Here is a 57,671-nt window from a genome sequence, read left to right on the forward strand (position 1 = left end):
ATTTGAACCTAACCAAACAGTACGGCATTCTGCCGTCCATGTCAAGAGCGGCTACACCTCTGGATAATGCCCCTGCCGAAAACTTCTTCGGCATTCTAAAAACCGAGTGTATCTACCGCCAAAAAATTCAGACCATTCACCAAGCACGTCATCTTATTGACCAATACATCCACTTCTACAACTTCGAACGCATCAAGACAAAAAATGGCCATACTCCCTTTCAAATCAGGAGCATGGCCGTGTAATTCTAAGCTATCCTACGACAGGGCGTTTCCTGCCTGTCTATTTCCACGGGAGCGGTCTAAACCAAGCAGGGGCTCTTCAACTATATGATTCTACTGTATCCATACATTAGCGATAGCAGCAAATTCTTCTAAAGATAAGGTTTCTCCACGACGACCACCATCAATACCAGCTTTCTCCAATATTATTTTTAAGGTTTCAGCAGGCACACCTGTTGTCTTTAGGGTATTCGACAATGTTTTGCGCCGCTGAGCAAAAGCTGCTTTTACCACACGGAAAAAAATTCTTTCATCTACCTCTACAGGCGGTTTTTCCCTCACAGTGCAGCGAATCACAGCTGAATCAACAGCAGGAGGAGGAATAAAGGCTGCGGGCGGGACAACAAACATGATCTCTGGCTGAGTGTAGTATTGAACCGCCACCGATAAAGATCCATAATCTTTCGTACCAGGTACAGCAACCATACGCTGAGCGACTTCTTTCTGCACCATAGTCACTAGAGTATCTACAGGCATATGCGCTTCCAGCAGCCCCATAATAATAGGTGTCGTAATGTAATAAGGTAAGTTTGCGACCACCTTATACCTAGGCGCTGCTACTTCTTTTTCAATATTAATACGCAAAATATCTCCATGAACAACTCGGATATTTTCATAACCTTCCAGTGTCTTTGCCAATACCTCAATTAATCTTCGATCGATTTCCACAGCCGTAACAGCCGCACCAGCTTCTGCCAATCCTTGGGTTAAGGTCCCGATTCCCGGACCGATCTCCAGCACGGCATCACCCTGGGTAATATCGGCGGCCTTTACGATGTTTTGGACCACACGTTCATCAATTAAAAAATTCTGCCCGAGCTTTTTACTCATTCGGATTCCAAATCGCTTTAAAATATGTAAAGTTACATCTTTGTTTGCTATAGTCGGCTGTTTCATACTACTGCCTCCAATGTTATTGTACCGCCTGTTCAAATTCAGCGCGAGTTACTCCATAATGATTAAGACGCTGCAAAAAGGTTTTAGCATTTGCATAGCCTATGCCAAGTTTCGCACCCACAATTGCCCGTTTAGCTGAGGCATCCTGAGTACCAGTAAGTCCATAGTGCATAATATCAGACCAGACAAATTCCCCGCTTGGCTGCCACTCTAAATAGCGCACTTTAACAAGAGCATTGCGTATTGCTTCACTGGATGCCTGTTCAATTCCAATATCATTTTTGGCAATAGCATCTTCTTTGGGAACAAAAGCATGTTTTGCCTCAGGGAAACGCTGGCTTAAAAAATTGCGTATTCGTTCACCTGCACTATCTGGATCTGTCAAAATAATAATGCCTCGTTTTATATAAGCTTGGGCTATCTTCTCCAAACTATGAGACGCTAATGCAAAACCACCTGTTGCAATACAATCAGCATCTACTGCTCGCTTGACCGCGTGTATGTCATTTTTACCTTCAACAATAATTACCTCTTTAATCATCTTTTCTACCACTTTCTCTCATTCTACTAGTACCTTGTCAGCTTTAAAACGGCAAGATAATAGCGAGGCTATTTTTCGCAGCACAAGGCGGAGGACGGAAGCATACCGGGAGTATGCCGACCGACGACAACGAAGGGGTGCGGAAAATAGACCGTCAGTATTCACTGATTTAGGGCTGATAAGGTACTGATACTCAAAAGTATCCATATTATAGTATCAAAAAAAGAACAGGGAGTATACCCCCTGTTAGTCAAGAATATAAACTTTTACTGATCTTCTACCAAATCTCCAGGCTTCACTGTCATTTTCCATACACAAATCAATACGATTACCAACAATTGCACCACCAACATCAGCAGCCGTAGCTAAACCATATCCTTGCACATACATTCTGGTTCCCAGAGGTATAACATCGGGATCCACGGCTACAATACCACGACGAGCGGGTACACCAGTAGCGGTTATACCTTCCGCAGAACCATCTGTTGGCAGATACGCACTGGCTTCCATTGCCATTACTCGATTAAAACGCATTGATCCACGTGATGTATCAACCACATCACGAGTACCTACATGAACCACCTGTGGTTTTGGCGGCTCTTTTATTTTTTCACTCAGTTGCTCTGCGCTAACTTCCACACCATCAGCATAATGAATACGAGCAAAAATCGTTTTTGTACCATCTTGCCCTTCTTCAATTACCTTTTCAACCCCTTTTTCCAAGGTTGAATCCGGCTGTCTCATGACAGTAAATCTCTCTACTACATCACGCTCGACCTCTTTTTGGGTCAATGTAATCGCTTGAATAAACATATTGGCTTCTATTTTATTTTGCCCATCTGGCACCAGCTTAGTATTTTCTATGTTCATTCCTAAGCTCTCCGCCAATTCTCCCACTGTAGGTTTCCCCGTTACGATTACTTCAGTCTTTCCCTGATAGGTTACCGTAACAGGAACAGCACGATATACCCAAATCGTGCTGCCATCCGTTAAGTTTTTGGTCGACAGACGATATTCATCTTTTGGATCTAAATGAACTCCAGCCTGTACTAAAACATCTTGAGGTTTGCTATGTAGTGTGCTAATCATTATGGTAGTGCCGTCAACGGCAATGTGTACTTTTTTGTTGGCAAACATGAACCCTGTCGCCACCAATAAAACAGTGAATAGCGCGAGAAATAGGGGTAGCATTTTTTGTCGAAAAAACACTTTTTTCAACTCAACATAAGTCATAAAATACCTCCTTTTCAAACGTTTGAGTATTATACCATGACTTACTTTGATTGTCTAGTTTTTTTCTTACATTCTTTAAATTATTTACCAAAATCTCCTTCTTTATACCTCCTATATACTATACTTGTCAATATTTTGAACCTAACGTATTTCCTGATGTCAGCCCCCATGAAGGGAGAAATAAACCACGTTGTCCTTTCCTTAAATTTTACAAAAAAAATAAAGAGAATATCTTTTATTAAAAATACTCTCACATAAGTTAATATATTCTGTTATTCTTATGATATTCCAAATAATTTTTTTGCATTTTCACTGGTAGCCTTTGCCAGAATCTCTATCTCAATACCACGCAAATTAGCAACCTGTTCAGCCACCAATTTTACATAAGCTGGTTCGTTACGTTTGCCTCGAAATGGCTGGGGTGTTAAATACGGCGAATCGGTTTCTACCAGTAAATATTCCAAAGGTACTTTAGTCACAATTTCGGGAAGCTTAGCGGCATTTTTAAAGGTAACAGGCCCCGCAATGGAAACATACAGCCCCATCTTTATGACTTCATTTGCCATCTCCAAACTACCTGAAAAGCAGTGCAATACACCTTTTAAACCTTTTGCTTCTTTTTTTAAAATCTCCAATACATCTCCATGGGCATCCCGATCATGAATAATAAAAGGCAGTTTTGTTTGACGAGCTATATCAAGCTGGCGAATAAATACGGAACGCTGCACTTCTCTCGGTGAATAATCGTAATAATAATCTAGGCCAATTTCTCCAATGGCCACCACTTTCTCAAGAGAGGTCCAGCGGGCTAATTGTTCATAATCTGTATCTAAAGCATCTTTGGCATCATGAGGATGAATACCAACAGTAGCATAGATACTTTCATATTTTTCTGCCAGGGCAATGGAACGAGCAGAAGATGACATAGAGGCCCCAACATTAATCATTCTCGTTACACCATTATCGATCGCTCTTTGGATTACTTCCTCTCGATCGAGATCAAACTTTTCATCATCAATATGTGCATGAGAATCAAATAACATGATTAACACTCCTTTACTTTTTATGTCAATATGATAACAATACAGAATTCATTCACAACAATCGGGAATACCAGAACGTTACAAAAACAAAAAGATTAAACCGCGAAGATGCAAAGCCGCTAACGCGGACACGAAAAACACAAAGAGTTATATATAAACAATGAAACAAAAGCGCCTATAGTAGGCGCTTTTTTTACTATACTAGAATTTATAAGCTACAAACTGCGAAGATTACGAAAAAATGCAAAGGAACGTCTTGGAGTATTATGAATGTTTTAATCTTCACAGTTCTTCGCGTCTTCGCGGTTCAAAATGTTTTATTTTTTAAGAACCCGTCAGGTTTTCTTATGTAATCTATTTCACCTTACTGCCGGCAGGCATTCCGGGAACAGTGACTACTTTTAATTGCTCATCACAAGAAGCTGCTAAAACCATGCCGCGAGATTCGATACCGCGAATCTTTGCTGGCTTTAAGTTGATAATCATGACGACATTCTGACCTACTAATTCTTCAGGTGTGTAATGCTTAGCAATACCAGAAACGATAGTGCGCTGTTCTGTGCCCAAATCCACCGTCAATTTTAAAAGCTTATCAGCCTTCTCCACTTTTTCAGCGGCAAGTACAGTGACAACTCTAAGATCCATTTTTGCAAAATCATCAATGCTAACCTCAGGAGTACTCTCAACAGCTATTGCTGTAGGCGATTGTTTACCTTTGTCAGCAGTCTTTACCTCTGCAGCAGCTTCAACAACCTTATCTTCAATCCGTGGAAAGATAGGTTCAGGTTTCGAAACAACTATACCGGCCGATAGTTTTCCCCAGCCCTTAATATCTTCTAAAGTGACGGCTTTAAAATCAGTGTTTAACCCTAACTGCCTCCAGATTTTAGGCCCTGTAACTGGCATAAACGGAGTAATCAAAACTGCTATAATTCGCAGTGTCTCCGCCAGATTGTACAGCACGGTATTAAGGCGGGAATGCTTCGCCTCATCCTTAGCCAGTGCCCAAGGAGCCGTTTCATCAATATATTTATTGGTACGGCTGATCAAAGCCCAAACGACTTTGATTGCTGCATTAATATCCATAACGTCCATAAATTTTTCATATTGGATAACGGTATTTTGTACTAATTGTGCCAATTGATGATCTACTTCTTCCACATCACCGGCTGCTTTAATTACACCACCATTAAAACGGCCAATCATGTTTAACGTTCTATGTAATAAATTTCCTAAGTCATTTGCCAAATCAGCATTAATCCGATTAATCAGAGCTTCTCTGGAGAAATTCCCATCCATTCCTAAATTAATCTCTCTCAATAGAAAATAACGAATCGCATCGGGACCAAACTCTTCAATTAAAGCGACCGGATCAATCACATTGCCTTTGGATTTAGACATCTTGTCACCTTCCATAATCAACCATCCGTGCCCATATACCTTAGACGGTATTTCAAGATCTAAAGCCATTAAAATAATCGGCCATATAATACTATGGAAACGTACAATTTCTTTTCCGACTAAATGAATGTCAGCCGGCCAGAATTTAGCAAATTTCTCCCGATCATCTAGATAGCCTGCAGCAGTGATATAATTGGTTAAGGCATCAAACCATACATAAACTACATGCTTTGTATCAAAAGGCACTGGAATCCCCCAGTCAAAGGTTGTGCGTGAAACACAAAGATCCTCTAGCCCCCCCTTAATAAAATTCAGCATCTCATTACGGCGAGATACAGGCTGAATGAAATCAGGATTACTTTCAATATGGGCAAGCAATCGGTCCTGATATTTGGACATGCGAAAGAAATAGCTTTCCTCCTGCACGATTTCTACTGGCCGTCCGCAGTCGGGGCACTTACCTTCTACAACCTGCCGCTCCATCCAGAACGTTTCGCAAGGCGTGCAATACCAGCCTTCATAGGCAGCTTTGTAAATATCACCTTTATCATAAATTTTCTGAAAAATAGCTTGCACAACGTCATGATGACGCTGCTGCGTCGTACGAATAAAATCATCATGAGAAATATTCAACTTTTCCCATAATTGTTGAAAAGAATCAACTATTTTGTCAACATAAGCAATCGGCGCTACATTTTGCTCTGCCGCTTTACGCTGGATTTTTTGTCCATGTTCGTCTGATCCTGTAAGGAAGAGTACTTCTGATCCCGCTAATCTTTTGTAACGGGCAGCCGCATCCGCAATGGTCGTTGTATAAGCATGACCAATATGTAAGCGATCACTCGGATAATAAATAGGCGTTGTAATATAAAATGGTTTCTTTTCCACGGTTGTAATAAACCTCCCCATAATGTTGAATTAGTAACAAAAGATGTTCTTTTTATAGTTGTGTTTTCCATAATGAATATGACAAAATTTCCTGTCATAATTCGACAATAATAAAAATATCATACTTTTTTATTGTTGTCCCTATTTTACCAAGAATATACACTTATGTCGAACTATTCTAGAGACTTTGCGCTATTCGTCTTTTTTTGACAAAATAATTTGCAATACCGTACAACATATTTACTGATATGGTAAAAATAGGTTGACAACTTTGCGAGAATTTGGTATTATTTAGTTGGACATATTTTGTCGAATGTTGTTGAAATGAGAGGAGATTAATTATAATGAAATCAACTGGTATTGTAAGAAAAGTGGACGAGCTTGGCAGGGTTGTTATTCCAATCGAATTGCGCCGCACACTCTCCATTGAAGAAAAAGACGCTCTAGAAATTTATGTAGACAGCGACCGTATTATCTTACGCAAATATGAACCAGCTTGTTCATGTGTTTTTTGTGGCAATGCGGATGAAGTAACTGTCTTTAAAAATAAAAATATCTGCAAAGAATGTCTGGATGCAATGGCAACAAAAGCTGTTTAAGAGTTAAGAGGTTATTATAACCTCTTCTTTTTTTGCCTAAAATTTAGAACAAGGCAACATTGCCCTTATGGCTTGTATTTTTTTAATACTTTTACTCGATTCCCAATGTTGCCTGATAAACGTTTCGCTTGGGCAGACCTCTTTGCTGAGCAATGGTCTTAATAGCTTCTTTTTTAGCTACACCATTTTTTATCAATGCGATAACAGCATCTTCAATAGAAAGCTGTTTCTCTTCATCCTCACCTGTTTCGTGGCTTTGGTTAATCGTATCCCCCCCCACAATAAGAGTAAACTCCCCTCTTGGCTCTTTCTCAGCAAAGTGAGTGATTAAACTTTCAATCGTACCACGAATAAACTCTTCGAATTTTTTCGTCAACTCTCGTGCCGCCACCGCCGACCGATCTCCAAAAGCACTTTTTAACTCAGTCAAGGTCTGTTTTATTCGATGCGGCGACTCGTAAAAAACCATAGTGTAAGGAGAATTTACAAAACTATACAATAATTCGCGCCGTTTTTTTTTATTTTTTGGCAAAAAACCAATAAAAGAAAATAAAGCCGTATCTAGGCCAGAAGATACAAGTGCAGATAACGCTGCATTTGCACCAGGAAGAGGAACTACCCGAATACCTGCTTGCACTGCTAATACCACTAAGTCAGATCCTGGGTCAGAAATTCCCGGCAGACCGGCATCACTCACTATCGCTACATTCTCCCCTGCAACTAACCGCTCAATGAGTTCTGGTCCTCTCGTTATTTTATTATGTTCATGATAGCTGATCAGCCGAGTATGAATGTCGAAATGACTGAGCAGCTTCCTTGTATGACGAGTATCTTCTGCAGCAATTACTTCTACTTCGCCTAATACGCGCACCGCCCGATACGTCATATCTTCCAGATTTCCAATGGGAGTTGCACATAAATATAAAACACCGGAATTCTCCAGCAATATACTCACTTCCTTTTCATCGGGCATTTATTTAAAAGTAAAACACAAAGGCACAAAACCGCTAGTGCGTAATACAACGGACACAAAGAAGGATGATCGTAACAAATTCTTTGTGTTCTTTGTACATCTTTGTGACCTTTGTGCTTCATTGTATAATTCTTAAAACCAATAATGACATTATCGATATTCTTTGTAATATTTTGCAATTTCATCACTATAACTGCCATCAGGTTTGTAAACTACAAGAGGCGGCAGGATTGTAAGCCCCGGATTTGCCCCTTTAACGCCTTCAACTAACAGCATGACAGGCTTTTTATCTATACTGCTGTACACTAACTGTAATATCTTTGGTTCAATGCCCGCTTGACTCATGGCAGTTAAAATCTCGGACATACGTTCCGGCAAGTGAACCATTGCAAAGCGCCCTCGACGATATTTTAGCAAATGACGCGCAGCGTTGATTACGTCTTTCAGAGTCGCTGTAACTTCATGCTTTGCTCTTGCCACATTGTTATTCGGACTTATGTAACCACCACCCACTGGACGATAGGGCGGATTGGATACTACCAAATCATATCCTTCAGAGGGTAATATATCTTTTATCTTACACAAGTCTCCTTGTATAATCTTAACTTTCTCATCCAACTGGTTCAAAAGAACACTGCGCGCAGCCATATCCGCCATAGCCCGGCTTATTTCTAAACCTGTTACGTGATCCGCGCCTCTTGTCGTTAACAGAAGGGCAATCACACCTGTTCCGGTTCCTAAATCTACTACTTTGGCTCCTGATCTGACAGTAGCGAAACGCGATAACAATATTGCGTCTAAGGAAAAGCAAAATTCGTTTTCATGCTGAATTACTTTTAACTGACCAATTAGTAAATCATCTATACGTTCTTCCAAACCGATTATAACCGAATTATCCATTTAGGTCCTTCTCGACTACCTCTTCCCATGGAATAACAATAGTATTGCCATTTGTCAGCAGAACCGTTGCATTCTTCTTCCCCTGATTTACAAATGTAACCTTTCCTTCTCCATCTACGGTTATAACATCTCGCCCTACTACTGGTGCAGGAATCTTCTTGCAGCAAGGTGCATAGGAATCATTCTCATATTTCAAGCAACACATTAATCGGCCGCATATGCCCGAAATTTTGGTAGGATTTAAAGAAAGTTTCTGATCTTTAGCCATTCGAATTGATACTGGTTCAAAATCTCCGAGAAAAGTCGAGCAGCATAAAGGTCTGCCGCAGCAGCCAATTCCTCCCATCATTTTCGCCTCATCTCGAACCCCAATTTGCCTAAGTTCTATGCGAGTACGAAATACAGCTGCCAAATCTTTTACTAGATCCCTAAAATCAATACGACCTTCTGCTGTAAAATAAAAAATAATTTTATTTACATCAAAAGTATACTCCACATCCACTAACTTCATATTTAAGTTATGAGCTTTGATCTTCTGCTCACAAGTAAAGAAGGCTTCTTTTTGCTTTTCTCTATTTTCTTCTACTTTTGCACCATCTTCAGCAGTAGCTTTACGCTGTACAGTTTTCAAAGGTGCTACAATAGCATCCTCTCCTACCTGACGCGGGCCAATAACAACTTCTCCATATTCTAATCCTCTGGCAGTTTCAACAATTACAAAATCACCTGCCACCAGAACAATTTCACCCGGTGCAAAATAATATACCTTGCCAGCCTTCTTAAAACGTACTCCGACTACTGTCTCCACCTTCAAACCTCCCTTGCCAAATCATATATTTTTATTAATAACGCTTCACTTGTGAGCCTTGTATTTGCATTGGCCAGCAGAGCCCGTCTAGCTGACTCCACTGCCCCAATGGCTGTTACTAGCCGACTTTCACTCCACCTATCCGCTACTTCACACAAGTCTTCTGCAATGTCTATATTAAACAACAATTGCTTGCCCTGTCCAGCAACAAGCAATAGTATATCACGCAAGATATAAGTTATATACTTTATAAATGCCAAAATTTCACTACGCTCCATTTTTTCCAATATCCCAGCGGATTGCCAGACCACTTCCAACTTAGAATCCATTAGATTTTGGATTATCTCTAAGGCCTGATTACGCAGAGAAAGACCTTCAGGTTCCAACAGAGCAAGGGCAATTCCTATTCGTCCGCCGCTTAAACGAGCGGCAACTTGCGATGCTTCTGGAAAATACCCTTTTGTCATTAAAGCCTGAGCTAATAGATCGTCTGGTAAAGGTTGAAAAGCAATTACCATACATCGAGATAAAATTGTAGTCAGCAGCATTTGTTTATTGGCTGCTAACAATAGAAATACAATTTCCCCCGGAGGATCTTCTAGTACTTTTAGCAAACTATTGGCAGCTTGAGTCGTCATAAGCTCAGCACCATCAATGATGCATACACGACGCTCTCCATTAAAAGATGCCATTGACAATTCCTGCTGCAGCGTTCGAATTTGTTCAATTTTAATATTGGTTCCATCAGGAGCAATGAGAAGAAGATCTGGGTGACTGCCATAGGATATTTGCTGACAAGAACGGCAGAGACCGCAAGGGCGCTCTTCTTGGTCACTACATAATAACGTTGCTGCCACAACATTCGCCACCAGGCTTTTGCCAATGCCTCTAGGCCCTGCAAATAAAAGAGCATGAGGCATGCGTCTGCTGATCTCCATATGACGCAGCATGGCTACCTGCTCTTTATGCCCAATGATATCGTTCCATTTCATCATTGCACCTCTATGTATACAGGTCGACTAGCATGCCACGAATCGCATCTTGTTTTGCCAGAATATCCAATTGACGTTCTTCTCCCAAACGTACATCTTCTGTTAAACTATCTAAGGTAGCATCTACCTTTTTGATGATTGTATACACCTTCTGTCTACCGTGACGATCCCAGCCTTGCTGCGATTGCAAAGTATACATCCGTCCTACAGCTTCACCAACAAACTGCCTGATCACTTCCCGATATTTTTTGAGTTCAGCATAGGTTGGCACTTCACCTAAGCGCTTGCCACGTTTATCTATTTCCGCTAATAATTGATTTAACCTCTCGCGAGATTGTCCATCTTGGCTTTTAAGTAAATCAGAGGAAAAATGACTTAAAGATTTTTCCGCCTTGCCCCCCCCATCCCGCTCCACTAGTGAAGGTATTTGGGTAGCTCCTAAATTATTTATTTTCATGTAGGTCACTGCCTTTCAAGCTATAATACACTAGCTTTACTATAATACTTTCATAAAAGAAATGATCTGCTCTTTGCCAGAGTGCTAACTCTTTGAGCAATATCACCCAAGCTTACATAGGATTGCATCTAAATTATAATTGTTTTCCAGCAAATAATCAATTTATGCTTTTAACTTGAGAAATTATCTTTACCATATTTACACGACTCTCTTACTTCGGTGCCGACTATCTATCTCTTTTGACTCAACTTACGAAGCTCGCGGAATAAGAATATGCCAGTTAACAAAGCAGCGGAAAAATCTGCTATCGGACTTGCCAGCCAAACCCCCTGTAAGCCCAGCAGCCTTGGTAAAAGCAACACTAAGGGAATTAATATAAGCAATTGCCGCGACATACTAAGTACAATGGCATAACCAGCTTTGCCCACTGCCTGAAAATAATTAGCACCAATAATTTGAAAGCCAATAACCGGAAGCATACACAAATTAATCCGCATTGCCTCAGACCCCAATAAAATCAGCTCAGGATTATCATTAAACAGCATAATAATCTGCTTATCAAAAATCTGAATGAGTAAGAAACCAATTGTCGAAAATAAAGTTGCAGCACCAATTGCTATTTTCAATGCCTTTGTAACCCGATCATAATTTCCTGCTCCATAATTATAACCAATGATTGGCTGAAGCCCTTGGCTAATCCCAAAAATGGGCATTAACATGAGCATACCCATTCGATTGATAATTCCAATAGCAGCGACTGCCAACTCTCCGCTATACCTCAATAATGTATAATTAAATAAAACAGTAGTCAGACTGGAAGCAATCTGCATTAAAAATGGTGACATTCCAATTTCAAAAATATTGCGAACAATCCTTGTATCTAGCGCGAAATTCTTCTTCCGCAGCTTTAATACACTCTTCCCTTGCAAGAAATAAACGAGCACCCATAAAGCGGATACCCCTTGGGATACCACTGTGGCTAAGGCCGATCCACCAATTCCTAAGTGAAAAGTAAATATGAACAAAGGATTTAACACGATATTTAATCCGGCAGATATGAGTGTAGTGGACATGGCCATTTGAGGATTCCCTTCAGCACGTACTATATTGTTCAAACCAAAACCAATATACATGAACGGACTGCCAAGAACAATAATTTTTGTAAACTCTCTTGCATAGGGCAGCACATCGGTCTCTGCACCTAACAGAATTAAGATGGGATCTAGAAATAACAAAACCACCCCTGTAAAAACTATCGATAATATCATGGAAAGAGTGAAGGCATTACCTAATATTTTTTCCGCTTGCTGCTGCTGCTTCTCTCCCATTCTTATAGAAACAACTGCTGCAGCCCCAACTCCTACCAACATCCCAAAACCCATTAATACAATCATAATGGGAAAGGCTATCGTCACTGCCGTAAGACCAATTTCACCTACGCCACGCCCTACAAATATACTATCGATAACATTATAAAAAGCATTAACTACCATTCCGGTAATTGCCGGCAGGGAAAATCTCCATAATAACGTTGATATCTTTTCTTCTCCTAGAGAATGTGAACGATCCATGGTACCTCCAAATTCTGTCATTCGTCTTGTCTATTATAACACTAGCTTTCCCATTGAAAAAATAGAATCCCCATAAAAAAGGTAGAAACTATATAATTTTATAGTTTCTACCTTTTATAGTAACCATCCATTACTTTAATTAGTCACATTTTTTACCTTGGCGGCAAATTTCTAATATTTGAGCACAAGCTTCATCTAACTGCCCATCATAATTTCTCACAATATAATCACAGTTAGCAGCACACCTCGAATCTAATACCACCTGCTCCATAATTTTTTTGCGTTTTTCACTATCGATCTCAGTTGGCAATCGCTTATCCAGCTGGTACATAGGACAATCAATAAATACAGTAACTGCAAATGGGATGCGATGTTTAATCTGCTGTGCCCCATTCCAATCTAACGTAACCACACAATCCTTGGTTTCCGCAATTTTTACTTCTTCCCTGCTAAGTCCAAAAAAGCTATTTTTATAAAGTACACTTTCTACTAAATCCACTTTTTTGAACTCTTCTTTTTTTACGAAATAATAGGCATCTTCAGACTCTCCTGGTTTTCTCAGTCGAGTAGTGTAAGATCTCAGCCTATGTATTCCACTCTGCCCTATCTTCTTTTCTATTGTGCTTTTTCCTGACCCAGTCGGACCAAGCAGAACAATCAGCATACTCATTCCCTCCATACAAATCCAATATAATCTACAATGTATGATATAGTATTACATTGTACATATAGTATCGATAATCCTGCATATTTTCTTTAATATACGCAATCTTTAGAAAATTAAATTATAGTTTAAAAATGTTTTGTAAAAGTTTTTGAACGACGACAGCACTAAGGAAGATGATTTTATTTTTTATAATAAAAAACAGCCTTATTTTTCAATAAAGCTGGAACTTCATTTGTTATTAACCAGAATTTTTTGTACCGATTGATAAACGTCTTCGTGAATTTCATCCACTGTTTTTAACTTTGTTTGATGAATGCAGGGAATTTTGCACCAATGATATTTATCAGCAATCAGACAATAGTTACTATAGCATTTCTCTAAATACTGTTCATCTCGTTCATGGATATCAGGAATTTGCTCCCCATTATTTTTAGCACGCTCTTCCCTAAGAACCTTACTATACACTGGCGGCATGTCGAGAAAAATCACACCATCCGGTATCGGTAAACCGAATTTCACAAATTCTAAGTCCCAAAGCCAATCCAGAAAAGCATCCTTTTCTTCCTGTCTTTGGATTTTTACAGCTTGATGCACCATATTAGAAGTCGTATAACGATCGGCAATGATAATTCCACCCTGTTTATAAAACTCACCCCAATCCTGCTTGTAGGATGCATACCGGTCTACTGCATAGAAACTAGAAGCAGCATAAGGATTTACCGCATCAGGACTATTGCCAAAATCACCATTAAGATACATTTTAATTAGTGCTGACGAACTACTCTTATAGTCAGGAAAGCTTACTTTGCGTACGGTTCTTTTCTCGTCTTTCAAACGATGGTATAGTTTTTCGGTTTGCGTTGCTTTGCCACTGCCATCTCCGGCTTCAATAATTATTAATTTACCATTCATTTTAATCCACCACTTTAATTGTTTTTAATGTACAGTCTTCTGGTCCAGACACATGCATGCCACTTTGCTGGAGCAGTTGACAATAATCGATAATTTCCTGGGTTATCCGTTCTCCCGGGCATACTACAGGGATACCAGGAGGATAAAAGGTGACAATTTCAGCACAAATCATTCCTGCAGAATGAGCGAAAGGTACCATGCAGGTGTTACCGAATAAAGCCTCCCGAGGAGATAAAATACCTTGAGGCGCTACTGGATAGGGTGCGTTAATGCAGCTTTCCAGTAAAGAAAAATCATAAGCTTTTGCATATTTTTCTGCCATATCCCGAAGAGCTGCCACCAACAGATGTACTTCTGGCTCTCGGTCCCCTAAAGTAATCAAAAAAAGAATATTATATAAATCAGAGAGCTCAACTTGTATTTTATACTGATGGCGCAAAATCCGTTCTGCTTCAGGACCTGTTAACCCCAGACCTTTGACTGTAACAGTAACCTTCGTTGGATCTAAATCATATATTCCTGGATTCCCCTTTTTCTCCGAACCAAAACAGTATAAACCAGATATTTTATTAATTTCCTGCCTTGTCCAATTTGCTAAGGCAATGGATCGCTCAATGAGTCTCGGCCCCTCTAAAGCCATTTGCATACGAGCTACATCCAAGGATACCAACATGATATAGTTAGGGCTGGTAGACTGAGTCAACTGGAGCATTGCTTTCAGATGAGGTACGCGAATACGTCCCTCTCGGCAATGAACTAAAGAGCATTGAGTTAATGCACCAATAATCTTATGTGTACTCTGTGCACAAATATCAGCCCCAGCGTCCAAAGCTTGTATTGGCAGACGATTGCTAAAACGCAGGTGAGGACCATGAGCTTCATCTACCAGTACCACCATGTTATGTTGATGAACAATACTCACAATTTTTTTTAAGTCTACAGCAACACCATAGTAATTCGGATTAATAATGAGAACGCCTTTAGCATCCGGATGCTGGAGCACTGTACTCTCTACCGTTTCTGGCGTAACTCCCATTGCCAGCCCTAAATCATTATCAACTTCTGGCTGCATGAAGATTGGAATTGCTCCACTTAAAATAATTCCACCAATGATAGAACGATGAGCATTACGCGGCACAATAATTTTTTCTCCTGGACCCGCAACAGCTAATATCATTGCATAAATACCGCCTGTTGTACCATTGATAACAAAAAAACTATGATCTGCGCCGTAAAGCTGTGCCGCCAGAATCTGAGCATCCTTTATACAGCCATAGGGTTCATGAAAATCATCTAATTCTTCCATCAAAGCTAAATCCAAGGCGAGGGTACCTTTGCCTATTATTTTTTCCAGTGTACGATGCATGCCTTTACCTTGCTTATGGCCTGGAGTATGAAAAGGAACCACTTCCTCTTGAACATAATGCTGCATTGCAGCCAGCAAAGGTGTATCTGTTTGTTTTAATCGCAACCCTATCGCCTCCTTTTATAATAGGTAATAGATGACACGAATCATTACCTATTATGCCCCATTTATAGAGAATGATAAATAAATACTACCACATAATTTAACGAATCCTATGCAGCATTTTATCTTGATACATATTTTTATCTGCCTCTTTAAATAACTCTTTATGATCTATATCTGATCCAATATGCAGAGCCCAACCTATAGATAAGCGTACAATAGTGCCATTTAAGTTCTTGCGGCAACGTTGTACTTTTTCGTTAATTCGCTGGCATACCTCTTGCATTATTTCTTGGTCTGCACTGGGAAGAAGCACTACAAATTCATCACCGCCAATCCGAGCAACAGTGTCTCCAGGACGACAAGCCTGTTTTAACGCCGTCGCCGCTGCAACAATTAATGCATCTCCAAAAGCATGTCCAAGTGTGTCATTCACAACTTTTAATTCATCAACATCACAAACAATGATTCCGACAGATGGGTATACTCCGCTTGAAATTCGTTGAAATTCTTCTTCAAAATAAGTACGATTATAAAGACCAGTAAGGGAATCATGCATACTTACATATCTGAGTTTTTCCTCTACTAACTTACGTTCACCAATTTCTTCCTGCGCTAATTTATATAAAATCGCATTATCATAAGCAATAGAAGCTAGACCAATAAAACGTTCTAATAGGAACTTTTGCTCCTGAGTACATCCCCAGGCCGAATCATCAAAATAAATATAAACAACACCAACTACTTTTTTATCAGAGAACAAAGGCATGCCAACAAATACGCCATAGTGTATCACACCATGACCATTTATGCGCTTTGTCCAGTTTTTATAGTCATTCACAATCACAGTTTCACCTGTGCGAAACACTTCTCCAATAATTCCTTCGTCTTTGTGCTGAACCGCTCCGATATTATTTTCTTCAAGTCCAATAGCAAACTTAAGTTCTACTTCGCTATTATTCTCCTTTAAAAGAAACAAACTGCCACTTGCATTAGGAAATAAACTTACCGCATGAGTAACAATCATGGCTAATACATCATCTAAATCTAAACGATTCAGCAACTGCAATGATACTTCATTCAAAGCCAATAAGTATTGGTTTTGCAAACTAATTTGCACATCCATTGCCTTGCGATCGGTAATATCAATCACGATGCCAAGAATCGAGTTGACCTCATGATCTTCATCATAGACAATTGCCGCAGATAATCTCGCCCAAAAGACAGTCTGATCTTTACGGATACAGCGCCTTTCCACATGATATTCCAGTTTTTCTTTATTGACCATCTTTCGCAGGCCTTCTGCGCTTCTTGGCCAATCTTCAGGATGCGTCACCTGTTTCAAACCAATTGTATGCAATTCTTCCAGAGAGTAACCGAGCATATCTACTAACCTTTGATTCCCGTAAATACAATTACCGTGTTCATCAAGCATCCCAATACCGACTACCGCATTATTTAAAATCCCCTGCAATTTTTCTTCACTTTTTCCCAAAGCAATTTCCGCTTGCCTTGCTTGCAGAATTCTTTTTATACGATATTTTAATACATTCCAATACACAGGTTTAGTCAAATATTCACCAGCACCTGCTGCAAATGCTCGTTCCACTGCCTCTTCATTGTCGTAGGCAGTTATGAGGATAATCGGAGTCTTACTTCTTCTTTTCTGCTCTTGCAAGTATTCACACACAGCATAGCCATCCATTTCCGGCATGATGCCATCCAAAATGACTAAATCAGGATTCACCTCATCAAACATCGCAATTGCCTCTTTACCATTCACGGCTTCATATACCTGATAACCCCAAGACACAAGGTTATTGCGTAACATCCGACGTTCTAAATTGCTATCCTCGGCAATAAGAATTTTAAATTGTTGATTCATTGCATCCATCCCTTGTGATAAAATACTCCTCTACAGATACCTTCATTGATTCCCCGCTCATATTATGCAACAACTCATATACAGCTTTTAATTGCTATAATATAACAAATCTCTATATAAATCCACTATAATCCTACAATAATGCGCATAAATTGATTGCTTTAAAACTTCTTTACAAATAAGATTGAAATTTACTTTTTACTCAGCTTTCAATCTACAGTATTGAGAAAATAATAGAGATATACCCAAGAAAATTCCATTCCTTTCTTTGGGGAAAATTCAGGTATATCCTCTATTATTTAAATTCTACTTTTATGATGACTTTTGTGCCTGTTCCAATTTCCGATTTTATTGTTAGCTCACCATTTAGCAGATGAATTCGCTCTCGCATCCCAAGCAAACCAAAACTTTCGTTTCCAAAATTATCTGCTGTGTTAAACCCTTTGCCATCATCAGTAATGGTAGCTAAGAAGGTATCTCGGCGAAACTCCATGGCAATGGATATGGTCTGGGCCTGGGCATGCTTCTCAATATTGGTAATTGCTTCTTGAAAAATTCTAAAAACACCAATTTCCACATACGAATCTAAACGCCGTTCTTCACCTATGATCCTAACATCGTAAATCATACCGCTGCGCTCTTTTACCGTATCTAAAAACCGTTTCACTGTAGGTACCAATCCTAAATCATCTAATGTCATCGGCCGCAAATCAAAAATAATTTTTCTCGTTTCTTTTAAGCAAAGACGTACTTGTGCACGAAGATCTGCCAACTCTTTTTTGGCACGCACCACATCAATATCAATTAATCGCTCACAAACCTCCGCCCGAAACACAATATTTGCCATGGATTGGGCTGGCCCATCATGAATTTCCCGCGATACTCTGCGGCGCTCTTCTTCCTGGGCTTTGATTATTTTAGCACCAAACACTTGGCTCTGCTGCAAGGATTCAATTTTTACAACGACACTGCCCATTTCTTCGCCTAAATACCCTAAAACGGCTCCTACTTGCGTAGTTAATCCCTCTGCTTTAGACACTGTGTTTTTTAAAGAACGTAAACGAAGTTCTAACTCATCACGCTGTTGACGCAGACTTTGCTCTTGAGCGCGAGCCACCGCTAATTCAACTTGTAAATTTCTGGCATCCTCATACACTGCTTTAATATCATCTTCTGAATATACGCTAAAATTACGGCTAACTTCCATTAATTTGATCCTAGACCGCCGTTCTTTCTTTTCTAAATCATCCACTGTAAAAATGATAGCAACAGTCTCCTGCTTTGTTCGTTCTACATCCTTTTTTATATTTTCAACTTCATTACGAGCCGCCTCATAAATATCAAAAATTTGTGTCTTTCCTTGCTCTACTGCATTAATTGTAGATTTGACAATTTTATCAAGATCACTAATATCAATATTTTTCATACAACCACCTTAACAATTGCTAAATAGTATGGATTAATTTACTTCGCCAATATAGCATTTTTTACCTGCAAAAGTATTGTCTAATATCAAATTGATTCTTTAAGGCAACAAACTGCAAATACGCAAAACAGACTAAAAAAATAATAAAGCTGAACTTTCCTCTGGAGCTACTTTTGACATGAAAAAACTTGGCCTTCGCCAAGTTTTTCATAAAAGCAGCTCTAATGTATTGCGCGTTTTTTTACTTTTCCACCCATAACATCATGAACTTCATTAATCGTTACAAAAGCGTTTTCATCAATTTCTTGAATAATGGTTTTTAACTTGGCAATCTCCAGACGAGTAATAACAGAGTAAAGAACTTGTTTTGACTCACCCGTATAGGCACCCTGACCGTGTAAAATAGTGACTCCACGTCCCAGCCGCGCCATCAGAACTTCAGCTATTTCATGGGGATGATCACTAACGATCATGACACCCTTTGACTCATCCAAGCCCTCAATCGTAATATCTATTAATTTATAAGCAACAAAATAGGCAATTAAAGAATACATGGCTTTATCCCAGCTAAATACTAGCCCCGCACTTCCAATAATGAATATATTAAAAAACATAACAATTTCTCCTACGGAGAAACCTGTACGTTTATCTAATATGATAGCAACAATTTCAGTGCCGTCTAAAGAACCGCCATAGCGAATAATGAGTCCTACACCAATACCAAGGATAATTCCACCAAAGATGGCTGCTAAAAACACATCATTTGTAAATCCAGGAATAGGTAACAGAACACTTACCCAGATAGACAGGGATGTCAAGGCGAACAAGGTTGATATCGCAAAGTTTTTTCCAATTTGCATATATCCTAAATAGATAAATGGAAAATTCAATAGGAAGATAAATAACCCTAACGGCCATGAAGTTAAATGGCTTGCCATGATGGAAATACCAATTACTCCACCATCAATAATCTGATTGGGGACCAAAAAAACCTCTAATCCTACCGCTGCTAAAATGGAACCAATAAACATGAACACATACCTGCGAATATACTCTTTCGTCGAAATTTTCTTTCCCGGCATATAATTCCTCCCTTTTTTGTATAGATTTATATCATTTTACTAAGAATAAAATACTTTGTCAAATTTGAGAAAAAATGGATTAATTACAATACGCATCCTTTAAAATCTATAATATGAGGGTCTCAAACTAAGAATGTGTACTTTTTATCTCGGATGCCAAAAAAGCAGGAAACCTAAGGTTTCCTGCTTTTTTGGCATCAAGTATTTAAGTTTAGCCTATCCTTTACTTCTTCCCATACTAGGATTCGAGTTTTAGAAAAACCATTAAACTCTGTGGCTGATGCTGACGTATAAGCCCCACAAGTTGGCACTAATATCAGATCATCCATCTCTAAGTTAGGAACCCATTTATCCTGAAATAAAATATCTAAAGAATCACAGCTCGGCCCTGCAAATGTAGCAGGTACTTTTTCACTACTCTTAAAGGTTTCTAACTCAAAATCCCAATGATCAAAAATAACTCCTGAAAAAGTACCATATAATCCATCATCTAAGAAATACCATTGCCTCCCATTGCGTTTTTGGGTACCAATCACACGTGTAATCAGATTGGCTACAGTTCCACAGATAAAACGCCCAGGTTCAGCCCAAATTTCCGTATCAGGGAAATAATCAGCAATGGCTTTATTGATTGTTTGCAGCATAGTAACAACATCAATTGTATTATTATCAATTACCGGGATAGGGAATCCGCCTCCAATGTCTAGGATGCGCAAATCAAAACCTGCTTCTTTTGCCTGATCATACAAGCGACGGAATATCTCCAATGATTCTACATAGGCATCCGCACTAGAAGATTGACTGCCCACATGAAAACACAAACCAGCCACATCAAGACCTTGCTGACGAGCCAAGGTAAGAAGAGGCATTACTTCGTCAGGATGAGCACCAAATTTCTTATTTAAATCGACCAAGGCATTAGGATTGTCCACCCTAACCCGAAGAAGCACAGTTCCGCCCGGTATTGCCTTGGCCATTTTACTTATTTCACTTTCACTATCAAAGGTAAATTTATATACACCGACTTGTTTAGCTACCTTAAGTCCGCTTGCCGTCTTCACTGGATTGGCATACACCATACGCTCTGCTGGAATACCCATATCCGTTAAATATTGCATTTCTCCATCTGATGCTACATCAAAATACGAACCCAGTTCAGCTAACTTCCGGATAATTGCTTCATGAGGATTGGCCTTTACCGCGTAATGCATTTTTACTCCCGGTAAATAACTCGCCAAAAAAGAATAATTACGTTCTACTTGTTCTGTCGACACCAATAATAATGGGGTATCATATTCTTGTGCCAAACTTTCAACAGCTGCTTGTGATAATTTAAAATAACTATTCATATCCCTCTCCCATCCTATTTGTTATTTCTTTGGAACCTGTCTTCGCTGGTTGCAGCAAGAAAAGTAACTATATGATTGTACCATACAGTAGCAAAAGTGCAATAAAAAAATATATAAATTTACAAAATACTTACCTATCGCTTCAAAGAATAGGTAAAGCCCTGATGCGCCCTTTAAAAAAGGTAGTATAGACATGTCTTTATATACCTTGTCATCTTAGTATCCTTTACGTTTTAACGTTGTCTTAAACAACATATACTTTTTACTCTAATAAAAAACTTCCACATTTTTTTTGCGGAAGTCTACTTATCAGATATCAAACGATAGCCAACACCTGATTCTGTAACAATATATTTAGGTTGGGAAGGATTTGGCTCTACCTTGCGTCTAAGTTGTCCAATATATACTCTAATATAATGAGTATCCTCATGATATGCCGTACCCCATACGGCTTTTAATAATTGCTTATGTGTCAGCACCCTGCCAATATTTTGAGCCAAGACTTTTAATATTTCATACTCTGTAGGCGTCAATTTTATTTCTTTGTCACTGCGTGTTACCTGACGTGCAACTAAATCAATCTTTAAGTCACCGCAAAAAATTACGGTAGAACCTTCAGTACTCACTCCATGACGGAGGGCGACGCGTAAACGGGCAAGTAACTCTCCCATGCCGAAAGGTTTAGTAACATAATCATCTGCCCCTGCATCTAGAGTGGCGATTTTCTCATTTTCTTGATCCCGAGCACTTAGAATAATAATAGGTACTCTTGACCATTCACGAATGATCTCAACTACGGCTTTTCCATCCATATCTGGCAATCCTAAATCCAAAAGAATCAAATCAGGTTTAAATACAGCCGTTCGGTTGATCCCATCTTTTCCATTATGACATTCATCAATCTCATAGCCATAAGCAGATAGGGATACTTTTAGCAGTCTCCTAATCTGAGGCTCGTCATCAATCACTAAAACTCGTGCCCCTTTTTCCATCCTTCCATCACCTACCTTATGCAAACTAAAAAACTACTGACGCATTCTAAAAAAATAAGACTTTTTGAACCGCGAAGAAACGAAGACATGAAGACTAGATCGAATATGGAATATGTATAATAGCCCTTCGCGTTCTTTGCATTTCTTCGCGACCTTCGCGGTTTTCATAACGCTATACACTTTATTAATCAATAAAACTTATACTTGCTAGTCTCGTAAGAAAAATGTTTATATTTTTAAAAAACTATGCCATATACATTGGAGGCTGCTCTTCCCATGGAAGGGTGAAGGTCATGACTGCACCGCCTCTTGGTCGATTCTCAGCTTGTATGGTTCCGCCATGAGCCTCAATAATTCCCTTACATATTGATAAGCCTAATCCTGTACCATTGACCTTCTTAGGCTGCTCAACTCGATAAAATTTATCAAAAACTCGCATTACATTTTCCGCTGGAATACCCGTTCCCCGATCAGCTATTGATACTTGTATGGCTGCTTTGTCCTGGCTGGCAGTAATAACAATCTCACTGCCTTGCGGGGAATACTTACAGGCATTATCCAGCAGATTCACCATGACTTGTTCAAGAAGCACACAGTCAGCCTTTATCATTGGTAAAGCTGGTGCTATATTCACAAGTAACTCTCTTCCTTTAATACACTCTCCAACTCGCCTAAGAGCTGTTCCCGTAATATCCTCGATATCACACCAATCTTTTTTAAGCTGCATCATCCCGCTTTCTAATCTGGCAGTATCCAAAAGATTGGAAACCAGACGGTCCATGCGATCGGCTCCTTCTTTCACCGTTTCCAACAACTCTTTTTTATCATTCTCCGAATAGACACCGTCAGTATCCATTAAACCAGATATCGCACCAGTAATAGAAGACAAGGGCGTCCGCAGCTCATGAGAGATAGAATTAAACAACGCGGTGCGCAGCTGATCTGATTCAGCCAGCAATGCTGCCTGCCTGGCTTGTTCTGCTAATTTCACTCTTTCAACAGCAATCGCTGCTAATCCTGCCCAAGCTTCCATTAATCGTTTTTGGGGGGAAGTGAGTATTTCCTCATGAATTTCAATGCCTAACACACCGACCGTATTCTGACTTGTCGTTAAAGGCAAATACATATATCTCGCCCCTGGCAATGTATCTGTACAATGTCCGGCAATTTCACCATGTTCAAATGTCCAAACCGCTACTGCTCTTTCACCAGCATCCTCATCGATTTTTACTGGTCCAGCCTCAGCAGCCAACACTAATTTCTCATTTTCTTGAGGTAAAAATACGGCTACCGATTTATCTAACGTTTGCCACACCTGTTCTGCCAAAATACCAACGATTACACCAATATCTACCACTGCTGCAATTTCACGGCTAAAGGAGTACAATGCTCCAGTTGTTTTTTCTCGCTGCCTAGCTAACGTTGCTTCTACACGCAATTTTTCAGTTTGTCCGCCAATAATAAAGGAAACGAAGAGAAAAAGAGGCAAACTCCACATATAAGGAAGATCCGATATACTAAAAGTAAAGATCGGCGCGATAAAGAAAAAATCGAAGAAAATAGCACTGCATAATGCTGTCATATAGGCTGGACCTTTCCCCCACCACACCGCAGACAAGAGTACTGGTAAGAAATACAGCAACATAAAATGTACTGGCTCAAGGTAATGACGCCACCACCAGTTCCCTGCTGTCATTACGATAATCATTAATAATCCCGCTATATAATGCCACCAATGAATTACTTTTTTAGGAGCTATAGTTTTAACCTTAGGCTCATCCTTTACCTCCGTATTCCCCTGGATGACATGAATATTGATGCCCCCGCTGTAGCGAATGAGTTTATCAACCACTGCACCGCCGTTCAACCACTCCCAAAGACGTCCTCGCAACGGCTTGCCAACCACCAAATGGGTAACATTATGTTCCCTTGTCATTCTTAGAATTTCCTCTGTCAAATCTTTACCCACGATGCTGATGGTCTTTGCTCCTAATTCGTCAGCTAAACGCATATTGCGAAAAATGCGATCCCGCTCTCTTTCACTAGAGCCCGACCGTCTCGGTGTATCAACATGCACAGCCAATAGTTCTGCCTGCAAACCGCGAGCTAATCGCCGAGCCGCCCGAATCAGTTGAGCAGAAAAGGGGCTAGCGCTCACGCAAACCATTACCCGTTCACCCGCTGGCCAAGGCCCAGGAATATCATGTTCCTGCATATATTCATTTAATTCTTTATCCACCCGATAGGCTGTAAATCGCAGAGACAGTTCCCGCAGGGCATTAATATTTCCTGGGCGGAAAAATTTGTTCAACGCTAATTCTGCCTGATGAGGCATATATATTTTGCCTTCCTTCAAGCGCTTAATGAGTTCATTGGGAGGAATATCAATTAATTGCACTTGATCAGCCTGCTCCACAATACTATCAGGCACGGTTTCCCGCACTGTTACACCAGTAATTTGAGCCACAATATCATTCAAACTTTCGATATGTTGAATATTGATTGTCGTAGATACATCAATACCAGCGTTTAATATTTCTTCTACATCCTGAAATCTACGGACATGGCGAGAACCAGCCGCATTGGTATGGGCCAGCTCGTCAACTAACACGATTTGAGGTCTGCGTGCCAAAATAGCATCAATATCCATCTCATGCAAAATCTTGCCTCTGTACTCAATTTCCTTTGCTGGCAAACGAGGCAAACCCTCCACCATTTTTTCCGTTTCTTGGCGTTTATGGGTCTCAACCCAGCCAATTACAACATCCGCACCAGAATCCAGCATCTCATGAGCAGTTTTGAGCATGGTGTAGGTTTTACCAACACCGGCAGCTGCACCTAAAAATACTGTAAGTTTACCTCTGGTCTCTTTATTTAACTTTGCCAGCAATACATCAGGGTCTGGGCGCTTTTTTTCTTTACTTGCCTCAGGCATATCATTGCCTCCATTATGTTAATCATCGTACCTATTTTATTCACTTTAACCTGTCGAGTGCCATATTAAGAGCTAACACATTCACCCGTTCTGCACCTAAAAAACCGAATTGTCTTACCTGAACATGACTGGTCACAAGCCCTCTTATCTCATTTTCCGATATACCCCGCTCAGCAGCAATACGATTCACCTGCAAATAGGCTGCTTCAGGGGATGTGTCAGGATCAAGACCACTAGCGGATGCCATAACCAAATCAGAGGGTATTGAAACACTTTCAGCAATCTGATTTTCACTGCGTATCTTCTCAATATTACCGTTTACTGTATCCACTAACTTTTTACTTGTTGGTCCCAAGTTTGATCCTGATGATCCAGCAGCATCATATCCATCTGTACCAGCTGAGGATGGACGACCATGAAAATATTTTGCTGCTGTAAAATTCTGCCCCAACAAAATCGAACCAACTGCTTTGTCATTTACATAAACCAGTGAACCATTGGCTTGCTTAGGAAAAACAGCCTGTGCTACCCCAGTCATAGCCAAAGGATACGCAATACCAGTAACAACCGTCAATAGGAGTAGTAAGCGTAAAGCACTTATTGTTTGTTTCCACATGATACTTCAACTTCCTTTTACTGTATTTGATTCGATCATTGTTATACTAAATGAAAAATAACTAGCAATACATCAATCAACTTGATACCAAGGAAAGGTGCTGCTAAACCACCAAGACCGTAAATAATCAAGTTTCGACGTAAGATTATATCTGCACCTAAGGGTTGATACATTACACCATGCAGCGCTAAAGGTACCAGACCAATAATAATCAGAGCGTTAAAGATTACAGCGCTTAAAATAGCACTCTCAGGCGTAGATAATCTCATAATATTAAATACACCGAATGCTGGATAGGCAACGGAAAACAGTGCTGGAATGATGGCAAAATACTTGGCAACATCATTCGCAATACTAAACGTCGTCAAGGATCCCCTAGTCATCAATAGCTGTTTACCAATTTCTACGATTTCAATCAACTTCGTAGGATTGCTGTCAAGATCCACCATGTTGCCAGCTTCCTTCGCTGCCTGCGTGCCGCTATTCATAGCCACTCCCACATCTGCTTGGGCCAAAGCCGGAGCATCATTGGTGCCATCGCCAGTCATGGCTACCAGCATCCCTTTGTCCTGATACTCTCGAATCAAAGCCAACTTCCCTTCCGGAGTAGCTTCAGCCATAAAATCATCCACCCCAGCTTCCGCAGCAATAGCAGCAGCCGTTAATGGATTATCCCCTGTAATCATGACGGTTTTAATACCCATTTGCCTAAGCTCTTTAAATCGTTCTTTAATGCCGCCTTTAATGACGTCTTTTAAGTGAATGGCCCCAAGCACCCTAGAACCTTCAGCTACTACTAAAGGCGTACCACCACTTTTAGCAATACCCTCGCAGGCAAACTTAACATTCTCAGGCAATTCGCTCCCTTTTTCTCGTACATATTTTTGAATCGCATCCACAGAACCTTTGCGTATTACCTTATCTTTTAGATTTACCCCACTCATACGCGTATGAGCACTAAAAGGAATAAACTCAGCTTCTAAATTCGTTAAATCCCGTTCTCGTAAATTGTATTTCTGCTTGGCTAATACCACAATGCTGCGCCCTTCCGGTGTTTCATCCGCTAAAGAAGCCATCTGTGCTGCATCTGCCAGCGCCTCCATAGAAACGCCTGCAGCGGGAATAAATTCAGTTGCCATACGGTTCCCCAAGGTAATTGTACCTGTTTTATCCAGCAATAGCACATCTACGTCTCCGGCCGCTTCTACCGCTCTTCCAGACATAGCCAGCACATTACGCTTCAATAGCCGATCCATACCCGCGATACCAATGGCACTTAATAAACCGCCGATTGTCGTCGGGATCAAGCATACAAGTAAAGCAATCAGGACCGTAATGGAAAGATTGATTCCTGAGTAGCTGGCATAGGGGTATAGTGTCGCTACTGCTGCTAAGAACACAATGGTTAAGCCAACCAACAAAATCGTTAAAGCAATTTCATTGGGAGTTTTCTGGCGTTTGGCTCCTTCAACCAGAGAAATCATACGATCTAGAAAAGTCTCACCTGGATTAGCAGTTACTGCAACCTTAATCCAGTCCGATAATACCCGAGTACCACCAGTAACGGAAGATTTATCTCCTCCTGACTCACGAATCACGGGAGCCGACTCACCCGTTACCGCGCTTTCATCCACCGTCGCCATGCCTTCAATAACCTCTCCGTCACTGGGAATGATATCACCAGGCTCCACCAATACGATATCGCCTTTTCTTAGGCTAGCAGCCTCAACCACCTGTGGTTTGTCATGGATTATTTTTTTTGCCTGTGTTTGCGTACGAGTCTGTCTTAATGCCTGAGCCTGGGCTTTACCCCGGCCCTCAGCTATCGCTTCGGCAAAATTGGCAAACAATACAGTAAACCAAAGCCATACTGTGATTTGTAAAGTAAAAGATGTATTTCCCGCACTTCCCTGAAATAAATCACGAAAAACAAATCCAGTTGTTAACCAAGAGCCAATCAATACAATAAACATGACTGGATTTCGCACCTGCACCTTAGGATTCAATTTAAATAAAGCTTCACGGCAGGCTTGCATCAGAATTTTTTTATTAAAACCGTTTGCGTTTGCACTCATAGCCTTTTCCTCCTTGTTAAAAAGTCACACCTTGCAGCATTAGTAAATGTTCAATAATAGGTCCTAACGATAATGCTGGCAAAAAGGTCAATGCTCCTACCATGATGACAATTCCAGCTAACAATAGAACAAACAAGGATCCTGCTGTTGGAAAGGTTCCAGGTCCAGGAGGTGATACTCTTTTTTCTGCCAGACTTCCAGCGATAGCCAAAACAGGTATAATTACACCAAAACGTCCTATTAGCATAGCCGCTGCTATCATCAAATTGTAATATACGGTATTGGCACTTAAACCGGCAAAGGCACTGCCATTATTACCTGCAGCAGAAGTAAAGGCATATAATATCTCACTGAAACCATGCGGTCCAGCATTGTTAAGACCAGCAAGGCCTGCATCAGCCATCACAGAAATAGCACTGCCAAATAGTATCGTTACCGCAGGAATCAAAATAGCAATAATCGCCATCTTCATTTCATTCGCTTCAATTTTTTTACCTAAATACTCAGGTGTGCGGCCAACCATCAATCCTACGATAAAGACGGTCAGCATAACAAACATCATCATGCCATAAAGGCCTGCACCAACACCACCGATTACGACTTCCCCTAACATGATCTGCAGCATCGTTACCATACCGCCTAGTGGTGTAAGGCTATCATGCATGGTATTAACTGCCCCACAAGAGGCTGCTGTTGTCACGGCAGCAAATAAGGCGGAACCGTTTATACCAAAACGCATATCTTTGCCTTCCATATTTGTGGGTTCACTCACTCCGCTATGGCCTGCTATTGGACTGCCATAGATTTCACTGGCATAGAGTCCGCCAAGGCTTACAGAAAATAATAAGAGCATCGCTGCCAGTATTGCATATCCCTGACGCCGATCCTTGATCATATTCCCAAACATAAATACCATTCCCGTAGGAATAAGAAAAATGCTCAATACCTGAACTAGATTCGTGAAGGGAGTCGGATTTTCAAAAGGATGAGCCGAATTGGCATTGAAAAATCCACCGCCATTAGTACCTAATAATTTAATCGCCTCCTGTGAGGCTACAGGTCCCATAGCAATTGTCTGCTGCCCCCCTTCCAGGGTATCTACTGCCACATAAGCAGAAAGATTTTGAATCATGCCCTGCTGCATAAATATAATGCTCACTACAATGGACAAGGGCAGCAAGATCCATATCACACTCCGCACCATGTCAGACCAAAAATTCCCGATTGTTTTAGTTGTCTTGCGAGCCAGCCCTCGAATCAGCGCTACTGCAACTGCCATACCTGTTGCTGCAGAAAGAAAATTTTGTACTGTCAGCGCTGCCATCTGTGTAAAATAACTCATCGTAGTTTCGCCGCTATAAGCCTGCCAGTTCGTATTTGTCATAAAACTAGCTGCTGTATTAAAAGCCAAGTCAAAAGGCACTGCAGCCAAGCCTTCAGGATTCCATGGCAGTATAGTCTGCAATTCCTGTATAGCTACTACAGCAGCCAACCCTAATAGGTTGAAGATAAAGAGTCCGCTGGCATACTGCCTCCAATTCATCTCTCGGACGGCATCGATTCCCGCTAAACGATATAAAGTCTTTTCTAATGACAAAAAGATAGTATCAAACATCGTTCTTTCACCACTATAGACTTTTGCCATATACTTTCCCAAGGGCCAAGCCATGAGAAGCAACAATACAAAAAATACAATAAATAATAATACATCTGTAATCATATCTAAAACTCCTCCGGTTTTAATAATGCATATATTAGATACACAAATAGACCTAATGACACTAAACCTGCTATCCATAAATCAATCATAACGACCATCCTCCCATTGAAGTCCCCTACAAGATTATTGTAACCCCATCCCCCATAAAGAAGGCGTCAAGAAAAACTCCATGGATGTAAAGAAAATGTAAAAATATCAAACCTATTTATCAAAGCCTAACGATCTAATATTGCAAAATACCAAACTAAACTAATTTTAGTAAGTTACTTATATAGAAAAAACCGCCCTTACAGGCGGTAAAACAGCATATTAATGATTGATTTCATTAACAGAAGGGATATTATAACCTATTTATTTACGCCATAAAACTTCAGGAGGAATTTCCTTAACACTCTTACAGCCTGTTAAAATCATAGCAGCCTTTAACTCACTTGTGTACTTATCAATTATCATTTTTACACCTTCTGTATTTCCACCATAAGCACCCATGATCAGCGGCCGGCCAACTAGAACTCCATCTGCCCCTAATGCCAACAATTTCAATACATCAGCTCCAGAACGTACCCCGCCATCAGCTAATATGGTAATTTTCCCCTTCACTGCCCTGGAAATTTCCGTCAATACATCTGCCACACCAGGAGTATGATCCAGCACCCTGCCTCCATGATTCGAGATGACAATCGCATTTGCTCCTACTTCTACACATTTGACAGCCTCATCCACCGTCATAATTCCTTTGATAATAAAGGGCAGAGCGGTAGATTGTATCAGCTCTATAAGCTGTTCCGTAGTTTTCGGACCAACAGGCTGCCCTTTTAAGGCCATAGTAATTAGCCCTGCTCCATCAAGGTCTGTTCCTACTGCTATGGCGCCAGCTTTTTCAGCTAATTTAAAAAGCTCAATGATTTCTTTATTACTCACACGAGGTTTTATGATGGCAATTCCCTGCCCAGCTTTGCGGATAGATGCTAAACCATCCTCATACATACTAGGATTAGCCGGATCACCAATCCATCCGATACTTCCCGCCAAATGACTACCTTCTACAAGAGCTGAAACCATGTTGAATTCTGTCAAAGCCTCTCCTGCATTAATCACCGCGCCAGTAATTGGCGCTCCCATAATTGGAGTTTTGAGCTGCTGACCAAACATCTCGATTGTCGTGTCAGGCTGTAAGGAATCATGTATGACTCGCAAGTTCAATTTCAAGCTGGCAAGAGCCCTGACATTTTCAGTGAAGGCCTCGCCTGTTCCTGTCCCCCCCATGCCGGGAACTTCTCCTGCACAGGCCCGTCCATTACAAACCGGACACACTCGGCATTTGCCGACCATCTGTTTTCTTGCATTTTCTCTTAGTTCTCTCATATCCACAACGATTCCCCCTACTTATAAATTATCTTACTTTTGTCCTCTAGAAACTATACTACATCAATTTTTTGGAAGAAACAAACATAAAAATTAAACGATAAACCACAAAGATGCAGAAATGTCCATTTATAAACCCTTATAATCGAAAAAAGAACTCACCTGCCTCAAGAGGCTAGTGTGTTCTTATCGAACCTTAAGATATTCACTAACTTTTAAAGTGAGAAATAGAACGTTGCAGTTCTTCTGCTAACTTTGCCAATACCTGGCTGGAAGAAGCAATCTCTTCAATTGACGCGGATTGCTCTTCTGTTGCTGCTGATGCTGTTTGGGTCCGACTAGCATTGTCCTTGCTAATGGCAGCGATATTACCGATTGAGACAACAATTTGCTGACTTTTGTCAACAATGCTATGGGTGAACTCTGAAATATCCTGCATTTGAGAAGATACTTGATCTACGGAACCAGCAATTTCGTTAAAAGACTGTCCGGCCAAATTGACTGCTGTATTGCCTTTTTGCACTTCTTGCGATCCAATCCTCATAGCCTGCACTGCTTTATCGGTATCTCCCTGAATTTCATGAATGAGGTTTCCGATCTCTTTGGTAGCATGCTGGGACTGTTCAGCCAGTTTTCGTACTTCTTCAGCAACAACAGCAAAACCTCTGCCATGTTCTCCTGCCCTTGCGGCTTCAATCGCAGCATTAAGAGCAAGAAGATTTGTTTGCCCAGCAATATTGGCAATGGTATCGACAATCTGCCCAATTTCCTGAGAATGTCCTCCTAATTTAGCAATCACTTCCGCCGATTTGACTGTAGACTGTTCCACTTGCAGCATTTGAGTAATAGCAGCCTCAATAGCTTCTCCTCCTGCCTTTGCACAATTAGCAGCCTGCTGGGCATTTAATGATACCTGATTCGTTTGAACAGCAACCTGCCCAATGCTGACAGCTAGCTGTCCAATGCCCGCTATATTTTCATTCACAATCATGACCTGCTCATCCGATCCCTGAGCTACTTCCATAATAGAGGTAGCAACTTGATTGACAGCATGAGCAGATTCTTCGGCACTAGCTGTCAATTCTTCTGCAGAAGCAGCAACTTGTTCTGCATTCGATTGTACATCGGTAACCATAGAACGCAAAGTTGTTATCATCTTGCTAAAGGCCCGAATTAAATGACCAACTTCATCTTCAGACGTAACATTCGCAGCAAAATTCAAATCACCGCTTACCATATGCCCCGTCATTTGTATGATCGGTTTTGTTATGATACGCGCCATATAAAGACCTAATAGAATACCGATACTAATTGCAATAGCTGAAGCAGTGAGTATACCAATCATAATGTTCTTCGCCAGCTCTTGAGCCTGCTGTTTTTGATCAGCCGCCTTATCCAACGTAAATGTTACCAACTGGTTAAAATCAGTTTCCAATTCTTTACGAGTTTTTCGACCATCTCCAAATGATACCTGCTTTGCTTCTTCTACACGTCCAGCTGAATAAAGGTCAATAACAGCGTAATTGCTTTGGGTAAAACGAGTGTGGGCGGCATCGATTTTACTTAATAGCTCTTGTTGCTCCTTAGTCATGGTCAGTCCTTTAAGCAATACAATACGTTTTTTTATATTATCCGATTTTTCGCCAATTTCCTTACGAAATTCCTGACTTCCAGTTAACAAGAATCCGCGTTCGTCATTGGCTTGTCCAGTAAAATAATATTGTATCTCTCGTAAATGAATCACCGTAATGTCTGATTGGTTTGTAATTGCCTCATAGGCTGATTGTAAATTTTTAAATCCGTAAATGGAAGATATGGTTACTACAATGACTAAAAACGATAAGACCGTGTAGCCTATAATTAGTTTTGTTTTGATCTTCACAGAGTTCTCCTTCTATTAAAATTCTTACTTACATGCCTGAAGTAATGTTCTTATATTAACTCATTCATTTTTAAGATTCAATCACAATTACACTTTTTTCATTCGATTTTGTAAAACAGCATATGAAACAGTTCTCTACACCTGAAATTTAATTAGAAGATAATCATCAAAGTACGAAAACCCTAAAGAAGTATAAGCTCGTACTGCGGAAAAATTATTTTTACGTACAATCAACGTAGGAGTCTTTCCACGCTTGATAATATTATGACACAATTTAGATACAAGTGCCTTACAATATCCTTTCCCCCGCTCTTCCTCTACGGTATAAACACCGCCAATCTGATTAATTTTATCCGTACATGCTTGGATATATGCCTGGGCAACCATTTTATCTTTTGCCATAAAAAATAATAGTTCTTCCTCAATCCCACGCTGCTCTACAAATGCTTCGACTTCTTCTAGGCTGTATTGTTGGTGAAAGCCATGCCAATAGGCATCTTTTACAAAAGTTACTACACGATGATGTTCAAGCTCATTTGCTTCCGCAACACTGCTGCCTTCTAACTGAAAAGGCTTTAAACTCTCATTTACAAAATAACTGCTATCCTGATATGCTAACGTGTTTTTCTCTCCGGAAATGATCTCGTACAAAGGCTGGACAAACCTCTTCATACCGATTAAAGCCTCGAGGGAACGCTGTGTCATAATCTGGGCAAATGGCTCAATGGCTTCCTCTTCATGAAATAAAGGGATACAGCTTCCCATATTATAAAAAGGCAATATGCCTACTAAGCGGCCCTTTAAAAAATAACCGTAGTAATCGCCGCATCTTCTTTGGTCTTTACAATTGTCTAAACCAAATTCTAGTACATTCCCTAAGATAAAAGCACTGGCAAAACGCTCTTGCCTTAAATATTGAATTACCTCATCCCTATTCTTTTCACTAAGCAATAAGATCATTCTACTCCCCCCTTACTAGGCTATTCTTTTAGAAAAGGTTCTGTAATGAGGGTTATATTCCTGCCAAAAATATATGGTCCGTCAATAAAATAAGAGACTTTACTGATTTCTTTATTTTCGAAAGAAAAATACTGCCACCTTATGGTGGCAGTATCATATCCAGAATTATAAATGATTCGTTATTTTACAATACCGATTTCTTCATCCGTCAAATAACAGGCAGGATCCGACTCCCAAAAATCACCTGTAGCAGCTTCCGCACGAGCACGGAAATTGCCATTACAGACATTTAGCCATTTACAGATACCGCAGCGGCCTTTTAATAGTGCTTTGCGATCCTTTAACCCTGCAAGAATAGGATTGGACTCATCTGTCCAGATATCGCCAATTGCCCGATCACGAACATTTCCAAAAGTATAATTTTGGGTAAACTGATCCGAATGAACATTGCCTAAAGGATCAACATTGCCAAAGGCTATACCTGATCGGTTGCCGCCATTGCGCATCATCAAATTCCATACCTTCTCGGCACGGACAGGATCCTTCTTTAGAGACTGCAAATACAAATATACAATATCCGCATGGTTATCAACAGTAAGTATTTCACAGGTTTTATCTAATTCTTGAGCCTTAGCCATAATAAGATCCATAGCTTGACGAGACTCCTCATGAGTGACATCATGCTCCATCATCTGAGAAGCTCTGCCGGAATACACCAAATGATAAAAGCAGACTCGAGGAATTCTTTCTTCCTTTATTAAGCGAAAAATATTTTCTAAGTCATGAAAATTATATCGGTTAATGGTAAAACGCAAACCAACACGCTGTCCTACATCCAGACAATTGCGAATACCTTCCAGAGCTTTCTCAAAAGCTCCTTGCTTACCACGGAATTTATCATTAGCCTCACCTAAACCATCGAGGCTAATACCCACATAACCTACATTTAGTGTTTTAATATCTTTTGCTAATTGCTTGTCAATTAATGTCCCATTAGTAGAAAAAGTAGAACGTATGCCATATTTATTCGCATGTTCCACCAATTCAAAAACATCAGGACGAATAAGTGGCTCTCCTCCTGATAACAGCAAAACAGGGACCTTAAAGGCGGCACAGTCATCAATAAATTTTTTAGCCTCTTTCGTTGTTAGCTCACCATCATATTTTTTCCCATCGGAATCAGAGTAGCAATGTACACATTTCAAATTACAGGTTCGTGTAATATTCCAAGAAAGTACTGGTCCCATACCTTGCGCAGCACCATGACGTTGTCCATGAACACCAGGAGCATAACGCAATGAATCCCCAAAATTTTCTGTATCGCAAAGCAATTTGCTTACACCAATCATATTTTTCACTCTTTTCTCAATATTTTTCATTAGTAGAATCGCAAAAAGTGACCTACTACTTATACATTCTTAGCATATTGTAACAGTCTTATATAGGAAATGTCTATACTTAGTCCTTTTAAAATTACATCCTTTTTTTGTACTAGTACCTTGTCAGCTTTAAAACAGTAGGATAATGGCAAGGCTATTTTTCGCAGCACAAGGCGAAGGAGGGAAACATACCGGGAGTATGCCGACCGACGACAACGAAGGGGTGCGGAGAATAGACTGTCAGTATCCACTGATTTAGGGCTGATAAGGTACTAATACCACCGGACTGCTAAAATGCCAACGTATTCTTTCAATGCCAAACTTATATTTTGCAACGCTCCTGCAGAAGGCCACAATTGATGAAGTTCAAATTGATTTTTTATGTTGCTTTGATAATCGGTTGGATACGGCAGAACAGTTACCTCTGCTTTTTCAAATTGCAATACAGACCGTTTCATATGAAAAGCCGAGGTCACTAAAATAGGCTGTTTAAATTCATACTTCTCTAGAAGAACTTTCGTATACATCGCATTTTCTGTGGTATTTAGACTTTTATCTTCAATAATAATTTTCTCTTCTGGAACCCCTAACCCAAGCAAAATAATTTTACTGATTTCCGCTTCACACCCTGTAGTCTCTAAAACTTTCCCCCCTGATAAGATTATCGGAATATGCAGCTTTTGATACAGTTGAGCCGAAGTTAAAAGACGATTAGCAGCAAAACCTGACAAATGACCTATTCCATTGACATTTGGTGTATCAAGGGTCGCTCCGCCTCCCAGCATAACAATAACATCTCCGTCTACTATACTTGGAACCTGATACTCTTTTTCTAAAGCTCCTATTAACCGGTCACTTAGCAATGAAATGGTGCATAAATAAAACACCACTGTAAATAACCCTATTATATTTGCTAATTTCCGATGCTTCTGGAAGGCGTACAAACATAAAAAAAATAAACCCACTATAATAATCCCTGGGGGGAATAAGAAGGTACTATATAGAAACTTAATAAAATATACCATATTTTCGCCTCCATACTTGACAATTGACATCCTAACTCTTTAGCCTCATTATAACTCGTCCTATTGCAAGATGCAAAAAAGCAAGAAAATCTTTCGCTCTCTTAAAAGTATAGCCGTTTTTTAAACACAACGTCACAAAGCTGCTTATGCGAACATGAGAACATAATAGGTACTAAAATAAATAGGTCTAATGTGTCCTCCGCCTCTAATATCCTCTTAAACTTATCTATTCTATATCATAGGACAAACATCTTATTATTCAGTACTTCTTCGAAAATATTTTGAGATATCGAGTCATACATTGTATAATCTTACTATTAGCACTTATTTTTTGTCTATGATTCGAGTTTAATACTATAGAAATTAAAGGAGTTGGTTCTTATCGCTACTAAAATGGTCGCCGTTAAAAATCTGAGTCCAGGTTTGATACTCAGTGATGCTGTCATCACTCCCGCTGGAAAAACACTGCTAAATGCAGGGGGCGTTTTAAGTCAGAGGGCCATCTCGCTTCTTAGTATGTGGGATGTCAATTATGTCTACATAAATTCGGAGGATGACCACGAGCCATCTGAAAGCCAAGCTATACTGCCGCCTCCATCCTCCTCTTTTGATATATCTGCGGAATGCATGCAGTTTTTTCAAGAATATGATTCAATTCTAACCTCTACTGACAACTCCTTCGAATTTGTGCGCAACCAAAATAAGGTTCCTGTTCTGGCTCTGAAAAGCACTTCTTTTGCAATCTATTCTTCAATACTGACAACAGGTCCTGCCCTTATGGACTACCTGTTGATTAGCGATTACCAACTAGCCAGCAATATTGCACGGCACACTGCTATGGTAGCTTATATCTGCGGATTAATCGGCAGACAGCTGCATTATAATGAAACGGAACTTAAAGCACTCACCTTAGCGGGACTGCTTCATGATATAGGAAAAATGGTTATTAGTCAGGAAAACAGCTCCACTTCCGAAAAGGATCATGTTATCAATGGAGCCCGGCTGATCAAGAATGTTAAAGGTATTTCCGACGAAGTAACCTTAAGCGTTTTACAACATCATGAGTATTTGGATGGTACTGGTTTTCCCATGGGTATCACTGGTTCAAAAATTCACCCCTATGCTAAGATTATTGCCATTGCTGATATATTTCAATACCATTCCTATATAGGAGACTACTGCAATCCTTTCAATGCACTGAATGTAATAACAAAAGATATGTTTGGCAAACTTGACCCTACTATCTGTCAAATGTTTACGAAACAGGTTCGTGATTCTTTACTAAATAGTAATGTCATATTAAGTGATGGACAAGAAGCAACGATTATTTTCTTTTCCCCAAACTCCAATGATCCGATTGTTAAAACTCTCGATCAAAAGTTGATTGATTTGTCTACCGATAAAACACGAACCATTAGTCGAATGTGTACTCCTGATTATCCCTTGTCCTAATAAAAACAGGCTTTGTTTCTACAAAGCCTGTTTTTATTAGGACATTTTTGATTTTTACTTTTATGTACCCCTCTATTAGGGCAGCACATTCTTAATCCTGTCTTTAATTTCATCTGGTAAATCCACAGCCGTTGTAAAGTTGACAAATCCCTTTTCTGGTACAGCCTCTTTAATGATCATTGCATCCAAAGGTTTATAACCAAATACATCAAGCGTTCCTATGTTAGAGTTATATAATGCCTGATGGAAATCAATAGTTACCTCATTCCCCACAACTTTAACCCCCAAACCATAACCAGGATTAACATGACCTACGAATTTTGTAACCATAGCTAAACTGACTTTAGAAAAAATCCAAGAAACAATTGGCTTATCGGGTAATTTCTTATCTACAATTTTTAATTTCATAAACGAGCTCTCTCTATTATGTTCAAACTGCTTGATATCGCATATAAAAACCATACGCCCAGCCTTTTTCGTTAAGGCACTAATTTTTAGCTTATGACCCTCTAAAGATGTGATGGACAATTCTTTTATTTCTTCACTATCTTCTATTGTTGAAGCTAAATACTCATTCATCACATCATCAGGAACGGCTACTTTCCCTTGTTCTAAATTCCGGAACGTCTGTAAATCCCAAGTTTCTTTCAACACCGCAATAACATGAGATACATTCGGTATCGTCTCTTCAATACTCCATCCCTTAGCAGCATCCATTACGTGATCTGAAATAATAGCTGGCATATCAATCATTTTATCGATTCCCCCTTAGACCTACCATCCTTTGCCCAACTTATTATATATAAATCACATCGGCTATGCAATATGCGAAAACCAAATCAAATTGAACCGCAGAGATGCAGTGAGCATATAGAAAAGATGAAAAGGATAAAAAAATAAGCTCCGAACCTGAAGTGCACCCCCAAAGTTAATTCAGTATATCATACTGTCTAACTTTGGGGGTGCACTTCAACCAGCGGAGCCTATTTTTTTATCTCTAATGAATTATGGATTTAGGTGCAGGTGCTTCACTATAATCAGGTGGAACCGTTCGTGATAGATGCACCCAACGAATAATAGAATCAACAAGAACAACGATTACCAGTACAAACATCACACCACTCACACCAGCTAGCAGATAATTTTTGGCTGGTAAATAGGTATTGAAAATATTCATATAATCTGCGGTGAATGTCACGGTTGCTAAAAACATCATAGGCATAATAGTGATCCAGGCATAACGCCCCCGCCCCATACGAAAGAGCATGGTAGTACCGATTGCTAACGTCAAGGTGCCTAATAGCTGATTGGAAACACCAAATAAAGGCCAAATCGTAGAAATATTCCCCTGGAGTACCAGGTAACCCCAAGCAAAGCAAATTAAAGCACTTGTAAAGATGATTCCAGGCCACCAGTGTGTATCTTTAAGTGGTTTATAGATTACACCACCCATTTCTTGCAATAGATAACGGCCAACACGAGTACCAGCATCAATTAACGTTAAAATGAACAGAGCCTCAAACATGATACAAAAATGATACCAAAAGGACATAAGGGATTCCATTCCTGGTATTTTCGAAAATATATGAGCCATACCAACCGCCAAAGAAACGGCACCACCTGGACGGCCTGTTATATTCTCACCAACCATTTCTGACAAATGGGGCAATTGGTCTACAACTAATCCTAACTTTGCAAATGCTGCTGGAGTAGAATTGATAGCGAAATAATCAGCGGGATTCAAGCTAGTAGCAGCAATCAATGCCATTAAAGCAACAAAACTTTCAACTAACATAGCACCGTAGCCGATAGGAAGAATCTCTCTTTCATTCATGATCATTTTGGGCGTCGTACCTGTACTAATTAAAGAATGAAAACCAGATAACGCACCACAGGCTATCGTAATAAAGACAAAAGGCCACGCCGGACCGCCGATAACAGGTCCACCGCCACTAACAAATTGACTGAATGCAGGCATTTGAATTTCAGGTCTAACTACAATAATGCCAATTGTCAAAGCGGCAATCGTACCAATTTTCATATAAGTACTTAAGTAATCTCGTGGTGCCAGCAGCAGCCACACTGGCAGGGCCGCAGCAAAAAAGCCGTAAAAGGCTAGCATAATTGATAATTGTCTCACATCAAATGTAAAGTATGGCGCCAATGAAGAATGTTGAATCCATGGGCCAACAAATACAGCAGCTAAAACCAATAGCACACCTATAATAGAAGCCTCCTGGATCTTCCCAGGGCGCAGCCAGCGCAGATAAATACCAATAAAAATAGCAATAGGAATGGTCGCAGCAACCGTGAATGTACCCCAAGGACTATTGTATAAAGCATTTGCTACTACTACAGCCATACCAGCCAGAGTAATCACCAGCAAAAATAAAACCGCAATCGAAGTACAAAAACCAGATATATTACTAACTTCTTTTTTCGCTATTTGTGCCACTGATAAGCCATTGTGACGAACGGATGCGAACAAGATAACCATATCATGGACAGCACCAGCAAAGACAGCACCAATTAATAACCATAGCGTTCCTGGGAGATAACCAAACTGGGCAGCAATAACCGGACCTACCAGCGGACCTGCACCAGCTATCGCTGCAAAATGATGGCCAAAGGTGACCCATTTGTTTGTAGGAACATAATCCCTGCCATCGTCCATACTCACTGCAGGTGTCACCCTCTCTTCATTCAGCGTAAGTACTTTGGCGGCAATAAAGGAGCCATAAATACGATACGCAAGAGTTAACCAAAGCGCGGCAATAATAACAAGATAAATACCGTTCACAATAAACCTCCTCCTATTTTTTTGAATACTCTTTAAGATTTCACTTATACCATACCCCAAGTACAACTATTGGGAAACCAAAAATGGCTCAATGGAATAAATTAGTCGATAATCAGAAGGGAACTAGGGTTCATTGGAAATAAAAAAACTAGCAGCAAACAGTTGCCCTGCTTGCTGCTAGTTTTCTATTGACGTTGCCTTGTAATGATACGTACGACTCTTTCATATACAAGATAATCCCACATCCATTTTACAAATACAACAGCCCGATTACGGAAATCAATCAACCGCAAAATATGCACGAAAGACCAGATCGCCCAAGCGATAAATCCATGAGTTTTAAAGCTTCCCATGTGCACAACCGCCGCATTTCGTCCAATAGTTGCCATATTTCCTACATCTTTGTATGTGAATTTTTTAAGTTCCTTGCCCCGTATTAAGCTGCGTATATTCTTTGCAGCAACTTCAGCCTGTTGTATCGCTACAGGCGCGACCATAGGCAAAGGTCTTTCTCCTTGCATAAATTGAGCGGAATCACCAATCACAAAGACTTCAGGGCGGGTAGGCAACTGCAAAAATTCATTTACAACCGCCCGTCGCATACTGGCTTGTTCAACCTTTAGTGTATCGATCAACGTATTGGCTTTTACCCCTGCTGCCCAAACTACAGTATAGGTAGGAATAACTTCCCCGCCTTTCAGGCTCATTTTTTCCCCATTATAGTCTGTAACCTGCACACACAAACGTACCTCTACATGTTTGCGGATTAGAGTTTCTACAGTAGCATCACGCAGTTCTTTTGGCATAGCTGCGAATAATTTGTCTGAAGCCTCGACTAACATGATACGTACTTCTTTAAAATTCAGGGTATGGTATTCTTTTACCATGACATGATAAATTAATTCTGATAAAGCACCTGCGGATTCCACCCCTGTAGGGCCACCACCTACAATTACAAAGGTTAACAAAGCACGACGCTTATCAGCATCTTTCTCATGAGCCGCCAACTCAAACATGCGAAGTACATGATTACGAATCATAACGGATTCATCCAAGGTTTTCATGCCAAAGCCATTTTTCTCCATGGACTCCATACCAAAATAATTTGTTGAGCCGCCTGCCGCGACCACCAAATAATCATAACCAATTTCACCTGTATTCATGGTAACTACTTTATTATCAAAATCCACATCTGATACTTCTGCTAAACGAAAATCTACATTTTTTTGATCTCTAAATATAGCGCGAACAGGATACGCGATATCATCTACCGACAATCCAGCTGTTGCTACTTGATATAGCAACGGTTGAAATAAATGATAATTATACTTATCAATAAGGGTAATCTTCACTTCATGCTTTGCTAATGCACGAGCTGTACGAATTCCGCCAAAACCAGCTCCGATGATTACAATATGAGGTGGTTTTACCGCTGTTTCATTTTGCATTTTTAATGTCCTCCGTCTCTTCCTTCTCTTCTCTATAACAATAACATATTCATAAATAAGATTCACTCTCACTGACAGGCTGTCTAATCTATTTTTTATCCTTAAATCTCGATTTTTCGCTCTTTTTCTCTCTTTTTCTCCATAACAAAAGGCTATCTATCTTATAGCTTTTTTCAATGAATTCTGTCTATTTTTTCACGTAACATTCCAGGCCATAGATCTCGATTGTGAATATAATCAACAACATAGCATTCTTCTTCGTAAGATAAAGGTATTAAACAGTAAAACAGCAATGAAAGCGAAGCCGATAATGACTTCTTCGCGTTCATTGCTGATTGCAAACGATCTATTTATTTTGCATTCTCTGGTGAATTACTCTAGCAACATGTATTCCGCTAGCACTAGCTTGAGACAAACCACGTGTGATGCCAGCTCCATCTCCAATACCAAACATATTCGGAATTTCAGTCTCTAACAGCTCTGTCAGCTTTAAGCGAGAGCTATAAAACTTTACTTCTACACCATATAACAAGGTATCATCATTGGCCATCCCAGGCGCAATCTTATCTAAAGCATAAATCATCTCAATCAAATTATCTAAATGACGCTTTGGCAAAACCAAACTCAAATCTCCTGGAGTCGCAGCAAGGGTTGGTTTAGTAAAGCTTTGATTTAATCGATGATCATTGGTTCTACGTCCTTTTATCAAATCACCAAACCGCTGTACCAGAACTCCGCCACCTAACATATTGGAAAAAGAAGCAATTCGCTTGCCATATTGCTGGGGTTCATTGAAAGGCTCTGTGAAACGATTACTGACTAATAAGGCAAAGTTCGTATTTTTACTATGAAGTTTTTCATCACGATAACTATGACCATTCACCGTAATAATACCATCTGTATTTTCTGCTACCACATATCCTTTGGGATTCATACAAAAAGTACGAACCAAATCACCATATTGCTTCGTGCGATACACCAATTTAGCTTCATATACTTCATCTGTAATATGTTGAAACACCTCTGCTGGAATTTCAACTCGCACACCAACATCCACTTGATTACTAGAAATCGTCAGTCCCATCTTTAGGCACTTTTCCGAAAACCATTCTGAGCCAGCACGGCCAGGAGCTGCAATTAAATAGTCGCAGTAAATCTCCTCCAAGCTATTTTTCAGCTTTACACTAAAGCCAGTTTCTTGCTTCTGAAAGTCTTCTACGTGTTTATTAAACATGATGGTCATTTTATCTTTTAAGAATTCATAAATGCATTTTAAAATATGCAAATTATTTTCCGTACCCAAATGACGAACCTTTGCCTGCAGCAGGTGTAAATCATGAGCAATTGCACTTTTACGAATACTACTGTTCTTGGTTGTGAAAAATTCCTTAGGTGCTCCATATTTTATATTAATCGAATCTACATAATCAATTAACTCTTCTACTTGTGCATCTGTAAGATACTCATTTAACCAGCCACCAAACTCACTGGTAAAATTATACTTACCATCTGAGAAGGCTCCTGCCCCACCAAAGCCACGCATAATGCTACATGGTTTACAGTTTATACAATGCTTTACTTTCTTTTCTGCTATAGGACATGTCCTATGATATATATCATGACCTTCTTCAATCATCGCTAAGGAAATAGCCGGATTGTTGGACACTAGTTCATAGGCGGCAAAAATCGCCGAAGGGCCTCCACCAATAATCACTACATCATATTTGCTTTGCATTATCTTGCTCCTTCTCATCCATAATTTACGTTAGAAAAAATGTTCGCATCCTTTAAATAACATTAAAAATAGACTTGTATTTTACTCTTACAAATCCAGAAATCATTATATCCTATTTTTATCGAATTTTATATAGAAAAATCTGATTTTTGTTCGGATTTTTATTTTTACCTTTCTTTATTGACATGGCTATGAAACACTGATATAATTCATTTATAAATTTTATACGAAATAGGCAATGATGCCTTCGCAATGTACTTGCGGAGGTTTTTTCTGTCTATTAGGGACAATGGCGTCCTGAAGGTCTCACTACCTTTAGGCGCTTTTTTAATTCCCTGAAAAGTATAAAATACTTATTTTACGATCTAAAACATGGGGGGTTTTAAAATGAAAAAGCTTTTGACTATTATGAGCACTTCTGTCCTTATGATGCTGCTTAGTCTCGGAACAGCTTTCGCCGAAGGCGCAGAAGCCGCCGCCGAAGTTGCTGCCATCGACACAGGTGATACCACTTTTATTTTATTAAGCGCTGCACTGGTAATGCTTATGACACCTGGCTTAGCCTTATTCTATGGAGGTATGGTAAGAACTAAAAATGTATTGAGCACTCTTATGCAAAGTTTTTTTATCATCGGACTTATTACTGTACAATGGGTACTCTGGGGCTATTCCCTTTCCTTCGGACCTGATATCAATCATTTTATCGGCAGCTTGGCATGGTTCGGTTTAAATGATGTAGGCCAATTGCCAAACCCAGATTATGCTGCAACAATACCACATCTACTTTTTATGGTATTTCAATGTATGTTTGCCATTATCACAGCAGCACTGATCACTGGTTCTTTTGCTGAACGTATGAGATTCTCTGCTTTTGCTGTATTTATTGTAATTTGGGCAACCGTTGTATATGATCCTCTTGCACACTGGGTATGGGGTGTAGGCGGCTGGATGCGAGAAATGGGTATTTTAGATTTCGCCGGTGGAACAGTTGTTCATATCTCCTCAGGTATTTCTGGCTTAATTGTCGCTTTATTTATAGGAAAACGTAAAGGATACGGCACAGAAATTATGCTGCCTCATCATTTGCCTATGACTCTTATTGGTGCCTCACTTCTTTGGTTCGGCTGGTTTGGCTTCAATGCCGGAAGTGCATTGTCAGCTAGTGGCTTGGCCGTCAGTGCTTTTGTAGTTACTCATGTAGCAGCTGCCGCAGCTACACTTGCTTGGGTTCTAACAGAATGGCTCTACCATGGCAAACCCACTATACTAGGTGCAGCAAGTGGCTGTGTAGCTGGTCTTGTAGCAATCACACCTGCTGCAGGTTTTGTCAGTGTAATTCCTGCTATTATAATCGGTTTAGCCGGTGGTGCAATTTGTTTCTTTGCTGTTAGTATTTTAAAAACAAAACTTGGTTATGATGATGCTCTTGATGCTTTTGGCGTTCATGGAATCGGTGGTACTTGGGGTGCAATCGCTACAGGTTTATTCGCTTCTACAGCTGTAAATCCCGCTGGTGCCGATGGATTATTCTTCGGTAATCCTGATCTTGTCTTAACGCAATTGTTTGGAGTTGCAGTAACCTGGGTTTTTGCAGCTGTTATGACCTTTATAATATTAAAAGTAATTAGTGTATTCATGCAGGTACGTTCTGACGAAAGCCATGAAGATATTGGTCTAGACATTGCAGAACATGGCGAACGGGGATATACGTACCAAGATATAACTGCTGGTTCTCCTTTAGCCTTTTCTCATATTGCTAGCCAATCAGAACCAATCAATAGCTCAGTCTTACAACCTTCACATTCTAAATCTCACTAAATCAGAAAGGTGGTAATCCTTCATGAGAAAAATAACCAAAATTGATGTAGTGACTCGCCCAGGTAAATTAGAAGAGTTAAAAGAAGCTTTAGCTGCCATTGGTGTAATGGGTATGACAGTAAGTCAAGTCTTTGGATGCGGCTTACAGAAAGGTCACACTGAAGTATACCGAGGTAAAGAATATAATATTAACCTCCTAGCTGGCATAAAAGTGGAAATCGTAGTATGCGAAGTTCCAGTAGAAACCGTAATCGAAACCATCAAGAAAGTATGTCGCACTGGTAAAATCGGAGATGGCAAAATATTTGTTTATCCCATAGAAAATGCCGTTAGAATCCGTACTGGTGAGGAAGGCGATATCGCTATTATGGATCGCCAAGAAGATAATACCTAATACTATAGCATAACATTCCCTCCTTTTCGATAATCCTCCTTTTGAACCTGACAGTTCTTCTGTCAGGTTCTTTCTTGTATTGCTGCCCCTTGTTTAACGATTTGCATTATTTTCATCTTTATGTAAACAATAGAATATGTTATTTATATAGAGTCTTACCTAACTGTCCCTTTCTTTATGCATTTACATCAAATCTATCTAAAAATATAATGCTTTTGCTCCTCGCACATTATTACAATGCTCAGAAGGAATAAGCTAATAAATAGCTAATTATCAATATAAGCAGCATCTGCACTTCGTTGCTTCTTACATTATGATGAAAGGCGGTAGTACACCATGTCGATCATGACTAAAATCGATATCATCACCCGTCCTGGCAAGCTAGAAGAACTAAAAGAAGCTTTAAATGCAATCGGGGTTACCGGTATGACCGTAAGTCAAGTCTTTGGCTGCGGGCTACAAAAAGGTCATACGGAAATATACCGCGGTAAAGAATATAACATTAATCTTTTAGCAGGGATCAAGATAGAAATTGTTGTATGTGAGGTCCCCGTAGATAAAGTAGTTGCAACCGCAAGGACAATCTGCTCTACGGGAAAAATCGGCGATGGTAAGATTTTTATTTATCCTATCGAAAATGCAGTGCGAATTCGGACGGGAGAAGAAGGCCCTGCCGCTATACTTGATCCAAAAGATATTCTGAAATAAAATCCCACGCCTTGACGCAACAGCAACGGAAAATGTATAATAAATCAACCAAAAATTACATATATTTATATCAATTGATAAAGACAGGGGAATTATATGAATGAAGAAATACTGAACAAAATATTAGTTTCTATGGAGAATATTAATAAGCGCCTTGACAGTTTAGAGGAATTAACTTCAGGAGAATTACAAAAATTACACGCAAACATTGATTTATTATCAGAAGACCAACAAGATGACATTGTCGCCACCTTATATCGGATGGATGCCAAAATTACTGCAATCTTAGAAACCCAGAGGCTTAACTTCGAAATTCTTAAAGTTTTTTCAAGTGATACCGTACATCATTAATATCCTACGGTCCTATAACACAAAGATACTCAAAAGAAACATATAAACTAATAATACCAAAGAATGAAAGAATACACGGCAAAAGCCGTGTATTCTTTCATTCTTTGATATTTGGTAATTCCCGCCATGCCTGCTGTAATCCATCTTCCAGTTGCTTCACAGCTGCTTGCAATTTAACAAAAATCTGCTCAATATCAATTAGCTGACCTGCATCTCCCATATGTTCTAGCTGAGCTGCATATTCTACGACTGTCTGATTTCCAAAATACGTTGCTGCACCTTTTAAGCGATGAGCACTGAGTTTCAAGTGGTCGGCATTTTTTTCATTCACAGCCTGCTCAATATTTCTCATATATTGTGTACCATTATCCAAAAAGCAGCTGATGACTGCCTTAACTGTATCCATATCTCCTTGGCAAATGTTCAAAAGCTGCTCCACGTAGAGATTAGGCGCCACTCTCCCCACTTCTTTGCTCATTTGCCTTTGCTTTTCAGCATTTACATATTGCTTATACAATAGTTTTCTTACAACATTATTTAATACCTCAGAATCCAGGGGTTTGCTAACATACTCATCCATGCCGCAAGACATCAAACGTTCCCGATCTCCCTTCATTGCATAAGCTGTCATCGCCACAATAGGAATACGTCGTTCATCACCCCATTGCTCTTCTAAATCTCGTATTGCAGCTGTTGTTTGTACTCCATCCATCTCAGGCATTTGTATGTCCATAAAAATAATATCAAATTGTTCTTTCTTAAACAATTCTATCGCTTGACGCCCATTAGATGCCAATGTAACATTATGTCCCTGATTGGACAGCATTTTAACAGCTACCTTTTGATTGATAAATTCATCCTCAACTAATAGAACATTCAGCTTCCCAATGCCTATCCTATCTTTGCTGCTTACAGGTTGCTTAAGCTGCTCTAACGCCTGATTGACAGAAGGAATTTCAGAAACTTTGAAAGCAACAGTAAAATAAAAAGAGCTGCCCTTATCCAGGCTACTTTCTACCCAGACTTTACCTCCCATGATTTCTACCAAATGCTTCACAATACTAAGCCCCAAACCCGTCCCACCATACTTTCTCGTGGTGGAAGAATCTACTTGAGTAAATTTATGGAAAATAATGTTAATCTTTTCTGGAGGGATTCCAATTCCAGTATCCCGTACGACAAATAACAAGCTGACCTGATTATCAAGGACTTGCTTAACATTCACTGCAATTGAAACCAAACCGATCTTCGTAAACTTTACGGCATTGTCTGCTAGGTTCATTACAATTTGCTGCAATCGCCGAGGATCACCATACAATCCATCTGGTACATCATGAGCAATATGAATCACACACTGCAATCCCTTTTTCTTTGCCTTCATTCTTAAGATGCGATGAAATTCACTCATTACATCCCGCAGGGAGAAAGAAATATTTTCTAATTCCAGCTTTCCTTCTCTAACTTTTGAAAAATCCAGTAAATCATTTAATAAAACTAACAGCTTTTCTCCTGAAACCTGTACTAATTCCAAGCACTCTCGTTGGTCTGGATGCAACTTTGTTCCTAGCACCAGTTTTGCCATTCCTAAAATACCATTCATTGGCGTACGAAGCTCATGGCTGATAATTGCTAAAAAATCATCCTTTGCTTGATTTGCCTTTTCAGCTTTTTCTTTTGCCTCCCGCAGGGCTTTTTCTAGCTGCATCTTTTGAGTAAAATCTTCTAAAATCAAAAAAGATAATACCATTTCACCAATCACTTTTGTTGTAAGATTCACAGATAAATCTTTTATTTCCCCTGAAGCTAAAGCATGCCTGGCCATAAATTGATATTCCCCAACAATTGCGTACTGGCTGCTATTTTTTTCACCACGATCATCAGGGTATTCAATAAACTGCTGTATCAAGTGGCCGACTAAGGGAGATTCATAAAAATTTTCTGCAGCTGCATTGGCTTCTAGTATATGACCCGTCTTGCTTTCAATAATCATCATCATGGCCTGGTGATGATTAAACATCATATGAGCTAAAGCTTCCGTTTGCAATAGTTTTTCCTCTGACTGCAATAGCTGCTGAAAGCGCTGTTCTGCCAACATACGGCTGGTAACATCGCAAAGCACAATTACTCTGCCAAAATTTTTTCCGCGATGCTGTAAAGGCGTCGAATTAACTTCATAATAAGCCTCATCTTGCTGCAGCATCATCGTGTACTTTTGAAACCGTTCCCCCTGTACAGCTTCTAGGAGCCAAGCTGCTCCAATTCTATCTACAACGGCCCCGACAACATTACTTTTTTTAATGCCTAAGATTTTCTCCAACTGGACATTCATATCCAATATTCGATCTTTGGTATCAAGTACGAGAATACCATCCTCCATATTCTCAACCGCTAAGCTTTTTGCTGCTGGCACAATCTCAAAGAACTTAAAAGCAATAATACCAATTACAATACATAAAAAGGCAATGCTGGCACTTATCATTGCAATATCCAAACCTTCATATAATAAAAAACCGACAATTTGCAGTATAATACCAATAAAAGCTACACTCCAGAAAAGCCATAATCCATATATAAAACGATATCGCCAAGTATAAAAGGACATCGCATATGACATGCCGACTAAAATTAACAATAGAATCAATGACACATTTAAATGTTCCACGAAAATCACCTTCTCAAATACGATTACCACTTATTCATAATATAGATGATTTACTTCTAAACTACATCTGCCAAAAGATATAGTTTTGCAATAACTTCAAAGTTATTATTTCAATCGCTTCCACAAAATAGCAGAACATGAAATAAAATAGGAATATCTTTCTTAGATATTCCACGAATTATTTACTACCTTGCTATAAGTCCCATACTTTTTGCTTTTGCTACCGCCTTAATCCGATTATTTACTGCCAATTTGCCAAAAATGTGGTGCACATGAGTTTTAACAGTACCAATGGTAATCCCCATAGCCAATGCAATTTCTCCACTGGTAAAGCCAATCCCCAATAAACGCAGAACCTCTCTTTCTCTTTCTGTCAACGGCTCGGTCAACGGTGTTTCTTGAGAGGCTTCTCCTGCAGATTGCCGATATTTATCAAGACCAGCAGCAAGAGCTAATACTAAATCCTCTTGACAGCAAGGCTTAACCAGGAATCGAAATACATTACCCAAATTCACCGCTTGCATGGCAACATCTAAATCTGCAAAGCCAGTGATCATAATCCGAACCATATTGGGTACCATAACACCCACAATTTGCAATAGTTCGGCTCCATTCATATCCGGCATATATTGATCCGATATAATAACAGCAAACGTCTTATCTTTCTTTATAATTTCTAAAGCCTCATTCGCATTTCCTGCAGTAACAACTTCAGCATGCTGTTCTAACATCTTACTGTGCACTAATAGAGCTATACCATCATCATCAACCAATAGTACTCTTTCTTTTCTCATATATGAACCTCCCTATATAACTAGATGTATGAATCCGCTATATAGTAAAAAAGATTTATTTTGGAAATCTATGAATCAAATGACTTATTTTTAACACTTATTATTTAGCCCTTATCTCTTCGAAATCTGCTGCGGTAAGAATAATCGATTGAGGTGCTGGTGCTTTTAAGAGAATCTCCAGCGCATTCTTCTTGTCATCTACGCCTCGTTTGGTAGAGTAACGAGTTACTTTTACAGTCTCGCTATTATTTTGTAGTTCAAGAGCAATCTTTAATCGATAGTTTTTAGGCACATCAAACTCAACACGTTCACCGCTTGAACCAGGCTGTATGAAAAAGCTTTGACCCATACCAGAAATCCGAATACTATCAATTTCTTTCCCTAAAAACGGATACTTCCAGAAATAATCCGGATTCTCAATGGTTATATTTACGGTTACCTTTATGAGGTCACTATTTTGTAAAGGTGCAGCCTGAACAACAGGCAACCATATCCCTAACCCTAAGAAGGATATCATCAGCATAACAGCTTTTTTCTGAAACCACTTCATCTGCTTACCTCCCTATGTCCAATAAGAAAATAATACCATATTAGGTCCAAAAATGGTAGCATTCTTTGAAAATCGTTTGTATTCGACTATTTTTCCTCGAATTGAGTCTTTTTATAGCTGCGGCTGTCCATCTTTGTCGTTACAAGTACCTCGGCAATCTGGGAAACGGGAACATCCCCAAAAAGCCCCATTTTTGCCATTGCGTAATTTCAATACCCCCTGCTTGCATCTTGGACACTTGACTACATTTGCATCTCTATTTTCAATCTGAACTTCTTTAGCCTTTAAGCATAAGCTAGTAATAAATTCAGTCTGCTGCCCAATGAAACTAGTCAGTTCAGCCTTTCCCTCCACCATACGGTTAAAAATAATCTCCCATATGGCTGTAGAATCCGGATACGTTAATTCTTCTGGTAATGCATCAATAAGAAGATAAGCCGACTCCGTAGGATACAAGTATTTTTTCTTTTCTTCTAAAAAAGATCGTACTGTCAGTTCTTTTATAATCGATGCCCGAGTGGCCTCAGTCCCAATTCCAGATACGTCTTTAAGATGCTTTTTTAATTCAGGATTCTTAACATATTTATGTATTTCCTTCATAGCTTGCAGCAGCGTACTAGAGGTAAAACGTACTGGCGGTTTTGTTGTCCTTTTTTCTAATGCGGCACTGATAAACTCAGCCTTATCGCCTTTTTGCATGTTAGGCAGAGTCTTACTATCTTCATCCTCTTCTTCTTTAACTTCACCCCCATAAAGCTCTTTCCAGCCCATTGTCACGATAACCCTGCCATTAGCCACAAAATCTTCCCCTGCATATTCAAGTTCGGCACGAGTCTGATTATACACATGAACAGGATAAAATTGCGCAACATAGGCCTGCGCAATTAAGAAATATAAATTTCTTTCAATCTCTGGAAGCGTGTTGATTTTACAAGGTACTTCCGTAGGAATAATTGCATGGTGGGCCGTTATCTTTTTGTCATTCCAGGCACGGCTTTTAATTTTTGTATCCGCTTTACTTGACCAAATCGCTAACTCTTCCTGCTGGCTATTGCATAAATTCGCTAAAATGACAGTGGCATCTGCTTTTTGAGATTCAGGCAAAAAATCACAATCTGAACGGGGATAAGAAGTAAGTTTCTTTTCATATAAATTCTGAGCTCCCGTCAAAACAGCCTGGGGATCATATCCATACTTTTTTCCAGCCAAAACCTGTAGAGCAGATAAAGAAAAAGGAAGGCGCTGCGGTTCTTTTTTTTCATTAGTATCACAAGATACGATAGAAACGTCTTCTTGTGCTTTTTCCATTTTCTCAATTAATGCTTGTGCAATAACAGGATCAACTAAACGTCCTTCTGAGTCCCTACCCAGCTGTTCTTCCTTTGCTTTCCACGATGCTTTAAATGATCCATTTTCATGTTTTATGTCTGCCTTAATTAAAAAATAATCTGCGGCTTTAAAGTTTTTTATTTCTCTCTCTCGCCTCACTACCAGCGCAAGAGTAGGAGTCTTAACCCGACCGATAGGTAATGTAATATCGTGACCAGCACTTTGGGCAGCTAACGTAAACGCACGGGATAGGTTCATCCCAACAAGCCAATCGGCTCGTGAACGAGCTAAAGCAGATTGATTTAAATTAAAAAAATCCTGATTGCTGCGCAGATTCGTAAGCGCTTTTTTTATACTCTTTTCATCCAATGCATTTAGAAGAATGCGCAGGACTGGTTTTTCATTATGGGTATAACCTAGTACTTCATCAACAAGTAATTGCCCTTCACGATCCGGATCACCTGCATGAATAATTTCTGCTGCTCTATGAATGAGAGCCTTAATAATGTTAAATTGCTTCATGCAAGAATCAGCGACTAACAACTTCCACTCTGTTGGAATAATAGGTAAATCTGCAGCTCGCCACTTTTTATATTTTTCATCATATTCTCCCGGTTCCGCTTGACGAAGAATATGACCAAATACCCAAGTTACAATCCCACCGCCAGTTTCAATATAACCATCTTTGCGCACGAGGGGACCAGGCAGGCATTTTGCAAGTTCTGCTGCCATACTTGGTTTCTCTGCAATAAATAATTTCATGTGAATCTCCCTGCTATCTATTTTAAATCTATAATAAATCTTGCTTTTAGCCAGTTTGGATTAATTTGCCCTGATCCCTTATTTTACACGATTTTTTCCAATTACCGCAATGATTTTCTACTACAAGACGATCTGTATACAACAACGACCCCTCATTCACTTCTGGAATGAGAGGTCATTACCACGATATACATCTTTTATATGGAAAACTTATGAATCGTTCTTTGTAATTCTTCAGCCAAATTTGACAATGCATGACTAGAAGAAGCAATTTCCTGCATAGAGGCGGACTGCTCCTGCGTAGCAGCAGATATACTTTGTGTTTCCCCCGAAGTCGTTTTTGTAACAGTATGAATAACGTCTACCGCAGCAACAATCGTTTTTCTACCTTCATTCATTTGTTGAATGGAAGTTGTAATTTCGTGAGCTCGTCTCGTCACTTTCTCAACTAATGCTTCAATTTGGGCAAAGGATTCTCCTGCCCGATTTACAACCTCTCCACCAATACCAACTTCACGCGTACCGCTATGCATGGCTGCTACTGCTTGATTGGTATCTTCCTGCACTTCTTGAATCATGCCAGCAATCCTTTTAGCTGCATCTTCAGATTGCTCAGCTAATTTTCGCACTTCTTCCGCTACTACAGCAAACCCTTTTCCCTGTTCACCAGCTCTTGCCGCTTCAATTGCAGCATTTAATGCTAATAAATTGGTTTGCCCGGCAATTGTAGAAATAACATCTACAATTTGACCAATTTCTTTTGATCTCTCACCTAACTTAGCTACTACTTGTGCCGATGCTAAAACAGTCTGCTCAATAATATTCATTTGCTGTACAGCACTGCCAATGGCTTTAGTGCCTTCAACAGCAGCACAAGCTGTTTGATCCGAAGTAGTTGTAACAGCAGCAGCATGATCCACCACCCGCAAAATACTACTAGACATATCCCCCACACTAGCAGAGGTCTCTTCTGCAGCCTGCAGCTGTTTCTGAGCTCCGGCAGCAACTTCTGAAATCGACTCAGCTACCTGACTCGAAGCATATGCTGACTGTTCAGCACTGGCTGTAAGCTCCTCTGCTGAAGCAGCAACATGCTCTGCCGTTTGCGAAATATCTTGAATCAGACCTTTTAGGTTCTCTGCCATAGTGGAAAAGGACATTGCTAACTGTCCAATTTCATCACTTGTCCCAAGAGAGATATTGTCTGCTGTAAGATCACCACTGGCTAATAACTGGGCTCTTTTTGTCAAGATCATCACATTATCAGTTATTTTCTTTGCCAAACTCCAGCTCACCGCAACAGACAGGGCAATGCCCAGTAAAGCAATTATAATAAATTGATATCCTAACGACGTCAATTGACCATATATCTCTTTTTCATCAACAGTAATCCCCAGCAGCCATCCTGTAGAAGGAATCTGAGAATAAATCATTACCTTCGTAGTACCGTCCGCATCATAGGTCTCGATTCCATGATCCTTTGACAGCATATCTGTTGCAAACTTCTGAATCGCCGGATTGTCATGAATATTTTTTGAGACCTGAGCGGTATCAGGGTGAGCTAAAATAACTCCCTGCTGGTCAACAATAAAGCCAAACCCCTTCCCTTTAACATTAATTTCGTTAACTGCTTGACTTAACAGACCCAATTCAATATCAATCCCAACAACCCCTCTAGTAGTGCCAGCAGTTCCCTTCAGTGGGACAGCAGCCGAGATCACATATTTTTGAGTCGCTGCATCAATATAAGCATTCGTAAAGATTAATTTATTTTTATTTTTGCTTTCCTGATACCAGCTTCGCTGACGCGGATCGTATCCCGCAGGAAGAGTTGAACCAGAGCCAAGAATCATTTTACCATCTTCTAACCCTACATATAATTCCAATAATGTGGGATCGTTTTTATAATGCTGCAAAAAAGAAATCGGTATATCCTGATCACCTGTTACGGATTGAATCGCCTGGCTAATCACCACTATGGTCTGGGCCTTTGTTAACAGCCAGCCATCTAACTCCTTTGCATGTGTATTCGTAATCGAAAACATTTCATTCGTAATGTTTTGTACTACTTCATGTCTGGCAAAAAAATATCCCATGGCTGTAACGGATAACATCACGGCACTTGTCACAATGACCATTAGCAAAAACTTGATTTTTAATTTCATACGACGTACTTCACTCCTTGTTGAATCTACAAGAGATGCCTTCGCAGTATGCGAAGGCATCTCTTGGTGAACACTCTGAAAACCATGAAATATTCTATCAGTGTTTCACTATTATGTCAATAAAGCTTTTTATGATCCCAGCTACACTACATAATAAAAAAAGAATCGCATTCTACGGTAAAACGATTTGCTATTCTAAAGAAAATAGTATATAATGCATATAGGAAATTTCATTGGGGCGTCGCCAAGCTGGTAAGGCACGGGATTCTGATTCCCGCATCCGCAGGTTCGAGTCCTGCCGCCCTAGCCATGATAGTTCATAAATCAATAATTACATTATGTAATTAACCCTGCATAGATTGCAGGGTTTTATTATTTAAAAAAGTTATTTTGAACCGCTAGTAGTCTTCGCGGTTCATTATTTTTATTATAAAGACATGGTCTACTTACCGACTCGTAAACCATCGTATAAAAGCGTCGCTCGGCAAAGGTTCCGAAAAATAATATCCTTGTATCTCATCACATTCAAGCTTTCGCAGAAAATCTAATTCTTGTTTTGTTTCAACGCCCTCTGCAATGGTTTTTATCTTCAAACTTTTTCCCAAAGCCACTACTGCTTCAATAATTGCTTCATTTACCGAGTCCGTAGACAAACGACGCACAAAAGATTGGTCAATTTTCAATCGATCCAGAGGGAAATAGCGTAAATAACTCAAACTAGAAAACCCAGTTCCAAAATCATCTAGGGATAAATTGATTCCCATCTCTTTAATAAACTCCAGCTGCTTGATAACAAACTCCGGCTGTCGCATGACAACACTCTCTGTTAGTTCCAAATCCAGATATCCTGGCTCAATGCCACTTTCTTTTATAATATTAGAAAGCATCGGCAAAAAACCTTTCTCTTGAAATTGAATGGCAGAAATGTTGACGGAGATAGGAATTGGTGGTAATCCCTTTCGAATCCATTCTTTATGCTGCCGGCACGCTTCTGCCAAAACCCATTCGCCAATGGGAATAATAAGACCTGTCTCTTCTAAAATTGGAATGAAATCTCCTGGCGGTACGATTTCGGAATTAGGGCGTATCCAGCGAATCAATGCCTCCACTCCAATGAGAGTTTCTGTTTTACTGTCCACTTGGGGCTGATAAAATAAAACAAACTCTTCTTTTGCCAGGGCACGCCGCAGATTATTTTCCAGCATAAGACGTTCTGATGCGTATTCATTCATATTGGCTTCAAAGAATTCATAAAAATTACGTCCATTATCCTTCACCTTATGCATGGCTGTATCAGCATTGCGAATTAGCACTTCTGCCGTATCTCCATCATCAGGATATACACTAACGCCAATACTAGCAGTAATAATTAGCTCGAATCCGCCATGCAAGAGAGGTCTTTCCAGAGCACTCATGATTTCATGAATTACTTTTATAATCTCTTCTTTTTGAGAAATCTTAGGGACAATAAAGTTAAAGGTATCACCGCCAAAACGAGCTGTTAAACTTGTTCTCTTAGAGCAGGTCTCCAACCGATCAGCAAGCTCTTTTAAGACTTCATCTCCCACTTTGTGCCCTAAAGAGTCATTGATATTTTTAAATCGATCTAAATTAAGAGAAATAACTCCTACACCGCTACCACTATGGCGAGCCCTTTCAATATCCTTTGCTAGCTGCTTGCCTAACACTTCCCGATTCGCCAGTCCTGTTAGCGCATCATGCCTTGCCAAATAGTGAATCCGCTCTTCGGCTGCCTTTTTCTCACTCATATCGGTAAATCGTGCTAGGTAATTAATCAAATTACCTTCTTCATCTTTAATCTGATCAATTCGCAACCATTTTAAATAAATTACACCATCTTTTCTCTTCTCCCAGATTTCGCCTTCCCAAGAACCTGTTTGAAGAATTGCCGCCCACATGTTTTGGTAAAAGATCTTATCGTGGCAACCAGACTTTAAAAGACTAGGCTCTCTACCAATAACCTCATCAGATGAATAGCCTGTAGCTAAAGAAAAAGCGCGATTTACGGCAACAAAACGATTCTCTTTATCTGTAACTGAAATTGCCTCACCACTACTTTCAAATATTTTAGCCCAAATCGGCATTTGCTTCTCCATTTTCTTACTCTCTGTAACATCAACAACCAAGGCAACTAGCCCTGTTACAATGCCATCACAATTTGTGGTTGGAATTTTATTCGTATAAATCCATCGAATCTCACCACTAGCATGATTGATTTGTTCCAAAATGCCAAGCTTAGGCTGGCCTGACTCAAGAACTGCTAAATCATCCTTATAATACTTCGCAGAGTAGGAGGGAAATAATTCCTGAGATGATTTTCCTACAAACTCCTGCATAGGAATTCCAATATCTTTTTCTAC

Annotated in this window: 46 protein-coding genes and 1 tRNA gene (1 of these 47 running past the window's edge); 8 read left to right on the top strand and 39 right to left on the bottom strand. The window is 39.8% G+C overall.

All coding sequences use genetic code 11. The annotated features are described in order from the left end of the window. Nucleotides 1-245 (top strand): IS3 family transposase (locus BMZ99_RS12540; RefSeq protein WP_175490540.1); only part of this gene is annotated, 245 nt, incomplete at its 5' end. Nucleotides 246-335: 90 nt separating this feature from the next. Here BMZ99_RS12540 and rsmA read toward each other — a convergent pair. From rsmA to metG, 5 genes are all read right to left on the bottom strand, one after another. Next, nucleotides 336-1,178 (bottom strand): 16S rRNA (adenine(1518)-N(6)/adenine(1519)-N(6))-dimethyltransferase RsmA, encoded by an 843-nt coding sequence (gene rsmA, locus BMZ99_RS12545; protein ID WP_090937606.1) that lies wholly within the window; start codon nt 1,176-1,178, stop codon nt 336-338. A 16-nt stretch (nt 1,179-1,194) separates the two neighbouring features. Further along, nucleotides 1,195-1,719: a ribonuclease M5 gene (gene rnmV / locus BMZ99_RS12550; protein WP_175490541.1), complete on the bottom strand. Its 525-nt coding sequence runs from the start codon at nt 1,717-1,719 to the stop codon at nt 1,195-1,197. 246 nt (nt 1,720-1,965) lie between these two features. Next, nucleotides 1,966-2,952, bottom strand: coding sequence for a 3D domain-containing protein (locus BMZ99_RS12555; RefSeq protein WP_090937612.1), 987 nt, complete (start codon nt 2,950-2,952; stop codon nt 1,966-1,968). A 278-nt stretch (nt 2,953-3,230) separates the two neighbouring features. Next, nucleotides 3,231-3,995: a TatD family hydrolase gene (locus tag BMZ99_RS12560; protein ID WP_090937616.1), complete on the bottom strand. Its 765-nt coding sequence runs from the start codon at nt 3,993-3,995 to the stop codon at nt 3,231-3,233. A gap of 354 nt (nt 3,996-4,349) precedes the next feature. Next, nucleotides 4,350-6,284, bottom strand: a complete 1,935-nt coding sequence (gene metG, locus BMZ99_RS12565) for a methionine--tRNA ligase (RefSeq protein WP_090937619.1) — start codon at nt 6,282-6,284, stop codon at nt 4,350-4,352. A 344-nt stretch (nt 6,285-6,628) separates the two neighbouring features. On the opposite strand from metG, the gene BMZ99_RS12570 reads away from it, so the two are divergent. Then, complete coding sequence (locus tag BMZ99_RS12570) at nt 6,629-6,883, top strand: AbrB/MazE/SpoVT family DNA-binding domain-containing protein (protein WP_090937622.1); 255 nt, start codon at nt 6,629-6,631, stop codon at nt 6,881-6,883. Between the two features lie 91 nt (nt 6,884-6,974). On the opposite strand, the gene rsmI is transcribed toward BMZ99_RS12570, so the two are convergent. The 24 genes from rsmI to BMZ99_RS12690 all read right to left on the bottom strand — a co-directional run bounded on the left by rsmI (nt 6,975) and on the right by BMZ99_RS12690 (nt 36,160). Beyond that, complete coding sequence (gene rsmI, locus BMZ99_RS12575; protein ID WP_090937625.1) at nt 6,975-7,856, bottom strand: 16S rRNA (cytidine(1402)-2'-O)-methyltransferase; 882 nt, start codon at nt 7,854-7,856, stop codon at nt 6,975-6,977. A gap of 150 nt (nt 7,857-8,006) precedes the next feature. Then, complete coding sequence (locus BMZ99_RS12580) at nt 8,007-8,756, bottom strand: tRNA1(Val) (adenine(37)-N6)-methyltransferase (protein ID WP_090937628.1); 750 nt, start codon at nt 8,754-8,756, stop codon at nt 8,007-8,009. Beyond that, nucleotides 8,749-9,564, bottom strand: coding sequence for a PSP1 domain-containing protein (locus BMZ99_RS12585; protein ID WP_090937631.1), 816 nt, complete (start codon nt 9,562-9,564; stop codon nt 8,749-8,751). Before BMZ99_RS12585 ends, BMZ99_RS12580 begins: the two co-directional genes overlap by 8 nt. Nucleotides 9,565-9,566: 2 nt before the next feature. Beyond that, on the bottom strand, nt 9,567-10,559 hold the full coding sequence (gene holB, locus BMZ99_RS12590; protein ID WP_245754949.1) for a DNA polymerase III subunit delta': 993 nt from the start codon (nt 10,557-10,559) through the stop codon (nt 9,567-9,569). A gap of 7 nt (nt 10,560-10,566) precedes the next feature. After that, a complete protein-coding gene (locus BMZ99_RS12595) occupies nt 10,567-11,013 on the bottom strand; it encodes a YaaR family protein (RefSeq protein WP_090937637.1) in 447 nt (148 codons plus the stop codon). Nucleotides 11,014-11,243: 230 nt separating this feature from the next. Then, a complete protein-coding gene (locus BMZ99_RS12600; RefSeq protein ID WP_245754950.1) occupies nt 11,244-12,605 on the bottom strand; it encodes an MATE family efflux transporter in 1,362 nt (453 codons plus the stop codon). Nucleotides 12,606-12,723: 118 nt separating this feature from the next. Then, on the bottom strand, nt 12,724-13,248 hold the full coding sequence (locus BMZ99_RS12605) for a guanylate kinase (RefSeq protein ID WP_090937643.1): 525 nt from the start codon (nt 13,246-13,248) through the stop codon (nt 12,724-12,726). A gap of 231 nt (nt 13,249-13,479) precedes the next feature. Further along, the gene (locus BMZ99_RS12610; RefSeq protein ID WP_090937646.1) at nt 13,480-14,163 is read right to left on the bottom strand and encodes a dTMP kinase; all 684 of its coding nucleotides are present in this window, start codon (nt 14,161-14,163) and stop codon (nt 13,480-13,482) included. Nucleotide 14,164: 1 nt separating this feature from the next. Next, complete coding sequence (locus BMZ99_RS12615; RefSeq protein ID WP_090937648.1) at nt 14,165-15,634, bottom strand: aminotransferase class I/II-fold pyridoxal phosphate-dependent enzyme; 1,470 nt, start codon at nt 15,632-15,634, stop codon at nt 14,165-14,167. Nucleotides 15,635-15,731: 97 nt separating this feature from the next. Beyond that, nucleotides 15,732-17,516: a diguanylate cyclase domain-containing protein gene (locus BMZ99_RS12620; RefSeq protein ID WP_090937776.1), complete on the bottom strand. Its 1,785-nt coding sequence runs from the start codon at nt 17,514-17,516 to the stop codon at nt 15,732-15,734. Nucleotides 17,517-17,811: 295 nt separating this feature from the next. Beyond that, complete coding sequence (locus tag BMZ99_RS12625; protein WP_090937651.1) at nt 17,812-18,942, bottom strand: sensor histidine kinase; 1,131 nt, start codon at nt 18,940-18,942, stop codon at nt 17,812-17,814. Between the two features lie 221 nt (nt 18,943-19,163). Continuing rightward, nucleotides 19,164-20,024 carry a YitT family protein gene (locus BMZ99_RS12630; protein ID WP_090937654.1) on the bottom strand — a complete coding sequence of 287 codons (861 nt, stop codon included), beginning with the start codon at nt 20,022-20,024 and terminating at the stop codon, nt 19,164-19,166. 197 nt (nt 20,025-20,221) lie between these two features. Beyond that, nucleotides 20,222-21,373 (bottom strand): type III PLP-dependent enzyme, encoded by a 1,152-nt coding sequence (locus BMZ99_RS12635; RefSeq protein WP_090937657.1) that lies wholly within the window; start codon nt 21,371-21,373, stop codon nt 20,222-20,224. A 302-nt stretch (nt 21,374-21,675) separates the two neighbouring features. Continuing rightward, nucleotides 21,676-22,365: a response regulator gene (locus tag BMZ99_RS12640; RefSeq protein WP_090937660.1), complete on the bottom strand. Its 690-nt coding sequence runs from the start codon at nt 22,363-22,365 to the stop codon at nt 21,676-21,678. A gap of 244 nt (nt 22,366-22,609) precedes the next feature. After that, nucleotides 22,610-25,300, bottom strand: coding sequence for a sensor histidine kinase (locus BMZ99_RS12645; RefSeq protein WP_090937666.1), 2,691 nt, complete (start codon nt 25,298-25,300; stop codon nt 22,610-22,612). Between the two features lie 40 nt (nt 25,301-25,340). Next, on the bottom strand, nt 25,341-25,916 hold the full coding sequence (kdpC, locus tag BMZ99_RS12650) for a potassium-transporting ATPase subunit KdpC (RefSeq protein WP_090937669.1): 576 nt from the start codon (nt 25,914-25,916) through the stop codon (nt 25,341-25,343). Between the two features lie 41 nt (nt 25,917-25,957). After that, on the bottom strand, nt 25,958-27,991 hold the full coding sequence (kdpB, locus tag BMZ99_RS12655) for a potassium-transporting ATPase subunit KdpB (RefSeq protein WP_090937672.1): 2,034 nt from the start codon (nt 27,989-27,991) through the stop codon (nt 25,958-25,960). Between the two features lie 16 nt (nt 27,992-28,007). Then, complete coding sequence (kdpA, locus tag BMZ99_RS12660) at nt 28,008-29,711, bottom strand: potassium-transporting ATPase subunit KdpA (protein ID WP_090937674.1); 1,704 nt, start codon at nt 29,709-29,711, stop codon at nt 28,008-28,010. 2 nt (nt 29,712-29,713) lie between these two features. Further along, nucleotides 29,714-29,809 carry a K(+)-transporting ATPase subunit F gene (gene kdpF / locus BMZ99_RS27570; RefSeq protein WP_090937676.1) on the bottom strand — a complete coding sequence of 32 codons (96 nt, stop codon included), beginning with the start codon at nt 29,807-29,809 and terminating at the stop codon, nt 29,714-29,716. Between the two features lie 253 nt (nt 29,810-30,062). After that, nucleotides 30,063-31,076, bottom strand: coding sequence for an alpha-hydroxy-acid oxidizing protein (locus tag BMZ99_RS12670; protein WP_245754953.1), 1,014 nt, complete (start codon nt 31,074-31,076; stop codon nt 30,063-30,065). 208 nt (nt 31,077-31,284) lie between these two features. Next, the gene (locus tag BMZ99_RS12675) at nt 31,285-32,958 is read right to left on the bottom strand and encodes a methyl-accepting chemotaxis protein (RefSeq protein WP_090937682.1); all 1,674 of its coding nucleotides are present in this window, start codon (nt 32,956-32,958) and stop codon (nt 31,285-31,287) included. 135 nt (nt 32,959-33,093) lie between these two features. Continuing rightward, entirely contained in the window at nt 33,094-33,918 is an 825-nt protein-coding gene (locus BMZ99_RS12680; protein WP_090937685.1) for a GNAT family N-acetyltransferase, read from the bottom strand. A gap of 179 nt (nt 33,919-34,097) precedes the next feature. Then, nucleotides 34,098-35,267: a putative heme d1 biosynthesis radical SAM protein NirJ1 gene (gene nirJ1, locus BMZ99_RS12685; protein WP_175490543.1), complete on the bottom strand. Its 1,170-nt coding sequence runs from the start codon at nt 35,265-35,267 to the stop codon at nt 34,098-34,100. A 302-nt stretch (nt 35,268-35,569) separates the two neighbouring features. Next, nucleotides 35,570-36,160 carry a YdcF family protein gene (locus tag BMZ99_RS12690; protein ID WP_245754951.1) on the bottom strand — a complete coding sequence of 197 codons (591 nt, stop codon included), beginning with the start codon at nt 36,158-36,160 and terminating at the stop codon, nt 35,570-35,572. Between the two features lie 555 nt (nt 36,161-36,715). Here BMZ99_RS12690 and BMZ99_RS12695 point away from each other — a divergent pair. Continuing rightward, nucleotides 36,716-37,774 carry an HD-GYP domain-containing protein gene (locus BMZ99_RS12695; RefSeq protein ID WP_090937694.1) on the top strand — a complete coding sequence of 353 codons (1,059 nt, stop codon included), beginning with the start codon at nt 36,716-36,718 and terminating at the stop codon, nt 37,772-37,774. 75 nt (nt 37,775-37,849) lie between these two features. On the opposite strand, the gene BMZ99_RS12700 is transcribed toward BMZ99_RS12695, so the two are convergent. From BMZ99_RS12700 to BMZ99_RS12715, 4 genes are all read right to left on the bottom strand, one after another. Next, entirely contained in the window at nt 37,850-38,527 is a 678-nt protein-coding gene (locus tag BMZ99_RS12700) for a hypothetical protein (RefSeq protein WP_090937699.1), read from the bottom strand. A 244-nt stretch (nt 38,528-38,771) separates the two neighbouring features. Further along, nucleotides 38,772-40,574 (bottom strand): carbon starvation CstA family protein, encoded by a 1,803-nt coding sequence (locus BMZ99_RS12705; protein WP_090937703.1) that lies wholly within the window; start codon nt 40,572-40,574, stop codon nt 38,772-38,774. A gap of 185 nt (nt 40,575-40,759) precedes the next feature. Next, nucleotides 40,760-42,022: an NAD(P)/FAD-dependent oxidoreductase gene (locus tag BMZ99_RS12710; RefSeq protein ID WP_090937706.1), complete on the bottom strand. Its 1,263-nt coding sequence runs from the start codon at nt 42,020-42,022 to the stop codon at nt 40,760-40,762. Between the two features lie 346 nt (nt 42,023-42,368). After that, complete coding sequence (locus BMZ99_RS12715) at nt 42,369-43,757, bottom strand: NAD(P)/FAD-dependent oxidoreductase (RefSeq protein ID WP_090937708.1); 1,389 nt, start codon at nt 43,755-43,757, stop codon at nt 42,369-42,371. 387 nt (nt 43,758-44,144) lie between these two features. On the opposite strand from BMZ99_RS12715, the gene BMZ99_RS12720 reads away from it, so the two are divergent. The 4 genes from BMZ99_RS12720 to BMZ99_RS12735 all read left to right on the top strand — a co-directional run bounded on the left by BMZ99_RS12720 (nt 44,145) and on the right by BMZ99_RS12735 (nt 47,028). Continuing rightward, entirely contained in the window at nt 44,145-45,575 is a 1,431-nt protein-coding gene (locus BMZ99_RS12720) for an ammonium transporter (RefSeq protein WP_090937711.1), read from the top strand. A gap of 22 nt (nt 45,576-45,597) precedes the next feature. Next, the gene (locus BMZ99_RS12725) at nt 45,598-45,969 is read left to right on the top strand and encodes a P-II family nitrogen regulator (RefSeq protein WP_090937715.1); all 372 of its coding nucleotides are present in this window, start codon (nt 45,598-45,600) and stop codon (nt 45,967-45,969) included. Between the two features lie 336 nt (nt 45,970-46,305). Then, nucleotides 46,306-46,677 carry a P-II family nitrogen regulator gene (locus BMZ99_RS12730; RefSeq protein ID WP_090937718.1) on the top strand — a complete coding sequence of 124 codons (372 nt, stop codon included), beginning with the start codon at nt 46,306-46,308 and terminating at the stop codon, nt 46,675-46,677. Nucleotides 46,678-46,773: 96 nt separating this feature from the next. Continuing rightward, nucleotides 46,774-47,028 carry a hypothetical protein gene (locus BMZ99_RS12735; RefSeq protein WP_090937722.1) on the top strand — a complete coding sequence of 85 codons (255 nt, stop codon included), beginning with the start codon at nt 46,774-46,776 and terminating at the stop codon, nt 47,026-47,028. Nucleotides 47,029-47,125: 97 nt separating this feature from the next. Here the strand turns inward: BMZ99_RS12735 and BMZ99_RS12740 are convergent, their stop codons facing one another. From BMZ99_RS12740 to BMZ99_RS12760, 5 genes are all read right to left on the bottom strand, one after another. Further along, on the bottom strand, nt 47,126-49,690 hold the full coding sequence (locus BMZ99_RS12740) for a hybrid sensor histidine kinase/response regulator (RefSeq protein WP_090937725.1): 2,565 nt from the start codon (nt 49,688-49,690) through the stop codon (nt 47,126-47,128). A gap of 185 nt (nt 49,691-49,875) precedes the next feature. Next, a complete protein-coding gene (locus BMZ99_RS12745) occupies nt 49,876-50,484 on the bottom strand; it encodes a response regulator transcription factor (protein ID WP_090937728.1) in 609 nt (202 codons plus the stop codon). Between the two features lie 100 nt (nt 50,485-50,584). Continuing rightward, a complete protein-coding gene (locus BMZ99_RS12750) occupies nt 50,585-51,034 on the bottom strand; it encodes a hypothetical protein (protein ID WP_090937730.1) in 450 nt (149 codons plus the stop codon). Nucleotides 51,035-51,145: 111 nt separating this feature from the next. Continuing rightward, the gene (locus BMZ99_RS12755; protein ID WP_090937733.1) at nt 51,146-53,125 is read right to left on the bottom strand and encodes a DNA topoisomerase 3; all 1,980 of its coding nucleotides are present in this window, start codon (nt 53,123-53,125) and stop codon (nt 51,146-51,148) included. A gap of 197 nt (nt 53,126-53,322) precedes the next feature. After that, nucleotides 53,323-55,290 (bottom strand): methyl-accepting chemotaxis protein, encoded by a 1,968-nt coding sequence (locus BMZ99_RS12760; RefSeq protein WP_090937736.1) that lies wholly within the window; start codon nt 55,288-55,290, stop codon nt 53,323-53,325. A gap of 234 nt (nt 55,291-55,524) precedes the next feature. On the opposite strand from BMZ99_RS12760, the gene BMZ99_RS12765 reads away from it, so the two are divergent. Continuing rightward, nucleotides 55,525-55,600: transfer RNA gene (locus BMZ99_RS12765), tRNA-Gln, on the top strand. A gap of 136 nt (nt 55,601-55,736) precedes the next feature. Here BMZ99_RS12765 and BMZ99_RS12770 read toward each other — a convergent pair. Continuing rightward, on the bottom strand, nt 55,737-57,671 hold the 3' portion of the coding sequence (locus tag BMZ99_RS12770; RefSeq protein ID WP_175490544.1) for a sensor domain-containing protein. Its footprint extends 441 nt past the window's final position; the window shows 1,935 of its 2,376 coding nt (coding positions 442-2,376); its start codon lies beyond the right edge, outside the window; the stop codon is at nt 55,737-55,739.

Origin of the sequence: Pelosinus propionicus DSM 13327, from assembly GCF_900114615.1 — a bacterium.
Classification (GTDB): domain Bacteria; phylum Bacillota; class Negativicutes; order DSM-13327; family DSM-13327; genus Pelosinus; species Pelosinus propionicus.

Coding starts and splice junctions, on each gene's coding strand:
- BMZ99_RS12720 (WP_090937711.1), top strand. CDS start 44,145: ATGAAAAAGCTTTTGACTATTATGAGCACTTCTGTCCTTATGATGCTG.
- BMZ99_RS12610 (WP_090937646.1), bottom strand. CDS start 14,163: ATGAATGGTAAATTAATAATTATTGAAGCCGGAGATGGCAGTGGCAAA.
- BMZ99_RS12600 (WP_245754950.1), bottom strand. CDS start 12,605: ATGACAGAATTTGGAGGTACCATGGATCGTTCACATTCTCTAGGAGAA.
- BMZ99_RS12635 (WP_090937657.1), bottom strand. CDS start 21,373: ATGAATAGTTATTTTAAATTATCACAAGCAGCTGTTGAAAGTTTGGCA.
- BMZ99_RS12625 (WP_090937651.1), bottom strand. CDS start 18,942: ATGAAAAATATTGATATTAGTGATCTTGATAAAATTGTCAAATCTACA.
- rsmI (WP_090937625.1), bottom strand. CDS start 7,856: ATGCCCGATGAAAAGGAAGTGAGTATATTGCTGGAGAATTCCGGTGTT.
- BMZ99_RS12605 (WP_090937643.1), bottom strand. CDS start 13,248: ATGCTGATTGTTCTGCTTGGTCCGACTGGGTCAGGAAAAAGCACAATA.
- BMZ99_RS12745 (WP_090937728.1), bottom strand. CDS start 50,484: ATGAGAAAAGAAAGAGTACTATTGGTTGATGATGATGGTATAGCTCTA.
- BMZ99_RS12620 (WP_090937776.1), bottom strand. CDS start 17,516: ATGAATCAACAATTTAAAATTCTTATTGCCGAGGATAGCAATTTAGAA.
- BMZ99_RS12555 (WP_090937612.1), bottom strand. CDS start 2,952: ATGACTTATGTTGAGTTGAAAAAAGTGTTTTTTCGACAAAAAATGCTA.
- BMZ99_RS12715 (WP_090937708.1), bottom strand. CDS start 43,757: ATGCAAAGCAAATATGATGTAGTGATTATTGGTGGAGGCCCTTCGGCG.
- BMZ99_RS12750 (WP_090937730.1), bottom strand. CDS start 51,034: ATGAAGTGGTTTCAGAAAAAAGCTGTTATGCTGATGATATCCTTCTTA.
- rnmV (WP_175490541.1), bottom strand. CDS start 1,719: ATGATTAAAGAGGTAATTATTGTTGAAGGTAAAAATGACATACACGCG.
- BMZ99_RS12630 (WP_090937654.1), bottom strand. CDS start 20,024: ATGCCGGGAAAGAAAATTTCGACGAAAGAGTATATTCGCAGGTATGTG.
- BMZ99_RS12730 (WP_090937718.1), top strand. CDS start 46,306: ATGTCGATCATGACTAAAATCGATATCATCACCCGTCCTGGCAAGCTA.
- kdpC (WP_090937669.1), bottom strand. CDS start 25,916: ATGTGGAAACAAACAATAAGTGCTTTACGCTTACTACTCCTATTGACG.
- BMZ99_RS12760 (WP_090937736.1), bottom strand. CDS start 55,290: ATGAAATTAAAAATCAAGTTTTTGCTAATGGTCATTGTGACAAGTGCC.
- BMZ99_RS12670 (WP_245754953.1), bottom strand. CDS start 31,076: ATGAGAGAACTAAGAGAAAATGCAAGAAAACAGATGGTCGGCAAATGC.
- BMZ99_RS12560 (WP_090937616.1), bottom strand. CDS start 3,995: ATGTTATTTGATTCTCATGCACATATTGATGATGAAAAGTTTGATCTC.
- kdpB (WP_090937672.1), bottom strand. CDS start 27,991: ATGAGTGCAAACGCAAACGGTTTTAATAAAAAAATTCTGATGCAAGCC.
- rsmA (WP_090937606.1), bottom strand. CDS start 1,178: ATGAAACAGCCGACTATAGCAAACAAAGATGTAACTTTACATATTTTA.
- BMZ99_RS12755 (WP_090937733.1), bottom strand. CDS start 53,125: ATGAAATTATTTATTGCAGAGAAACCAAGTATGGCAGCAGAACTTGCA.
- BMZ99_RS12595 (WP_090937637.1), bottom strand. CDS start 11,013: ATGAAAATAAATAATTTAGGAGCTACCCAAATACCTTCACTAGTGGAG.
- BMZ99_RS12725 (WP_090937715.1), top strand. CDS start 45,598: ATGAGAAAAATAACCAAAATTGATGTAGTGACTCGCCCAGGTAAATTA.
- nirJ1 (WP_175490543.1), bottom strand. CDS start 35,267: ATGATTGGTGTAAGCAAATTGCTTTGCGATACAGAAAATTTTGGGGAT.
- BMZ99_RS12700 (WP_090937699.1), bottom strand. CDS start 38,527: ATGATTGATATGCCAGCTATTATTTCAGATCACGTAATGGATGCTGCT.
- kdpF (WP_090937676.1), bottom strand. CDS start 29,809: ATGGTCGTTATGATTGATTTATGGATAGCAGGTTTAGTGTCATTAGGT.
- BMZ99_RS12710 (WP_090937706.1), bottom strand. CDS start 42,022: ATGCAAAATGAAACAGCGGTAAAACCACCTCATATTGTAATCATCGGA.
- BMZ99_RS12645 (WP_090937666.1), bottom strand. CDS start 25,300: ATGCCTGAGGCAAGTAAAGAAAAAAAGCGCCCAGACCCTGATGTATTG.
- BMZ99_RS12580 (WP_090937628.1), bottom strand. CDS start 8,756: ATGGATAATTCGGTTATAATCGGTTTGGAAGAACGTATAGATGATTTA.
- kdpA (WP_090937674.1), bottom strand. CDS start 29,711: ATGATTACAGATGTATTATTATTTATTGTATTTTTTGTATTGTTGCTT.
- BMZ99_RS12680 (WP_090937685.1), bottom strand. CDS start 33,918: ATGATCTTATTGCTTAGTGAAAAGAATAGGGATGAGGTAATTCAATAT.
- BMZ99_RS12640 (WP_090937660.1), bottom strand. CDS start 22,365: ATGGAAAAAGGGGCACGAGTTTTAGTGATTGATGACGAGCCTCAGATT.
- BMZ99_RS12695 (WP_090937694.1), top strand. CDS start 36,716: ATGGTCGCCGTTAAAAATCTGAGTCCAGGTTTGATACTCAGTGATGCT.
- BMZ99_RS12570 (WP_090937622.1), top strand. CDS start 6,629: ATGAAATCAACTGGTATTGTAAGAAAAGTGGACGAGCTTGGCAGGGTT.
- holB (WP_245754949.1), bottom strand. CDS start 10,559: ATGATGAAATGGAACGATATCATTGGGCATAAAGAGCAGGTAGCCATG.
- BMZ99_RS12735 (WP_090937722.1), top strand. CDS start 46,774: ATGAATGAAGAAATACTGAACAAAATATTAGTTTCTATGGAGAATATT.